The organism is Streptomyces viridochromogenes, assembly GCF_001270495.1.
GTDB classification, from domain to species: domain Bacteria; phylum Actinomycetota; class Actinomycetes; order Streptomycetales; family Streptomycetaceae; genus Streptomyces; species Streptomyces viridochromogenes_A.
Genome location: NZ_LGUR01000014.1, coordinates 1 through 57671 on the forward strand (window position 1 = coordinate 1; position 57671 = coordinate 57671).

Genomic DNA, 57671 nt, shown 5'->3' on the forward strand with positions numbered 1-57671 from the left:
GCAGGGGGGCGTGCAGGGGGCGGGGACGGGATTCGTCGGGGTGAGGGCCTTGACAGCTTGTTAACGTTAACATCACCTTGGTTCCGGGCAAGAGGACCGTCATAAGAGCCGGAGGGCTCCGTCGCCGCCGACCCGACCCGACCCGACCCGATCCGCTCCGCGACTCGTCGCTTCATCACTCAGCAGAGAGACACGCGCATGCCGACTTCCTCGCAGGAACCCACCGAGCCCCTCTCCTTCCCCGCACACTTCCTCCTCGGCTCCGCGACCGCCGCCTACCAGATCGAGGGCGCCGCCACCGACGACGGGCGCGGTCCCTCGATCTGGGACACCTACTCGCACACGCCGGGCAGGACGTGGAACGGTGACACCGGCGACGTCGCCGCCGACCACTACCACCGCCTCGAAGCCGACCTCGATCTCATGGCGTCCCTGGGCCTTCGGGCGTACCGGTTCTCCATCGCCTGGCCGCGCATCCAGCCCACGGGCCGTGGCCCGGCCAACCCCAAGGGCCTGGACTTCTACAGCCGCCTGGTCGACGGCCTGCTGGACCGGGGTATCGCCCCCGTCGCGACCCTCTACCACTGGGACCTGCCCCAGGCCCTCGAAGACACCGGCGGCTGGACGAACCGCGCGACCGCCCACGCCTTCGCCGACTACGCCCGTATCGTCGGCGAAGCGCTCGGCGACCGCGTCGCGATCTGGACGACCCTCAACGAACCGTGGTGCTCCGCCTACCTGGGCTACGGATCCGGAGCCCATGCGCCCGGCCGCACCGACGGCGCCGCGGCGCTGACCGCGGTCCACCACCTCAACCTCGCCCACGGCCTCGCGGTGCAGCAGCTCAGGGCGGTCGCCACCAATGATCCGCAGTACTCCATCACGCTCAACTTCCACGTCCTGCGAGGCCGGGGAGAGGGCGGGGAGGAAGCCGTGCGCCGCATCGACGCGCTGGCCAACCGCTCCTTCACCGAGCCCCTGCTGCGCGGCCACTACCCCGAGGACCTCATCGAGGACACCGCCGCGGTCACCGACTGGGCGTTCGTCCGGGACGGCGACCTGAGCCAGCTCAACCAGCCCCTGGACCTGCTGGGCGTCAACTACTACGCCACCACCGCCGTTCGCCTGTGGGACGGTGTGACGGCACGTCAGAACAACGACGGTCACAAGGACATGGGCGGCTCACCCTGGCCGGGCTCGCCCCAGGTCGAGTTCGTCGCACAGGACGGCCCGCACACCGCCATGGGCTGGAACATCGACCCCGACGGCCTCGAAGAACTCCTCCTGGACCTGCACACCCGGTTCCCGAACCAACCCCTGGTCATCACCGAGAACGGAGCGGCCTTCGACGACCGCATCTCCACCCGCCCCGACGGCACGCACGCCGTCCACGACCCCGAGCGTGTCGACTACCTCCGCCGCCACCTCACCGCCGCCCACCGGGCACTGGCCGCCGGCGTCGATCTGCGCGGGTACTTCGTGTGGTCGCTGATGGACAACTTCGAGTGGGGTTACGGATACTCCAAGCGCTTCGGCATCGTCCACGTCGACTACGAGACCCAGCGCCGCACGCTCAAGGACAGCGCCCTGTGGTACCGGCAACTGGCCGCGACGGGCACCATTCCGTCAGCGGAGACCAGGGCGTAGGCCGAACAAGTCCGCAGCGTTGTCGTGGCATACGGCCCGCAGCCACTCCTCTCCGAGATCCAGCCGCTCCAGGGCGTGGAGCTGGTGCAGGTAGGGATAGGGGATGTTGGGGAAGTCGGAGCCGAGCAGGATGCGGTCGCCGAGTGCGGCGAGCCGGGGCCGGGCCCGGCGCGGGAACGGCACGAGCCCTTCGACGAAGTCGGTGAACGCCATCGTCGTGTCCAGCCGCACCTGGTCGTACCGCTCGGCGAGGCCGAGGAACTCCTCGTACTCGGGCATGCCCATGTGCGCGACGATCAGCCGCAGCCTCGGATGCCGGGCCAGCACCCGCGCGATGGGCTCGGGTCCGGTGTACTTGCCGGGCGCGGGCCCGGAGCCGCAGTGCACCACCACGGGGATGCGGGCCTCGGCCAGCAGTCCCCACGCCCGCTGGAGATGTTCGTCGGCCGGATCGTACGCTCCCACCTGCACATGGGCCTTGAACACGCGCGCGCCCGCTTCGACGGCCTCGCGGACGTACGTCTCGACATCCGGCTCGGGATAGAGGGTGGCGGTGTGCAGGCAATCGGGGGTGCGGCCGGCGAAGTCGGCCGCCCATCCGTTCAGCCACTCGGCCATGCCCGGCTTGTGGGGGTAGAGCATCGCGGTGAAGGCCCGGACGCCGAACTCCCTCAGCACAGCCGTCCGCTCCGCCTCCTCCTTCCGGTACGTGATCGGCCACTCCAGCCCACCGATCAGCGGCCCGTTGGTGTCGAAGTAGTCCCAGACCTTGTGCAGGACACGCTCGGGCATGAAGTGGGTGTGCACGTCGATCAGCCCGGGAAGGCCGAGGCGGCCCCAGAAACGGCTGACCTCACCGGCCTCCTCACTGACGGGCGCCATGCGGTGATCGTTCATGCCGCCCACGATCGACTCTGGTGAGGGGGCGGGGCAACCCCTTCCGCTGACTGAGGATGCTCAGCGAGTTGGCGGCGACGATGGCGCCGATGCTCGCCCACTCCGGCCCGCCCAGGTCCTGACCGAGACCGATCCAGCCGACCACGGCGGCGAGGACCGGGTTGACGCTCATGAACAGTCCGAAGGCACGGGCCGGGACATGGCGGAGGGTGAACAGGTCCGCGAGGTACGGCACGGCCGAAGCGAGGAGCCCGGCGGTGACCGCGCAGGCGACGGCACCGGTGGTGGGCGGGTGCCGCACCGCGACGGCGACGCCGATCGGCAGGAACATCACCGCGGAGATGCCGGCCGCGGCCGCCGCGCCCTGGGCGCCGGGGATGCGGCGGCCGACCGTGCGGTTGAGCAGGATGTACGACGCCCAGCAGACGGCGGCCAGCAGGCCCAGGGCCAGCCCGGCGTAGTCGGCCGAGGGCTGCGGGCGCATCAAGGTGACCACGCCGGCCGCGGCGATCACCGCACAGCACACGTCGACCCGGCGGCGCGAGGTGGCCAGGGCGATGGCGAGCGGGCCGAGGAACTCCAGGGTCACCGCCAGCCCCAGACCGACCCGCTCGATCGCGGAGTACAGCGAGAGGTTCATGGTGCCGAACACCAGTGCTAGCAGGATGACCGGCCACCACTGCCGCCACGTGAACGACCGCAGGCTCGGCCTACCGACGGCCAGCAGGACCAGGGCGGCGACGTACTGGCGTACGGCCACGACACCGACGGGGCCGAAGACGGGGAAGGCGAGTGAGCCGATCGCGGCGCCGGTCTGGGTGGACAGGCCGCTGCCGATCATCGTGGCCACTCCGGCAAGACGTCCGCGTGCCCGGCCGGGACCATCGAGCGGGGCCACGGGAGAGGGCTCAGGGGCGGACGCGGATGCGGGGGCGGGCGCCGGGAGGACGGGTGCGGGGGCGGGCGCGGGTGCCGGGCGGGTGCGCATGCGCCGATCGTGCGGCCACTCGATCTTTGCGCAAAATGCGTTCGCCGCTTCATCTATACGCTTGAGTCATGGATGTGGAGCTGCGGCAGTTGCGCTGCCTCGTCGCGATCGTCGACGAGGGCACGTTCACCGACGCCGCCATCGCCCTCGGCGTCTCCCAAGCGGCCGTTTCCCGCTCGCTGGCCTCGCTCGAACGTGCCCTCGGCGTACGGCTGCTGCGGCGGACCTCCCGTGAGGTGACCCCGACCGGGACGGGGCTGCGCGTCCTGGCGCACGCCCGGCGGGTGCTCGGCGAGGTGGACGACCTGGTCCGGGAAGCCGGCTCCGGGCACGCCCGGCTGCGAATGGGCTACGCCTGGGCGGCGCTCGGCCGACACACCCCGGCGTTCCAGCGTCGCTGGGCCACCGCCCACCCCGGGACCGACCTGCAGCTCGTCCGCGTCAACTCGGCCACCGCGGGCCTCGCGGAAGGCGCCTGCGACCTGTCCGTCGTACGCCGGCCCATGGCCGACCGGCGGTTCGACTCCGCCATCGTCGGGCTGGAGCGGCGGCTGTGCGCCGTAGCCGCCGACGACCCGCTGGCCCGGCGCCGCTCGGTCCGGCTGGCCGACCTCAGCGGCCGCACCCTTCTCGTCGACCGCCGTACCGGCACCACCACGACCGACCTGTGGCCGCCCGACGCCCGCCCGGCGACCGAGGAGACACGCGACGTCGACGACTGGCTCACGGTGATCTCCTCCGGCCGCTGCGTCGGCGTGACCGCCGAGGCCACCGCTCACCAGTACCCGCGCCCCGGCGTCGTCTACCGGCCGCTCAGGGACGCCGAACCCATCGCCGTACGGCTGACCTGGTGGCGCGATGACCCGCCGGCCGCGGCGCAGCCGGCGATCGAGCTGCTCACCGCGCTGTACCGGGGTGACTGAGCGCGCCCGTACGAAAGGGGCGGGAAGGGCCCTATCCACTTCTCGCGGATCCTGATTGCGCGGTGCGCGGCCGTCATCCGCTTCCCCGCGCCGTTCTGGGTCCTTCCCGTCACCTCCAGCACACCATGCGCGCCGCCGATACGCCAGGGCCGCTCGGCTCTCAGGAGCAGACGGCCCAGCGGCGACGGCATCGGGAGGTGACAAGGCGGGTCTGGCGGGTACCCATGAGCGGATCCCGCCGGGCGCGGGCGAGCCGTCGAGCGGAGGTGAGGAGGCCGTGCGGTTCGCGTTCCCCGCTGTCCGCCTGTACCGGCATCCCCTGGATGCAGTACCGGCGTGGCGCCGCCGCCTGCACCGCCCGATCACCGACCAGCCGCAGCGAGCGTGACCATGCATCCGCCCTCCACTCCCGACCGGTCCGCGACCGCGCTCGCCCCCGTCCTGCACGACGTGCGCGCCGTCGTCTTCGACACCGACGGAGTGATCACCGACTCGGCCCGGGTGCATGCCGCCGCCTGGAAGGTGGCCTTCGACGGCTTCCTGCGCGCCCACCCGCCCGAAGACCCCGGCCAACGCCGCCCCTTCGACGAGCGGGACGACTATCTGCGGCACGTGGACGGCAAGTCCCGCCTCGACGGAGCCGCGGCCTTCCTCGCCGGACGCGGCATCGAGGCGTCGGACCAGACGGTGCGGTCCGTCGCCGAGGACAAGGAGCGCCTCTTCACGCGGCGGCTGCGCGAGGACGGCGTCGACGCCTACCCGGGGACCGTACGGCTGGTGAAGGCCCTGCGCGCGGCAGGAGTTCCCCGGGCGGCGGCCTCCGCGTCCCGGCACGCCGGTGAGCTGCTGAGCCGGGCCGGTGTGCTGGACCTGTTCGACGCCCTCGTGGACGGCGGTGAGGCGGCCCGGCTGGGTCTCGCGGGCAAGCCGGAGCCGGATCTGTTCCTGGAGGCGGTCAGCCGACTCGGCGTGCCCGCCGGCCGGGCCGCCGTCGTCGAGGACGCCCTGGCGGGCGTGGAGGCGGGCCGGCGCGGCGGATTCGCCCTGGTGGTCGGCGTGGACCGGGCCGCCGGCGCGGACACCGGGGCGCGGCTGCTGCGGCACGGCGCCGACATCGTCGTACACGATCTCGGAGAACTCTGCGCGGGAGGAGCGCCGACGTGACGGAGCGCGGCCCGGAAACCGAAGCCACGGGTTGGAGCTGGGAATACGAGGGCTACAAGCCGGCCGACGAACGCCTTCGCGAGTCGCTGTGCACGCTCGGCAACGGCTACTTCGCCACCCGGGGCGCGCTCCCCGAGTGCACCGCCGACGACATCCACTACCCGGGGACCTATGTGGCCGGCATCTACAACCGCCTCACCTCCGAGGTCGTCGGCCGCCGGGTGGAGAACGAGGACATGGTCAACGTCCCGAACTGGCTGCCCCTGCGGTTCCGTCTCCCCGACGGGGACTGGATCGTGCCCGACACCACGAACGTGCTCGACCACCGCCAGATGCTGCACATGAACGCAGGGCTGATGGAGCGCCGGACGCGGTACGACCTGGGCGGGGACCGGAAGTTGACGGTGCGTCAGCATCGGTTGGTGCACATGCGCGACCCCCATCTGGCCGCGCTGCGCACCGAGTTCACGGCCGAGGGACTCTCCGGCCCGCTCGAAGTGGAGGCGGCCCTGGACGGTGGTGTCACCAACTCCGGCGTGCCGCGCTACCGGGACCTCGACGGCCGTCATCTGACCCACATCCACACCGGCACCGCCGCGCCGGACACGGTCTGGCTGCGCTGCCGCACCCGCACCTCCGACATCCGGATCGGCATCGCGTCCCGGCTGACCGCCGACGCACCCGTCACGGACCACCATGAACGGCCGTACGCCATCCAGCGGTTGACGCTCGACCTGGCCCCCGGCCGGACCGTCACCGTCGACAAGACCGTGGCCCTGCACACCTCCCGCGACCCGGCCATCAGCGACCCGCTCCACGCCGCCGTCGACCGGGTGGGCCGGGCCCCCCGCTTCGACGCACTGGTCACGTCGCACCGCACCGCCTGGCAGCAGCTCTGGCGCCGCGCCGCACTCGACGTGCCCGGCGAGTCGGGCCGCATTCTGCGGCTGCACCTCTTCCACGTGCTGCAGACCCTCTCCCCGCACACCGCCGACCTGGACGTCGGCGTGCCCGCCCGCGGACTGCACGGGGAGGCGTACCGCGGCCATGTCTTCTGGGACGAGCTGTTCGTCCTGCCCTACCTCAACCTGCACTTCCCGGAGGTCTCCCGCGCCCTGCTCCACCACCGCCACCGACGCCTGGAACAGGCCTGCACCTCGGCCAGGGCGGCGGGTCGCCGGGGCGCGATGTACCCCTGGCAGAGCGGCAGCGACGGGCGCGAGGAGACCCAGCAGCTCCATCTCAACCCGCGTTCGGGACGCTGGCTGCCCGACCACTCCCGGCTCCAGCACCATGTGGGCTCGGCGATCGCGTACAACGTGTGGCAGTACTGCGAGGCGAGCGGCGACATGGAGTTCCTGCACACCAAGGGCGCCGAGATGCTGTTGCAGATCGCCCGCTTCTGGGCGGACATGGCCGTCTACGACGGGAGCCTGGGCCGGTATCGCATCAAAGGAGTCGTAGGGCCCGACGAGTACCACGAGGCGTACCCGGACGCCGAAACACCCGGCCTGGACGACAACGCCTACACCAACGTCACCGCCGCGTGGGTTCTTGCCCGCACACTGGAGCTGCTGGACACCCTGCCCGAGCCCCGCCGGCGCGAACTCGTCGAGCGCACCGGCCTGGACGACGGTGAACTCGAACGGTGGGAGGACGTCTCGCGCACGCTCCACGTCCCCTTCCACGACGGCGTCATCAGCCAGTTCGCGGGCTACGGCGACCTCGCCGAGCTCGACTGGCACGGCTACCGCGGCCGGTACGGCGACATCCGGCGGCTGGACCGGATCCTGGAGGCGGAGAACGACACCGTCAACCGCTACAAGGCGTCCAAACAGGCCGACGTCCTGATGCTCGGCTACCTCTTCGCCCCCGCCGAACTGGGGGGCCTGTTCCACCGGTTGGGGGTGCGGCTGGACGAGGACACCTGGCGGCGCACCGTCGAGTACTACATGCACCGCACCAGTCACGGGTCCACCCTCAGCGGCCTGGTCCACGGCTGGGTGCTGGCCCGGTGCCGACGCAGCGAGGCGTGGAAGTTCTGCCAGGAGGCCCTCCAAGGAGACATCGCCGACGTGCAGGGCGGCACCACCGGCGAGGGCATCCACCTGGGCGCCATGGCCGGCACCCTCGACCTCGTCCAGCGCGGACTGACCGGCCTGGAGACCCGGGGCGGTGCCCTGTGGCTGGACCCCGTGCCCCTGCCCGAGCTGTCCTCCTACGGGTTCCCCCTGCGCTACCAGGGCCACTGGGGCGTACGCCTGCGCCTGGAACGCGGGCTGCTGGAGATCGAGGTCCCGTCCTCCGACGCCTCGCCCATCGACGTAAGGCTCCCGGGGCGCGGGGTGTCGCTGGAGCCGGGGCAGACAGGACGGCTGGTCCTCCACGACTGACGACCTGCGCGGCTCAGCGTCGGCCCGGCTCAGCCCGGTGCGGAACGCGGCCGGCGGGGAGAGGCTGGGAGGACAACGGCGGCGGAAAGGGGAGCGCGATGAACGGCCCGGTTGTCGTGGGGGTGGACGGTTCGCCGTCGAGTCTGGCGGCCGTGGAGGTCGCGGCGCGCGAGGCCGGGCTGCACGGTGTGGGGCTGCGGCTGGTCACGCCTTCGGCTGGCCGGCCGCGCACATACCGCATGGCGGTCGGCCCTGGGAGCCGAGCGGCGCCGGGCTGCGCGAGCTGGTCGACGGCACGCTGGCCAAGGCCGAGCGGCGCGCCCACGAAACGGCGCCGGGCATCGAGATCATGCGCGAGGTCGTCGTCGGCGAACCGGTGACCGTGCTGGAGATCGAGTCGCGCACCGCCTCCCTGGCAGTGGTCGGCAGCCGGGGCCACAGCCGGTTCGGCGCCCTGCTGCTCGGCTCCACCGCCGGTCATCTGGCCGCCCACGCGGCCTGCCCGGTGCTGGTGGTGCGCGGCAGGCCGAACCCGGCCGGGCCCGTACTCCTCGCCGTCGACGGCTCACCCGCGGGCCGGGGAGCCGTCGAGTTCGCCTTCGCCCTGGCCTCCCTGCACGGCACGGACCTGGTGGCGCTGCACGCCTGGAGCACCCGGACCGACCGCGCCTACGACAGCCCCGCCGACCCGCCCTTCGTGACGTACGACGAGGAGCGCCTGCGCGACGAGGAGGAACGCGTGCTCGCCGAGGCGCTGGGCGGGCTGCGCGACCTGTACCCCGACGTCGCCGTCCACCGCAGGCTGGCGCGCGGCCGGGTCCGCCACACCCTCATCGAGGCCAGCGCCGACGCGGGGCTCGTCGTGGTCGGGGCGCGCGGGCGGGGCGGATTCGCCGGGCTGCTCCTGGGCTCGGTCAGCCAGGCCCTGCTCCACCACGCACACTGCCCCGTCGCCGTCGTCCGGTCCGGGGAGGCATGACGGGGGGCGAGTGACCCGGACTGCGGCCGGGGCCGGCTCAGAGGTGCGCCGCGTGGTCCGGGACGTAGGTCCGCAAGTCGCGCGGCGGTCGCTGGTAGCCGCTCGACTCCGGCCGTTCGGGCAGGTCAAGGACGGGCGGGAGGACGTCCTGGTACGGCACGGAGTCCAGCAGATGGGCGATCATGTTCACCCGGGCCCGGCGCTTGTCGTCGCTCTCGACGACGTACCAGGGCGCCTCGGCGATGTCGGTGTGCACCATCATCGCGTCCTTGGCCCGGGAGTAGTCCTCCCAGCGGGTGAGCGACTCCAGGTCCATGGGGGAGAGCTTCCAGCGGCGCAGAGGGTCCTCCAGGCGGCGCCGGAAGCGGTCCTGCTGCTCCTCGTCGCTCACCGAGAACCAGTACTTGCGCAGCAGGATCCCGTCCTCCACCAGCATCCGCTCGAAGAGGGGACACTGGCGCAGGAAGAGCTGGTGCTCCTCCTTGGTGCAGAAGCCCATGACGTGCTCGACGCCGGCCCGGTTGTACCAGCTGCGGTCGAACAGCACGATCTCCCCGGCGGCGGGCAGATGCTGGATGTACCGCTGGAAGTACCACTGGGTGCGTTCGCGCTCGGTCGGCCTGGGCAGGGCCGCGATCCGTGCGACCCGCGGGTTGAGATGCTCCGTGACCCGCTTGATGGTGCCGCCCTTGCCCGCCGCGTCCCGCCCCTCGAAGACCAGGACCAGCCGGGCGCCCTCTGCGCGCACCCACTCCTGGAGCTTCGCCAACTCCATCTGCAGACGCAGCAGTTCCTTCTCGTACGTCTTGCGCGGCAGCTTCTCCACCTTGATCACCCTTCGGCCTCGCCTCGACGGCGGGTTACCGGACGGCGGCCCAGGACAGCGCCGGAGGTGTCACGTGCCGCCGCTCCCGAACGATCCGCTGCCGCCCTCGGTCCAGCGCGGCCGTTCCTGGGACTGGCTGGGCCGGGAGGGGATGTTGCCGTGGGCGGGCAGGTCGTGCGGGGTGAGCCGGTGGTCACTCTTCGGCACCTCGGCGGGCTCCCGGTGCTCCCGGATCTCGTGCACCGGGCCCTCGTCGGGCAGCCTGGGCTGCTCTTCGGGACGGGGCGGACGCGGTTCCCGGCGCCTGATGCGGCTGCCCAGGACGAAGGCGCCGATGAGCAGCGCCACGACGACCACACCGGCCACGAGCAGCCCGACGGCGAGCGCGCCCCGTGCTGCGGCGATGTCCATCCAAGTGGTGTCCATGGCCCGCGAGTACCCCTGGCCCCGCTCATGAACCCGTTGGTCATGATCGGTCGGCAGGCAGGGGAACACCGGGTTTGGCGTCGGCGGCTCCGGCTACCCGCCTCGTGTGACATCGACTACGTCCCAGCAAGAGCTCGTCCAATTCCTGGAGGACCGCTTCGCCTGCGCCCAGGCGTGCACCGACTGCGCCCGTGCCTGTGCCCTGCGCGCGAGCCTCATGGATCCGGACGGGACCGAGGAACAGGAACTTGTGCGACGCAAGGGCATCCTGTGCGCCGAGGTGTGCGACGCGACCTGCCGTGCGCTGGGCGAGCAGGGCCACATGGACGAGGACGCCGAGAGCGCCCTCCGCGTTCAGCTGGAATGGACCCGCACGGTCTGCCTGGAGTGCGCACACGTCTTCGACAAGCACCCGGACGCCGAGGACGCCGCGAAGGCGTGCCGCGACTGCGCACGGGCCTGTACGGACTTCATGACCACGCTCGACTGAGCCACGTAGGGCTGAGCCACGTACGGCTGGGTCACGTTCGGCCGGGGGTGATGGGCCAGGCCGGCCGTCGTCCTCGCCCGCTCCTCGCCATTCCCAATTTCTGGAACACGTTCTACGGTGTGCGCCGACAGGACCGGTCCTGGGAGCCTGGAGGCGCCGTGCATCTCGAATACACGCCCGAGCAGCAGCGGCTGCGCAGCGAACTGCGCGACTACTTCGCCGAGTTGGTGCCGGACCTCGCCGAGACCCGCTTCACCGAACCGGCGGCCCAGAAGCGCTACTACCGCAAGACGATCCGGAGGCTCGGCTCGGACGGCTGGCTCGGCGTGGGCTGGCCCAAGGAGTACGGCGGACGCGGTCTGACCACGATGGAGCAGTTCATCTTCTTCGACGAGGCCGCCCAGGCGGGCGTCCCGCTGCCCCTGATGGCGCTCAACACGGTCGGCCCGACGATCATGCAGTACGGCACGGAGGAGCAGAAGGCGTACTTCCTGCCGAAGATCCTCTCCGGCGAGATCGACTTCGCGATCGGCTACAGCGAGCCCGACGCGGGCACGGACCTGGCCTCGCTCAGGACGCGGGCGGTACGGGAGGGCGACGAGTACATCGTCAACGGCCAGAAGATCTGGACGACCAATGGCGACACGGCCGACTGGGTCTGGCTCGCCACCCGCACCGACCCGGACGCCCCGCCCCACAAGGGCATCACCATGCTCCTCGTGCCGACCACCGACCCCGGCTACTCCTGCACGCTCATCAACACCCTCGCCTCGCACGACACCACGGCCAGCTACTACGAGAACATCCGCGTCCCCGTCTCCCGCCGCGTCGGTGCGGAGCACCAGGGCTGGCGCCTGATCACCAACCAGCTCAACCACGAGCGCGTCACCCTCGCCGCCCACGGCACCATGGCCATCCGCGCCCTGCACGACGTCCAGCGCTGGGCCATGGAGACCAAGCTGGCCGACGGCCGCCGGGTCATCGACCTCCCCTGGGTGCGCCGCCGCCTCGCCCAGACCCACACCAAGCTCGACGCCCTCAAGCTCCTGAACTGGAAGATGGTGAGCGCCGTGCAGGAGGGCACGCTCACCCCGCAGGACGCCTCGGCGGTGAAGGTCTACGGCTCCGAGGCGCGCCGCGACGCGTACGCCTGGCTGATGGAGATCGTCGCCGCACCGGGGGCGCTGAAGGAGGGCTCGGCGGGCGCCGTACTCCACGGCGAGCTGGAGCGCGGCTACCGCTCAGCCGTCATCTTCACCTTCGGCGGCGGCAACAACGAGATCCAGCGGGAGATCATCTCCTGGATCGGGCTCGGGATGCCGAGGGTGCGGCGTTAGCCCGCTGTGACCACAGATCTCACGTCGTACGGCGCTCAGCTCAAGGCCATTCGCCGTCGGGGGCTGGATCGGCCCCACGACCTCTCGGTCATCCACCAGCCGGTGCTCGTCGCAAACGGCGAGAGCGACAGGATGGTTCCGACCCAGAACTCGGTCGACCTGGCGCGGCGAGTGCCGAACGGCGAGTTGGTCCTCTACCCCGACGCCGGCCATGGCGGCATCTTCCAGTTCCACGGGCAGTTCGTGGAGACGGCTCTCGAGTTCCTCGAGCGGCAAAAGGCGTGCGGTGCGGTCGTAGTCTGGGCCGAGGATGGTGCCTCAGGGTCGTGGCGCCCTTTGGGTGAGCGGCTCGAGGCGCCCGTTCGCTGACGCGACCTCGTCTTCCGCCTCACCCCATGAACGCGAGAGCGTTCTCGATCCCCAGCTCCAGGACCTCATCGGCGCGCTTCTGGTCGGACAGGGCGCGGGACAGCTGCAACGTCCCCACCAGCATGGTGAAGAGCCCGATGGCCTTGGCCTGAGCGGACCGCGGGTCCTCGGGTGTCAGGCGGGCGGAGATCTCCTCCAGGATGGCCTGCGCGCCGTCGCTGTAGGCCTGCCTGGTCCCGTCCGCGCAGCGGCCGATCTCGTCGAGAAGGGCGGCGGAGGGGCATCCGAGGCCGGGGTGGTCCCGGTGTTCGGGGGACAGGTACTCGCGAATGAGGTCCTCGAGTCCCGGGCGGCCGGGTCGCAAGGTGCCGTAGCTCGCGACCTGCGTGTGCAGTTCCTCGGCCACGACATGGGCGACGAGGTCGTCCTTGGACGCGAAGTGGGCGTAGAAGGCTCCGTTGGTGAGCCCCGCGTCCGCCATCAGCGTGGAGATGCCCGAGCCGTCGATGCCGTCCTGCTTGAACCGGTGGCCGGCCTTCTCGATGATGCGTCGCCGCGTCACCTGCTTGTGCTCCTTGGCGTAGCGCACCACGAGCTTCCTCCGTTCGCTCCGTAAGGCCCATGCTTCGCACTCACGGGTAATCCATGGCCTGACGTCCGTAATATCATGGCCGGCGTGCCCATGCCCGGCGTCCGCATGACCGGCGTGCTCACGACCGGATGCGGGCACCGGGTCCGAGTCGGGCGGTGACTTCCCCGGGGGTGAGGGTGGAGTGCTCCGCGGAACACTCGACGATGACGCGGACCGGGGCGTCGCAGTCGGTGTGACGGATGTCCAGTACGGGCCCCCCGGGGCCGAGGGCGTACGCCTCGCCCCACTGGCTCAGCGCCATCAGGACAGGCCACAGGTCCCAGCCCTTGCGGGTCAGGCGGTACTCGTTGCGGGAGCGGCTGCCCGGCTCCTGGTAGGGGACGGTCTTGAGGATGCCTGCCGCGATCAGCTTCCGGAGGCGGTCGCTGAGGACGGCCTCGGACAGGCCGATGTGGCGGTGGAAGTCGTCGAAGCGGCGGACTCCGTTGACGGCGTCCCGCAAGATCAGCAACGTCCATTTCTCTCCGACCACGTCGAGCGTGCGCTGGACGGGGCAGTTCTCCGTGCTCGCCTCAAGCCACTCCATCCAGCCATCGTAGGGTCCTGGCTTCGTCATTGACAGTCAGGTGAGACGGAAGCTAGCTTCACTTGCAAAAGTCAGACGGGAAGGCGCTCGGTCGTGGGACGGACACGTACGTATCAATGGGAAGATCCCGCGATCCTGGCGGAGGCCGCCGGACGCATGGCCGGCATCGACTTCCTGCGTGAGTTGCAGGCGGGGCGACTGCCGGGGCCGCCCATCAACTACTCCATCGACTTCACTCTGGACGAGGTGGAGCCCGGCAGGGCGGTCTTCTCCCTGACGCCGGGTGAGGAGCACTACAACCCGATCGGCAGCGTGCACGGCGGCATCTTTGCCACCTTGCTCGACTCGGCGGCGGGTTGTGCCGTCCAGTCCACCCTCCCGCAAGGCATGGCGTACACCTCACTCGACCTGACGGTGAAGTTCCTCCGGCGGATCACCGTGGACACGGGCACGGTGCGCGCCATCGGCACGGTGGTCAGCAAGGGCCGTCAAACCGCCCTGGCCCAGGCACAGTTGGTCGACGGTACGGACCGTCTGCTCGCCCACGCCACCAGCAGCTGCATGCTCTTCCCGGTGCCTCCCTCGCAGAGGTGAGCCTCGGCGGCGACCGGTATCGGTCTGGGCCGTGACGCCGGACTCCCTCGATCTCGGCGCAGGACGCCGGAGTGCGAGGTGAAGCAGCCTGGTGCGATGACTTCGTGGCGGCCCTGGACGCTGCCCTGGCCGAGACCGAGGCGCGTCTGGCGGAACGTCACGACCCGGAAGGTCATCGCGGAACTCGCCCCGACCGGAACCGAACCCGAACGGCCCCACTTGACCACCGCCTACCAGGTCATCCTGAACGCCTTCAACATCCACCCCGATCAGGCGTTCCGGGTCCGTGATCTACACGGACTCCTCGGCATGCCCACCGACGACCCGGCCATGAACGTCACCCGCGGCCGCTTGGGCGGGCTCACCCGTCAAGGCTTCCTCACTCAACCCGGACGCGGTCTCTGCCAGAAACGGACTAGCTCCGCTCTTCACGGGCTGGAATCGGCACGGCCGACGGCCGCCACTCTCGCCTGATCAACCCGAACACCCACGAGTCGGATACTTCGCCGTTCACGACGCAGTCTTCCCGCAACGTCCCCTCACGCACGAATCCGATCTTCTCCAGGACCCGGGCGGATGCCTCGTTGCGCGTATCGGTCTCGGCCTGGACCCGATTCAGGTCCAGTGTGTCGAATGCCCACCGCAGCACGGCGTGCGCGGCCTCCGTCGCGTAGCCGTGGCCCCACATCGCATCGTCGAGGACGTAGCCCAATGAGGCGCTGCGGTAGTCCGGGTTCCATCCGGTCAGACCGCACCAGCCGACGAAGGCCCCGTCAGAAGCACGGTCGATGGCCACCCGCGCCCCGGTTCCTTCATCCTCCATCTCCCGGCACATCGCGATGAAGCGCTCGGCGCGGGCCCGTTCGGTCCATGGCGGGGAGTCCCAGTACCGCAGCACGTAGGCGCTGCTGTGCAGCGCGAACAGGGGGTCCGCGTCGGCTTCGGTGAAGGGGCGCAGCCGCAGGCGAGCGGTGTGCAATATGGGGGTGGCCAAAGTCATGCGCACCATCCTGTGTCCTCATGGGGCGGGCAGAACACCGAATATCCGATCCCGGTCCGGTCCCGGATCAGTGCAGTTCAGGAACGTTTCCTTGTGCCAACTAGCGATCCTGGTCACACTGCGAGGGTGGACGCCCTACGCAGCGGTGACCCCGGGCTGTTCGGCCCCTCCTCCGTGACCTGGCAGATGCACGGCGACCCCATGATGTGGGTGGCCGGCATCCGAGCGCTCTACCTCCAGGCCCTGCACCCACGCGCCGTACGCGGCGTCATGCAGAACTCCGACTTCCGGCGCGACGCCTGGGGCCGGCTGCTGCGCACAGCGAACTTCGTCGGCACCATCACCTACGGCACCACGGAGGCCGCCGAGAAGGCGGGCGCCCGGGTGCGGAAGATCCACGGCATGCTGGGCGCCACCGACCCGGGCACCGGGGAGCGGTACGGCGTCGACGAACCCGAACTGCTGCTGTGGGTGCACTGCGCCGAGATCGACTCCTACCTCCAGGTCGCGCGCCGCTCCGGCTTCCGCCTCACCGACGCGCGGGCCGACCGCTACATCGGCGAACACCGGGTCAGCGCCCGGCTGGTCGGCCTGGACCCCGACGCCGTACCGGCGAACCAGGACGAGATGGCGGCGTACTTCGAGAAGGTGCGCCCCGAGCTCGCCTGCGGACCCGAGGCACGCGCGGTGGACGACTTCCTGCTCCGCCCGCCGACGCACCCCCTTCTCGTCCCGGCGCGCGAGGTGCTGTGGCGGCGCGTGGCGCACCTGGCGTACGCCGCACTGCCGCCGTACGCCCACGAGCTGTACGGCAGACCAGCCCCGAAACCCGCCACCGTCACCCGCCAGTTGCGCGCCACGGGCACCTTGCTGCGCTGCGTTCCCGCACGTCTGCGCTGGCAACTCCCCCCCAAACACATCCTGCGCGCCATGGCCCGGCTCGGCCCGGGCGTGCGCCCGGCACCGTACAAAGACGGACGATAGGTCGCCATACTGAACGAGCCGGGGGAGGGCGGGCGGACCACAACGGGGGGCGAGCGCGGGAGATGGGGGACAGCGGGCTGATCCAGGGCCGGTACCGGCTGCTCGATCCGATCGGGCGCGGCGGTATGGGCGAGGTGTGGCGTGCGCGCGACGAGTCGCTGGGCCGGCAGGTCGCCGTGAAGTGCCTCAAGCCGCTGGGACCGCACCACGACCACTCCTTCACCCGTGTCCTGCGGGAGCGGTTTCGCCGCGAGGCCCGGGTGGCCGCGGCGCTCCAACACCGGGGCGTGACCGTCGTCCACGACTTCGGTGAGTCCGACGGGGTCCTGTTCCTGGTCATGGAGCTGCTGGAGGGCCGCAACCTCAGCCAGCTCCTGGAGGACAACAAGCACCACCCGCTGCCCGTCCCGGACGTCGTAGAGATCGCCGACCAGGTCGCCGCGGCCCTCGCCTACACCCATCAACAGGGCATCGTGCACCGCGACCTGAAGCCCGCGAACATCATGCGGCTCGCCGACGGCACGGTGAAGATCTGCGACTTCGGCATAGCCCGCCTCGCCCACGACATCGGCTTCACCTCCCGGCTGACCGGCACCGGCATCGCGATGGGCACCCCGCACTACATGTCGCCGGAGCAGATAGGCGGGGACGAGGTGGACCAGCGCAGCGACCTGTACTCGCTGGGCTGCGTGCTGTACGAGATGGCCACCGGGGTACCGCCGTTCGATCTCGACGACCCCTGGGCGATCCTCGTCGGCCACCGTGACACCCCGCCCCGCCCGCCGCGCAGCCACCGTGCCGAGTTGCCCGAATACTTCGAGAAGGTCATCCTCGACCTGCTGGCCAAACGACCCGAGGAACGCCCGCACGACGGGCGCGAGTTGGGCCGCCGGATCAGCCTGGGCCGTACGACACCGGCGTATGTGCCCACCGTGGTGACCCCGCAGCCCGACCTCAGGCCCCCGGAGCCCGTGGCCCGCACGCCCCGGCTGCCGTCCTGGACCCGGGGCATGACCACCGGCCACAAGGCCACCGGCGCCGGACTGCGCACCACACCGCCGGACGCCGCGGCCGGCCTCACCGGCGAGTGGATCCCCCGCCCGGCCACCGGCCGTCCCGAGGAGACCGCCGTCCCCGACGAACCGTCCGCCCCGTCCGCCGCGACGCTCACCGCGCTGGCCGGACGGCACAACGCCGGGCTGAGCCTCGGCCGGCTGGGCCGCTGGACGGAGGCGGGCGAGGTGCACCGCGCGGTCGCCGCCGAACGCGAACACCTTCTCGGCCCCGACCACCCCGACACCCTCGCCAGCCGCTACGAGCTCGCCTTCACCCTCAGCCGCACAGGCCGCGCCGCCGACGCCCTGCGTGAGTACAAACATGTCGCCCGCGCCCGCAGCCTGGCCCTCGGGCCCGACCATCCGGACACCCTCGCCGCCCGGCAGGAAATGGCGTACGTACTGGGCCAGTTGGGCCGCCACTTCGACGCTCACCAGGTCTACACGTCCGTCCTGACGGCACGAGAGCGCGCGATGGGCGCCGACCACCCCGACACCCTGCGCTGCCGCCACAACCTCGCCTTCAACCTCAGCAGACTCGGCCGTCTGGAGGAGTCGTACCGGATGGCCGGCGAGGTCGCCGACGCCCGCGCCCGCGTCCTCGGCGCACACCATCCCGACACCCTGGTCACCCGCTACGAAGTCGCCTACGCGCTCGGCCAGTTGGGTCGCTGGTCCGAGGCGTTGCAGACCTACGGCGAGGTCGCCGCCGCCCGCGCCCAGGCCCTCGGCCCCGACCATCCCGACACCCTCGCCGCCCGCTACGAGGTGGGCATCAGCCTCGGCCGGCTCGGCCGCAGCGCGGAGGCGCTCCAGCTCTACCGCGACCTGATCGACGACCGCACCCGTGTCCACGGCCCCGCGCACCCCGAGACCCTCCGTGCCCGCCACGGCCTCGGCGTCAACCTCGGCCGCCTCGGCCGCTGGGAGGAGGCCCTCGCCGAATCGCGCGACGTGAGCGCGATCCGAGAGCGCGTGCTGGGCCCCGACCACCCGGACACCCTGGTCAGCCGCCGTGAGGTGGCCGTGAGCCTCGGCTGGCTGGGCCGCTGGCCGGACGCGCTCACCGAGTACCGCAGGGTGGCCAACGCCCGCGAGCGCGTCCTGGGCGCCGATCACCCCGACACCCTCGCCAGCCGCAACGACGAGGCCCACTGCCTGGAACAGCTCGGGCGGGGCGCGGAGGCGGTCGAGCTGTACCGGAGGGTGGCGGCGCTACGGCAGCAGCGGGCGACCGGCGGGCCCTGACTCCGGACGCCCGCACGTCTGGCCGACCTAGATCATCACGTGTTACGAAGAACCATGCCTGCACACGAGGGAAGCCCCGCGAGCCGTACGTACGACGCCGTCATCGTCGGCGGAGGCCACAACGGCCTGGTCGCCGCCGCCTACCTGGCGCGGGCCGGGCGGTCCGTGCTGGTGCTGGAGCGGCTGGACCACACGGGAGGCGCCGCCGTGTCCACGCGGCCGTTCGCCGGCGTCGACGCCCGGCTCTCCCGCTACTCGTACCTGGTCAGCCTGTTGCCGAAGAAGATCGTCCGGGACCTCGGCCTGGACTTCCGGGTCCGCACCCGAGACGTGTCCTCCTACACGCCCGTGGAACGGGACGGACGCTCGACCGGACTGCTGGTGGGCGGCGGTGAACGGCGCACCCGCGAGGCGTTCGCCCGGCTGACCGGCACCGAGCGTGAGTACGCGGCCTGGCAGCGCTTCTACGCCATGACCGGCGAGGTCGCCAAACGGGTGTTCCCGACGCTCACCGAGCCCCTGCCGAGCCGTGCGGAGCTGCGTCACCGGGTGGACGACGAGGAGGCCTGGCGGACCCTCTTCGAGGAGCCGATCGGTGTCGCGATCGAGGACCGTTTCACCGACGACCTCGTGCGGGGCGTGGTCCTGACGGACGCCCTGATCGGCACGTTCGCCGACGCCCATGACACTTCGCTCAAGCAGAACCGCTGCTTCCTCTACCACGTGATCGGCGGCGGCACCGGCGCCTGGGACGTCCCCGTAGGCGGCATGGGCGCCCTCACTGACGCCCTGGCCACGGCGGCACGCCAGGCGGGCGCGGACATCGTCACCGGGCACGAGGCGGTACGGATCGACACGGACGGCCGTACGGCCGAGGTCACCTACCGCACGGCCGACGGCGAGGGCGTCGCCACCGCCCGGCACGTCCTGGTCAACGCCTCCCCTCGGGAACTGGCCGACCTCACCGGCGATACACCCCCGACCCCCGCCGAGGGCGCCCAGCTCAAGGTGAACATGCTGCTCAAGCGCCTGCCGAGGCTGCGCGACACCTCCGTCGACCCGCGCGAGGCGTTCGCCGGCACCTTCCACATCGCCGAGGGCTACGACCAACTGGCCGCCGCCCACGCCCAGGCCGTCGCCGGGGAACTCCCCGCCGCGCCGCCGTCCGAGATCTACTGTCACTCGCTGACCGACCCGACGATCCTCGGCCCCGACCTCGTCGCCCAGGGCTACCAGACCCTCACCCTGTTCGGCCTGCACACCCCGGCCAGGCTCTTCGAGCGCGACAACGACGCCGTACGCGACGAACTGCTGAAGTCAACACTCGCCCAGCTCGACGCGCACCTCGCCGAGCCGATCGCCGACTGCCTGGCGACGGACGCGGAGGGGAGGCCGTGCATCGAGGCGAAGACCCCGCTGGACCTGGACCGAGACCTGCGCCTGCCCGGCGGCAACATCTTCCACCGCGACCTGGCCTGGCCGTACGCCCAGGAGGGCACCGGTCGCTGGGGCGTGGAGACCTCGCACGCGAACGTGCTGCTCTGCGGGGCGGGCGCGGTGCGCGGGGGAGGGGTGAGCGGGGTGCCGGGGCACAACGCGGCGATGGCGGTGCTGGAGCGGCCCGCCGACTGACGGGCGGTCAGTCGGCGGAGGAGCTCCAGCCGTTCGCCGCGATACGGGCCGCGTCCGCCGGTCGGGCCTCGTCGAACAGGACTCGGTCCGCCGCCTCGACGCGCAGACCGTCGACGTACGCGCCACGGCCCACGTACAGCCGGTCGGTGGCGTACCGCCAGCGGAGCATCAGCTGCCGGTGCGTGGGGAGCCGGGCCGCGAGGCGGTGCCAGACGCGGCCCGACCAGCCCGTGACCGCGCCGGTCGCGTGGTCCTGCGGGCGCCCGCCGTGGCGGGTGGTGGTGAAGGGGAGCGGCTGCCAGGTCGATCCGCCGTCCGTCGTGGACTCCAGGACGAGGAGGTCCGACCGGGGTTCGGTGTCCCACCACAGGGCACAGCGCAGACACGCGTCGCCGGCGGACGTGTCGAGCGCGGGGAGCGCGAGGGTCGCGGTGGTGGCGGTCGCCATGCCGGAGAACCATGCGGTACGACCGTGGCGGGGGCGGACCGGTACGGCACGCGCCATGTTGTCGGCGGCGGCGACCCTCGGCGCGGACCCGGAGCGCCAACCGCGCACCGGATGGACCGAGTTGCCGAGGATGACGAGGAAGGAGTCGGTCGTCGGGTCGAGGACGAGCGAGGTGCCGGTGAAGCCGGTGTGTCCGGCGGTGCGCGGGGTGGCCATCGCGCCCATGTACCAGTGCTGGTAGAGCTCGAATCCGAGGCCGTGCTCGTCGCCGGGGAAGGCGGTGTTGAAGTCGGTGAACATCAGGTCCACCGACTGCGGCTGCAGGATGCGGCACCCGCCGTAGGCGCCGCCGTTGAGCAGTGTCCGGCCGAGGACCGCGAGGTCCCACGCGTTCGAGAACACGCCGGCATGGCCGGCGACGCCACCGAGGCTGAAGGCGTTCTCGTCATGCACCTCGCCCCACACGAGCCCGCGGTCCAGGCCGGACCAGGGCTTGCGGGCGTCCTCGGTGGCCGCGATCCTCGGCTTCCAGGCGGCGGGCGGGTTGTAGCGGGTGCGACGCAGGCCGAGCGGGGCGGTGATCTCGTCGTGGAGGAGGGCGTCGAGCCCGCGGCCGGTGATCTCCTCCAGCACGAGCTGGAGGGAGATCAGGTTCAGGTCCGAGTAGAGGTACGTGGTGCCCGGCCGGTTCAGTGGCGCCTCGTTCCAGATCAGCTGGAGCTTCTCCTCGTACGACGGCGCGCTGTAGAGCGGAATCCAGGCGCGGAACCCCGAGGTGTGCGTGAGGAGCTGACGGATCGTGATGCCCTGCTTGCCCGCCCGGCCGAAGTCCGGGAGATACGAGGCCACCGCCGCCTCCAGTCCCAACGCACCCCGCTCGATCTGCTGCACGGCGAGGATCGAGGTGAACAGCTTGGACACCGAGGCCAGATCGAAGACGGTTTCCTCGGCCATCGGGATCTGCTGATCGGCCGGGAACTCGACGCCGGTGTCGGTCCTCTCGTCGTACGCCCGATAGCGCACCGCCATGCCGATGGGCTCGTGCAGGGCCACGGTGCCGCCACGCCCGGCGAGCAGAACGGCGCCCGCGTACCAGGGGTGTGCGGGGGAGGGGCCGAGGAACGCCTCGGCGTCGGTGACGAGTCGGCGGAGGGGCGCGGGGAGGAGGCCGGCGCGCTCGGGGGAGCCGTGACGCAGGGTGGTGCGGCGCGGGCCCCGGCCGGAGGACGAGGTGGCGCCCGCCGGTCCGGCCGGGAAGGGGGCGATGGCCAGGGCGCCGCCCAAAGCCAGTGTGCCTTTGGTGAGTTGACGCCTGGTCAGTCCGCTTCTGCCGTCGGTCATCGAGGTTCCTCCCGCCGCTCCGGCTGAAAGTATCTTTCCGGGATCACCTTGCGTGGTGAAACTTTCGTGTCAGGTGGGAGCGGTGTCAACGGGGTGCTCGCCCAAGAGATCTGACGGTGTATCAGAAAAGCCCTTCCGTCGTCCGGAGGACTGCGGCATCCTGCGCCCATGCAGACGGAGCTGAGCAAGAAACTGGGAGTCGAGCACGCCATCTTCGGCTTCACGCCGTTCCCCGCCGTCGCAGCGGCCATCAGCCGGGCCGGCGGCTTCGGAGTGCTCGGCGCGGTCCGCTACACCGCACCCGACGACCTCAAACGCGACCTCGACTGGGTCGAGGCCCATGTCGACGGCAGGCCCTACGGCCTGGACGTCGTCATGCCCGCGAAGAAGGTCGAGGGCGTCACAGAGGCCGACGTCGAGGCGATGATCCCGGAAGGGCACCGCCAGTTCGTCAAGGACACCCTCGCCAAGTACGGCGTGCCCGAGCTGGCCGAGGGAGAGGCGTCCGGCTGGCGGATCACCGGATGGATGGAACAGGTCGCCCGCACCCAGCTCGATGTCGCCTTCGGCTATCCGATCAAGCTGCTCGCCAACGCCCTCGGCTCACCGCCCGCGGACGTCGTGGAGCGCGCCCACGACCGGGGCGTGCTCGTCGCCGCGCTCGCGGGCAGCGCCCGGCACGCCCGCAAGCACCATGAGGCGGGCATCGACATCGTGGTGGCCCAGGGCTACGAGGCGGGCGGCCACACCGGTGACATCGCCTCCATGGTGCTCACCCCGGAGGTGGTGGAAGCCGTCGATCCGCTGCCCGTACTGGCGGCCGGGGGGATCGGAAGCGGCCAACAGGTGGCGGCGGCACTCAGCCTCGGCGCCCAAGGTGTGTGGCTGGGCTCCATATGGCTGACCACCACAGAGGCGGATCTGCATTCCACCGCGCTGACCGCCAAACTGCTCGCCGCCGGCTCCGGCGACACGGTGCGCTCCCGCTCCCTCACCGGCAAGCCCGCACGGCAGCTGCGCACCGAGTGGACGGACGCCTGGGACGACCCGAACGGCCCCGGCACCCTCCCCATGCCCCTCCAGGGCCTCCTGGTCGCCGAGGCCGTCTCCCGCATCCAGAAGTACGAGGTCGAGCCGCTGCTCGGCACGCCCGTCGGCCAGATCGTCGGCCGGATGAACGGCGAACGCAGTGTCCAGGCCGTCTTCGACGACCTCACCCGCGGCTTCGAGCAGGCCGTCGACCGTATCAACCGCATAGCCGGAAGGAGCGGCCAGTGACGAGCACGCCCCCCGCAGGCTTCTGGGCCCAGGCAGCGGCCGACCCCGACCGCACGGTCCTCGTCGCCCCCGACGGTGAGGAGTGGACCGCCGGCCGACTGCACGCCGCCGCCAACCGCCTCGTCCACGGCCTGCGCGCGGCCGGGATGGAGCGCGGTGACGCCTTCGCGGTCGTCCTGCCCAACGGCCCCGAGTTCTTCACCGCCTACCTCGCCGCCAGCCAGGCCGGGTTCTATCTCGTCCCCGTCAACCACCACTTCGTCGGCCCCGAGATCGCCTGGATCGTGGCCGACTCCGGCGCCAAGGTGCTCCTCGCCCACGAACGCTTCGCCGCCCCCGCCCGCCACGCCGCCGACGAGGCGGGCCTGCCCGGCACCCACCGGTACGCGATCGGCACGGTCGAGGGCTTCCGGCCGTACGCCGAACTCCTCGACGGACAACCCGGGTCGGCGCCCGCGGACCGCACGCTCGGCTGGGTCATGAACTACACCTCGGGCACCACCGGCCGCCCGCGCGGCATCCGGCGCCCACTCCCCGGCAAGACGCCGGAGGAGTCCTACCTCGGCGGCTTCCTCGGCATCTTCGGCATCAGGCCGTTCGAGGACAACGTGCACCTGGTGTGCTCGCCGCTGTACCACACCGCCGTACTCCAGTTCGCGGGCGCGTCCCTGCACATAGGCCACCGGCTGGTGCTGATGGACAAGTGGACTCCGGAGGAGATGCTCCGCCTGATCGACGCCCACCGTTGCACGCACACCCATATGGTCCCCACCCAGTTCCACCGCCTGCTCGCGCTCCCGGACGACGTACGGGCCCGCTACGACGTCTCCTCCATGCGGCACGCCATCCACGGCGCCGCCCCCTGCCCCGACCACGTGAAGCGGGCCATGCTCGACTGGTGGGGCCCGTGCGTGGAGGAGTACTACGCCGCCAGTGAGGGCGGCGGCGCCTTCGCGACCGCCGAGGACTGGCTGAAGAAGCCCGGCACGGTCGGCAAGGCCTGGCCGATCAGCGAACTCGCGATCTTCGACGACGACGGCAACCGGCTTCCGCCCGGCGAACTCGGCACCGTCTACCTGAAGATGAACACCGGCGGCTTCGCCTACCACAAGGACCGGGCCAAGACGGAGAAGAACCGCATCGGTGACTTCTTCACGGTCGGCGACCTCGGCTGTCTCGACGAGGACGGCTATCTCTTCCTCCGCGACCGCAAGATCGACATGATCATCTCGGGCGGGGTCAACATCTACCCGGCCGAGATCGAGTCCGTCCTCCTCGCCCACCCGGCCGTCGCCGACGCCGCCGCCTTCGGCATCCCGCACGACGAATGGGGCGAGGAGGTCAAGGCCGTCGTCGAACCCGCCCCGGGCCACGAGCCCGGCCCCGCCCTCGCCGCCACGATCCTCGACCACTGCGCCGGGCGACTCGCCGGCTACAAGCGGCCCAAGAGCGTCGACTTCATCACCGAGATGCCCCGCGATCCCAACGGCAAGCTGTACAAAAGGCGGCTGCGGGACCCGTACTGGGAGGGGCGTACACGGACCGTGTGACCACGGCCCGGCGCCGGGAGGGGCGGTTCACGACCGCTGACGCGGAAAGGACTCCAGGGACCTGGCGAGGCCTGCGGCGTCGGTGCCGACCTTGCGGTAGACGCAGGACAGCAACTGCCGCACACCCTGCTCGGTCAGCTGCAGTTCCTTGGCGATCACCGCGGCCGGCTGTCCGTGGACGGCCAGTTCCGCGGTACGGCGCTCCTGCGCGGTCAACGTGTCCGCCTGCGCGTATCGCAACGGAAGCGGGCGCATTCCGGCAGCCGACAGTTCCTCCCTGGCACGGGCCGCCAGTGCCTCGGCCCCGCAGTGCACGGCGCCTTCCAGCCCTCGGTAGAGCCGGTCAGCGGCTTCCTGCAGCCGCCCGTTCCGGGACAGGGCCGCGCCGTGGCCGATCTGGGCACGGGCGAGTTCGTAGGAAGCGGGTGACTGTTCGAGGTGGTCCACGGCCTGCGCGTACAGGTCGAGGGCCGCGAGCCCGCCGGTCACCTCGGCGAGGGTGTGGAGGGCCTGGCCGAGGGTGGAGGAGGCGCCGAAGTCCCGGGCGCGCTTGACGGCGTGCTGGGCGAGGGAGCGCGCCCGGTCGGGATCGGTGGCGGCGAGGGCGGATGCCAGATGCAGCTGCCAGGGGCACCAGGAGGGGTTGTGCCAGCCCCGTGCGTCCAGCCACTCTCCGACCGCGGACAACAGGGGCACGGCCTCCGCGTGCCGGCCCTCGGCCAGCAGCAGCTCGGCGTACACCGTGCGGGGATCGGGGTAGATGACGGCGTTCGGGACGATCTCGCCGTAGCGGTAGGAGTCGGCCAGGCGGCGCGCTTCGGCGGTGCGGCCGCGGGCGAGCAGGATCTGCATGAGGATGCCGATGGCGAACCACTGGGCGGGGACGGCGCCCTCGACCCGGTCGGCGACGCGCAGGCCCTCGCGCACCAGATCCTCCGCGTCGGCCAGACAGCCGCGACGGTAGCGGATATAGCCGTAGAGGGTCTGCCCCAGAGCCAGGTGGGAGCCGCGCCAGCCCTCGCGCTCGCACTCGGCGATGCCGTCGGCGAACAGTTCCTCGGCCCGCCGCGGCTGATCGCCGTACATGAACACCATGGCGACCGCGACCGGTACCTCGAACCCCCGGTTCTGCTCGGTCCAGCTCAGTCCGCCCCGCAGGGCCTGTTCGGCGTACGCGAGGGCGGTCTGCCGGGACTCGCCGCGCGCCATGGCGTCCCAGGAACGCGAACCCAGGATGTACCGCTCCTCCAGACCGCGGCCGGTCACCCGCTCGGCCAGCCGCGCCAGCCTGCGGGAGCGCGCGTGCGAGTCGGGCTCGTCGGCGCGGAAGGCGCTCCAGACGAAATGATCCGCCTGCATACGCAGCCGGAGGCGGGGATGGGTGGCGAGCCGCGCCTCGTCGGCGGAGACGGTCGCGGCCTCGGCCAACCGGTCGGTGTGGGCCAGCGCCTGGGTCAGCCGGTAGACGATGGAGGCCCGCAGCTCGGGATCGACTCCGGGCTCCGCCAGCGCCTCCTGAAGATGGCTGACCGTGGCCGTGGGTTCGATCAGAAACGTCGCGCACGCGAGCTCGTGGAGGAGCGCGGCCCGGTGCTCCGGCAGCGGGGGCTCCTGAAGCGCTCGGGCCAGGACGCGCCGGGCGGCCTCCGGGGCTCCGGCACGGAGGTACTCACGGGCGGCCTCGCGCAGGCATGCGACCACTTCGGGCCTGCCGTCGCAGGGAACCTCCAGCAGATGCCGGGCGGTGGCCGCGGGACCGAACCCCGCCGCGCGGACGGCCTCCGCGGCCCGGTCGTGCAGACCGACACGCAGGGCCGACGGGATGGACCGGTAGATCGTCGTGGCGGTCGTCGGATGGACGAACTCCAGGCCACCTCCGCTCTCGTGGGCGTCGGCCAGGATCCGGGCGGTGCGCAACTTCTCCGTCGCCTCGACGGCCTCCTCACTGCCCACCACCGCCAGAGCGGCCGCGAGCTCCCGTGACACCGGGGACCCCAGTACGGCCGCCGCATGGGCGAAACGGACGGTGGCCGTGCCGAGCCCGCGCAGGCTCTCGAGCAGTCCCGGGCCCTTGACCGCCGCGGCCAGATCACGCATCGCGGCCAGCTCGTCCCGGCCGCCCTTCAGGTCCCGTTCGCCGAGCCTGATGGCGAGCTCGACCGTCTCGAACGGACTCCCGCCGGTGACCGACCAGCACTCGTCGCAGAACTCGTCCTCGGCCCCTTCTCCCACCTCGTTCCTGACGATCTGCGCCACGCCGACCGCGCTGAGGCGTGCCAGGGGGTAGGGACGGCTGCCATGCCGTTCGACGACCGTGCGAAAGGGGGCCGCCTCGGGCGGCAGTTCGTCGGGCCGGTAGGCCACGACGATCAGGAGCGGAAGATCGGCCGCCCGCGGTGCGAACGAGGCGAGCCAGCCGAGTGACTCCAGATCGGCCCAGTGCATGTCGTCCAGGAGCAGCACGAGCGGAGCCTTCACGGCGACCAGGCGCGTCATGACCCAGTCGAGGCCGTCACGCACCCCGGTCGGATCCGGCGCATGGGCGGTGTCCGTCGCCTCCAGGCCGAGCGCGACGGCCACGATGTCGTACCAACTTCCCAGGAAGGTACGGCGTTCGGCCTCGTCCATCGTGGCCAGGGCGGGCTGCACGAGTTGGCGCACCAGACGGAACGCCAGCTCCTGTTCCCCCTCGCCACCTCGGGCCGACAGCACCGTGAAGCCGTGTCTCGCGGCGCGGATCCGCGCCTCCGTCAGCAGGGCCGTCTTGCCGAGCCCGGCCGGACCGGTGAAGGCGAGCAGTCCGCTGGGCCGTGGCCGTTGCGTCCCGTCGGCGACATCGCGCAGTCCCGACAGCATGCAGTCGAGCGCTTGGAGTTCTCGTGTGCGCTCCAGCAACGGGCGGGACTCGGTGTTCGGTTGCCATGACCCATACGCCATGTGCCCTACCGCTTCCTGTCGTTGATCCTCGGAGGACAGCGCAGAGCGTACGCCCCTGGTGAGGGCCGGATGCCACTACTAGGGGCCAAGGATGACAGGGAAGGATGAATCCCGCGCCGGAATGGTTCGATGGTCTGCCATTCGGGTAATCAAACTCGAATGGCGCGATGTCGTCGGTGTGGCCATGGGGGACAACGGGCACGGCCGAACTCGGGAGCCGTGCGCCCGCCGCGGTGCGGCGGGCGCGGGACGACTCATGCGAGGGCGGGCGTCAGCGTCGCGTCCACATAGCGCGGCACGGTGCGGGACCAGTAGTAACACCCGCGGATCCAGCCGGCCATGCCCTCCACATAGCCGATCCCGGCGGGGCTCAGCTCCGGCTTGATCTCCTCGTAGAGCTGCTCGAACTCGCGGATCGTGCTGTTGATCTGCCCGATGGCCAGTAGGACGGCCCCCTGCAGTGAGCAGCCCCGGGCCCGCTGGTGGGCCAGGGCCAGATTGATCATTCCGCCCGTCCGCTGCTCCTTCACCGCGGAGTAGAGGTCGGGTATCCACACCGCCGCGTCGGCCGACAGACGGCTCAGACGCTGAACGACCGGGTGATGGAGTTCTTCGGGGGCCAGTTCGTGCGGTTGCGCGGCCTCGGCCAACGGATGGAAGGGCTCCACCCCCGCGGTGAGCGAACGGATCGAGGTGCACAGTCCCTTGCGCAGCGGGACGGGACGGGCCTGGGCCACCGCCTCGTAGAGCAGGCCGTGTACGTATTCGCGGCTCTTCCACGCCCATCGCGCGGCCTGTGCGGGTGTGCACCGCTCTCGGACCTGACGGTGGAGATCGGCGAGCGCCGCGCCCAGGGGAGTGCGGTACGGGGCGCCGTCGCGCAGAATTCCGATGCTCTCGCACAGCATGGGCAGCAGCTGGTCCGGCGAGCGCCGGCCGATCTCTTCGGCCCGGTCGTCGAAGACGAATTGGTAGGCGATTTGGTTGGCCACGATCTGGAGGACGTCCAACTCCACCGTCGGACTGTTGTAGGCCGCGAGTTCCGCCGGCCTGGTGAAGGCGATCATCGTTGCCACGCCGACATCGTCGGTCAGCCCGCACGCGCTCAACCACGCGTCCACACCGGCCGCCGCTCGGGACGCGTGGCGATTGCTCAGGAACGGGAAGGGCATGTAGAGGTGGGCGTCGATCAGGTCCCTGAGATTGGACGCCGGAATTCCGCTCCGTGCGGCGAGTGCGACTTCCTCATGCGTCGTCGACACCGCTGTCACCTGCCCTTCGGGATTCGTGTGTGCGGGGTGTGGCAGCCGTTCGGGGCGCGAGTGAGCTCGCGCGAGGGGGCGTGCCGACCGGCACGCGCGTACGCGGTTCGCAGACCATGCCCAGCGACCTCGGCCCCAGCGTCGCGCCGGGGCGCGGCCGTTCGACGGGCCCGGGCAGGTGGCGCAGGCGCCAGCGGTGGGCGATGGTCGCGAGGGCCACGGTCATCTCCGCCATGGAGAACACGTCGCCGATGCACTTGCGGCTGCCCGCGGCGAACGGGATCAGCGCACCGTGGTGCTCGTCGGCCGTCCGACCCGGCAGCCAGCGCTCTGGAAGGAACCGATCGGCGTCGGGGAACGACCCCGGATCGTGATGGAGCAGGTAGGGGCTGTACAGAACGGTGGCTCCCCGGGGGAGACGGTGTCCGGCGAACTCCGTTTCCCTGGTGGTGGTGCGGGTGAAGAGCCAGCCGGGGGGTGAGTGGCGCAGGGTCTCCGTGACGACGGCGCGCGTGTAGACGAGGCGCGGCAGATCGCCGGGGCCCGGTCGCTGCCGCCCGGCCAGGACGTCGTCCACTTCTTCGTGCAGGCGGCGCTCCACCTCAGGATGTTCCGCCAGGAGGCTGAAGACGGAGGCGAGGCACATGGAAGGGCTCTCGGATCCGGTGAGCAGAAGCGAGACGAGGTGGTCGTGAACCGCCTGTTCGGTGATCGGCTCCTGGGCGCCGTCCGCACGCGTGGCTTCCAGCAGGGTCCCCAGCAGGTCGTCGCGGGGTGCGCCCTGCCGGCGCTCGGCGATGGCCGCGTCGACGATGGCGTGCACGCTGTGGACTGCGCGCCGGTAACGACGGTTCGCGGGTGTGGGCACCCGGAACAGGGCGCCGACCGGCACGATCGTACGGACGAACAGGCCGCGGACGATCGCCGCGAGACTGTGCCGCACCTGGGCGGTCGTCGCGGCGTCCAGCGAGTCGGAGAAGAGCACGCGGCTGACCACAGCCGTGGTGAAGTCCATCATGGCCGCACTGACGTCGACCGTCTGCCCGGCCCGCCAGTCGCGGCAGACCGATTCCGCCTCCGCGCCCATCAACGACATGTGGTCGTCCACGCGCGACGGGCGGAAGTCGGGTTGCAGCAGCCTGCGCTGTTGACGATGTTCGGCATGACGGCACGTCACCACGCCGTCGCCCATGAGTATGCGGAGCCTGTCGTATTGCGGGCCCCCCTTGTCGAACGTACGCGTGTCCTTCAGCATCCGGTGGACCAGCTCCGGGTGACACACCATCCACGCGCGCTGGGGCCCCAGCCGTATCTCGACCAGATCCCCGTGACCGGGTAAGGAATTCAGGAAATCCAGCGGACGCCGAAACAAAGCGATACCGTGGCTGACAGTGGGGAATATGCCCGGCGCAGTCCCCACCCTCCATCCGTGTTCTGGTTCAGGCGCAACATGACTCATCGAAAACCCCTGCCTCAAGCGGCACATGAAAGTCGGTGGATGCTCCACTGATTTGGTGTTCGAGTCATGTACTGCCCAGTTCAACCAGCCCGCGGTTTCGTGAATCCTTTCTGCACGGGGGCGCACGGGGGCACGGAGAAGCAGGAATGAAGCATTCGGCTGCATGGCCCTTGCGAGACGCGGGAGGAGTTCCGCCCCATGTGGTCCGGCCCCATGTGGTCCGGCCCCATGTGGTCCCGCCCCATGTGGGACGGGACCACATTCGCTTAGCGTTCGCGCACGCGCACGACCTTCAGGACAGGCGACGACAAGATGTCCTTCTCGCAGAACCGCCCGGTCACCCACTTCTCACCCGAGAACAACCAGGTCTGGTCGCGGAAGTGGGGCGAGTTCGGGTTCGAGGACTGGGAGTACGTCAGGAGAGTACGGGCCACCGGGCAGCGTCCGTCGTCCCAGCCGACCGCCTGGATATGGCTTGAGCCGGTCGACACCTCGGTGTAGCCGCCCTGCGCCGCGTTCCACACCGGTTCGACCTTGTTCCACACACCGAGCCCCTCCGTGCCGCCGGGAGCGGGGATGCGCTGACCGTTCCGTACGACGAACTGGTGCTCACCGAGGCGGGCGTCGAGCGCGATGCCCGCCGCACGGAGTTCGGCGACCGCGTCCGCGAGGGCCGTGGCGAAGCCGGGGGCGCTGGTGTTCAGCGTGTTCGGGGTGCGCACCGGGTCGGCCGGGGAGAAGGGAACCTTCCACCGCTGGGTGGCCGGCACCTTCGCCGTCAGCTTCCGCCAGAACCGGTCGAAGAGCAGGGCACCCCGGCTGCCGGTGTCCATGGTGCGGTCCCAGGACGCGAGCACCGAGCAGGCTTCGGTCACCTCAACTGCCTTGCCGTCGCTGCCCGTTGCCGTTCCGCCCGGCAGTACGGCACATGCCTTCGCCGCGTCGGCCGCGGCCAGGGCGGCGGCGGGTACCCGGTTCGTGAACTGCTGGCGCTGCAGATCCCGGACGGTCAGACCGCCCCGCTCCGCCATCGCCGCCACGTCCTCGATCGCGCCGCGGGTGCGCAGCGAGCGCTGCGTGCCGATGTTGCCGAAGATCCGCTCGTACCCGGTGAGCGGACGGTCGGCGTTGGCCAGCCAGGCGCTGTCGTTGGAGTTCTCCGCGTACGGCGCGTCCTTCAGCGTCGGCATGCGCGCCGGACCGAAGATCCCGGGCTGGACGGCGTCGGCGTCACGGCCCAGGGCACAGTCGCCGCGGGCGCCGTCGAGGACCGCGAGGCCAGCCGCCGGGTAGGTGGCCCTGCCGAGGTCCGTGGAGCAGCGCGCCGCCACGTCGTCGGTGATCCGGGGCAGTACCTGCGACTGGGTGTAGAGGGAGTGTCCCGAGGCGTCCGCGGCGATGGTGTTCACCCACGGGAGCCCCTGGTGCCGGGCGAGGGACGCGAGGACGTCGGCCGTGCCGCGCGCCTTGCCGAACCCGAGCGAGGTGTCGCCGAAGCGGAGGTTGGCCGCGTTGGGGTCGTTGAGCGCGTATGCCGTGGTCGCCGTCCAGGGCAGCGGGAGTTCGCCGTCGGTGGAGGCCACGACCGGGCCGTACCGGGTCCACCACTGGGTGCGGGTCACCGGTGCGCCGTCCTTGACCGCGACGGTCACGGTCCGCTTCCTCATCCGCTCGCGTTCGCCGTCCACGAGGTAGACGGTGGGGTCGGCGGGATCCAGCGTCAGACGGTGCAGACTGAACGGGACGCCGGTCGAGACGGTGTGGCTCCACGCCACATGTGAGTTGTAGCCGATGGAGATCGTCGGCGAACCGAGGAGCGACGCGCCGGCGACGTTCAGCTCGCCGGGAATCGTCTGGTGCGCCTGCCAGAACCGGCGTCCGCCGTGCCACGGGTAGTGCGGGTTGCCCAGCAGCAGACCACGGCCGCTGGCTGTGGTGTCACCGCGGAAGGCGACCGCGTTCGACCCCATGGCCGCCTCGTCGGTCCGCTCGCGCACCGCCCGGATCAGGGCGTCCGCGTCGGGGACGGCCCTGCTGCCCTCGTGGCCGGCGGTGGATCCGGTGGGCGGCTGTGCGCCGGTGATGTCGTCCACGGCGCCGCCCTGGCCGCCGAGTACGGCGATGGCGTAGAAGCGGGCTGCCACATCCACCGGGGTGACCGGCCGCACCCAGGCGGCGCCCTTGCAGGCGGGGTCGGTGATTCGTTTCTGCTTCAGCCAGGCGTTGTACCCGGTCGCGAAGCCCCGCATGAGGTCCTCGACCTGGCGGCTCGGGCCGCGCGGTGCCGGTTCCGCGAGGAGCTTCTCCACCGTGCGGGTCTGCCGTACGCCGCGGAAGTACAGGTCGCTGGAGAGGTTCCTGGTCGCCGAGGACAGCGAGAAGTCGCTCGCCGCGTCCGGTCCGAAGAACCGCGAACGCTCGCCCCGCACGGTCACGAACCCGTCGGCGAGTGTGCACACCTGGTCGGCGGCCTGTGCCCAACCGGTGCCGAAGCCGAGGGACTTGTAGTCCTTGGCGACGATGTGCGCGATGCCGTACTCGGTATAGCGGACGACGGCGGACAGACCACCGTCCGAGAGCTGTTCCTGCCGGTCTTGCCGGTCTGGCCGGTCCTGCGGGGCCTGCCGCTCGGCCGCGGCCGCGGGCAGTAGCCCGGCCGTGGTGGCGAGCAGGGCGACGGCCGCGACGACGAGCCGTCTGGGGCGGGTGCGCATCGTGCCTCCCAACGTCATTGAGGGAAGGAGCCGTTGAACATACCAACGGGTATGGATCCCCGGCCGGGTGTCCGGTGTCAGCCTTGACCCGTCTCTTCGAGACACCGAGGATCATGTGTCATGACGCCAGGACACGGCAGCACGGTTGACGGAGTGCTGCGCCGCAGCGCCCGACGCACCCCGGTACGCACCGCGGTCGAGGACCGCGAACGCGCGTGGACGTATGAGGAACTCGACGAGGCCGTCTCCCGTGCGGCGAGCGTCCTGCTCGCCCAGGACCTCGCCCCCGGCGACCGGGTGGCCGCCTACGGCCACAACTCGGGCGCCTACCTCATCGCCTTCCTGGCGTGCGCCCGCGCGGGCCTCGTCCACGTCCCCGTCAACCAGAACCTCACCGGCGACGACCTCGCCTACATCGTCGGCCAGTCCGGCAGCTCGCTGGTTCTCACCGACCCCGCCCTGGCCGGCCGGCTCCCCGACGGCGTCCGTACGATGCCGCTGCGCGACGCCGACGACTCACTGCTGGCGCGGCAGGCCACGGCGCCCGCGTACGACGGCCCGGAGGCGCGCGGCGAGGACCTGGTCCAGCTTCTCTACACCTCGGGCACGACGGCCCTGCCGAAGGGCGCGATGATGACCCACCGCGCCCTGGTCCACGAGTACCTGAGCGCGATCACCGCCCTCGATCTGAGCGCCGGGGACCGCCCTGTCCACTCACTGCCGCTGTACCACTCGGCGCAGATGCATGTGTTCCTCATGCCGTATCTGGCGGTCGGCGCCACCAACATCATCCTGGAGTCGCCCGACGGTGACCAGCTCTTCGACCTGATCGAAGCCGGTCGCGCGGACAGCCTGTTCGCCCCGCCCACGGTCTGGATCGGCCTCGCGGGCCGCCCCGACTTCGCGACCCGGGAGCTCGACGGGCTGCGCAAGGCGTACTACGGCGCCTCGATCATGCCGGTGCCGGTCCTGGAGCGGCTGCGTGAGAGATGGCCCGAGCTGGCCTTCTACAACTGCTTCGGGCAGAGCGAGATCGGCCCGTTGGCCATGGTGCTGGCCCCGGAGGAGCACAAGGGCCGGATGGACTCCTGCGGCCGTACCGTCCTCTTCGTCGACGCCCGGGTGGTCGACGAGGACGGCGAGGACGTCCCCGACGGCACCTCCGGCGAGATCGTCTACCGCTCCCCTCAGCTGTGCGAGGGCTACTGGGACAAGCCCGAGGAGACCGCCGAGGCCTTCCGCGACGGCTGGTTCCGCTCCGGCGACCTGGCGGTGCGGGACGCGCACGGCTACTTCACGATCGTCGACCGGGTGAAGGACGTCATCAACTCCGGGGGCGTACTGATCGCCTCACGTGAGGTCGAGGACGCGCTGTACACGCACGAGGGCGTCGCTGAGGTCGCCGTGATCGGCCTGCCCGACGAGCGCTGGATCGAGGCCGTCACGGCGGTCGTCGTCCCGCGCGGCGAGGTGAGCGAGGCCGAACTGATCGAGCACGCGCGCGTGAAGCTCGCCCACTTCAAGGCGCCCAAGCGGGTGACGTTCGTGGACGAGCTGCCGCGCAACGCCAGCGGGAAGATCCTCAAGCGGGAGCTGCGGGATCGGTTCGCCGACCATTAGTCGAAGCCGGTCCGCGCGGATGGTCAGCGGGGCCGCAGATCCTGGATCCGCCGGATCTTGCCCACGGACCGTTCCAGTGACTCCGGTTCGACGATCTCCACGGCGACCGACACCCCGATGCCGTCCTTCACGGCCGCGGCGATGGCCTGGGCGGCTGCGTCCCGGACCTCGGGTGACGCGCCGGGGCGGGCCTCCGCGCGCACCGTGAGGGCGTCGAGACGGCCCTCCCGGGTGGGACGCAGCTGGAAGTGGGGTGCCACGCCCGGGGTCCGGAGCACGATCTCCTCGATCTGGGTGGGGAAGAGATTGACCCCGCGCAGGATGACCATGTCGTCACTGCGGCCGGTGATCTTCTCCATCCGCCGGAACGCCCGGGCGGTCCCCGGCTGCAGCCGTGTCAGGTCCCGGGTGCGGTAGCGGATGACGGGCATGGCCTCCTTGGTGAGCGAGGTGAAGACCAGCTCGCCCTCCTCGCCGTCGGGCAGCACCTCGCCGGTGATCGGGTCGACGATCTCCGGGAAGAAGTGGTCTTCCCACACATGCAGCCCGTCCTTGGTCTCCACGCACTCCTGGGCGACCCCGGGCCCGATCACCTCGGACAGCCCGTATACGTCGACCGCGTCGATCGCGAACCGCTCCTCGATCTCGTGGCGCATCTGCTCGGTCCAGGGCTCGGCACCGAAGATGCCCACACGCAGGGAGGTACCGCGCGGGTCGACGCCCAGCCGTTCGAACTCGTCTAGAAGAGTGAGCATGTACGACGGCGTCACCATGATGATCTCGGGCCTGAGGTCCTGGATCAGCTGGACCTGGCGGGCCGTCATACCGCCGGACGCGGGGATGACCGTACAGCCGAGCCGTTCGGCACCGTAGTGTGCGCCGAGCCCACCGGTGAACAGCCCATAGCCGTACGCCACATGCACCTTGTCCCCGGGCCGCCCGCCCGCCGCCCGGATGGACCGGGCCACCATGTCGGACCACAGGGAGAGGTCGGCGTCGGTGTAGCCGACGACCGTGGGACGCCCGGTGGTGCCGCTGGAGGCGTGGATACGGCGGATACGGTCCTGGGGCACGGCGAACATCCCGTACGGGTAGTTCTCACGCAGGTCGGCCTTGGTCGTGAACGGGAAGCGGGCCAGATCGGCGAGCGAGCGGCAGTCGTCGGGCCGTATGCCGGCCTTGTCGAAGGAGTCCCGGTAGAACGGCACGTTGTCGTACGCGTGCCGCAGCGATGTCCGCAACCGCTCCAACTGCAACGCCCGCAGTGCCTCCGGGGCGAGCCGTTCCCCCGAGTCCAGCAGCTCCGTCGCATCCGCCATGGGGACTTCTCCCTCGCCGACCACGCCAATCCGGACGACCGATCATTCGGTCCGGGTGTTCGGGATCAGTAATCCAGGCGGTGATTGATCAGGCAAGGGGGCGGGCCGCACTTTCTGCGCGTCAGGGCGCCACAATGGCCTGCTTGGACTTGCCGGCGCCCCATCGCCCTGCGACAACAACCCCGTTGCGGTGCGGGCGGTCGGCGGTTCAAGATCGGCGCCATGCCGACTTTCACCGCTGCCGACGGGACCCAGCTCGCCTACCGCCTGCGAGGTGAGGGCGAACCGCTCGTCGTCCTGCCCGGTGGGCCGATGCGCGCTTCTGCCTACCTCGGTGACCTGGGCGGACTGGCGGCGCACCGGCAACTGGTGCTGCTCGACCTGCGCGGAACGGGGGACTCCGCGGTGCCCTCGGATCCCGCCACCTATCGGTGCGACCACCTGGTGGACGACGTAGAGGTGTTGCGCACCCACATGGGGCTGGCCCACATGGATGTGCTCGGGCACTCGGCGGGCGGGAGCCTCGCCATGTTGTACGCCGCCCGCTATCCGGAGCGGGTGGCGCGCCTGGCGCTGGTGACCGCGACGCCCTGGGCGTTGGGGATGCCCGCCACGGCCGAGGAACGGCTGGCCGCCGCCCGGGCGAGGGAGGGCGAACCGTGGTTCGCGGAGGCGTTCCCGGCGTTCCAGGCGTGGCTGGCCGGGACGGGCGACTGCGACCCCCTGTGCGCGCCCTTCTTCTATGGTCGTTGGGACCATGTGGCCCAGGCACACGACGCGCGCGGCGACGCCGAGTTCAACGACGAGGGCTTCGACATCTACGGCTCCGACGGGGCCTACGACCCGCCCACGACCCGCTCCCAGCTCTCCCGACTCGCCGCCCCGGTGCTCGTCCTGGCGGGCGAACTCGACGGAGGCCCCAGCCCTGAACTCGCCCGCCGCACGGCCGACGCCTTCCCGAACGCCGAACTGGCCGTGCAACCCGGTGCCGGGCACTATCCGTGGCTCGACGACGCGGAGTGGTTCGTACGGCGTCTCGTCGCCTTTCTCTGCGGCCCGCGCTGACCCTGGCCGTGGTCACGGCCGCCACGAAGATCACCACCGCGTATGGGCTGCCTCCGCCTAGTGGGCCGCCACCGGCCACTGGGCTGCCACGGCCCCGTACTGATCCCGGTGATCCTGTGCCCGCTCACCGCCCAGGCGTGCTTCAGCGGCCGAACCGACGCCGGTACACGACGTAACCGGCGGCCAGAGCCACCGCGCCGACGGCCAGGCCGGCCCCCAGAGCCACCTCGAGGTCCGCCGGCCCCGTGCTGCCGCCGAGGCCGCCCCTGACTCCCTGGGTGGGGAGCGCCGAGCGTACGGGCAACGGCGAAACGACGGGGCGTGGCGATGAGACGGCCGCGTCGCGGTGTGGCAGGACATCACAGGCGGTGCCGTCGTGCCTTCCTCGGTCCTCGTCCAGGCGACGGTGGTCGTCGGGGTCGCGGTTGAACTCCGCCTGGGCATCTTCCTGGAAGGCGAAGTCGTGGCAGTCCCGGCCGTTCTCGGCGTGGGCGGCCTGGGCCGCCGGGCCGGCGGTGACGAGGACGGTGATCGCGGCTGTGCATATCGCGTGGGTACGTCTCTTCACGGGCGCTCCCTTTCGGTCCTGCGGTCTCGGCGACCGTCATTGCGACCGTAGGGACGCCACCCGCGCCCGGCGCGCCTTGTTACGCCATCCGACTGCCCCGCACATCGGCGATGCCCGAACGGCCCAACCCCGGCTGCTCAGTCCTTCCGCGGCCCGTACGCCGTCAGGAAACGGTCACGGAACTTGTCCATGCCCCAGGTCGGAGCGTTCTCGGCGGGCTTGAGGCCGTCCGTCCAGTTCCAGTCGGCGATCCTGTCGAGGACCTTCTGGTCGCGGGCGACGATCGTGACGGGGACGTCCTTGCTCGTGTTGCCGGCGGTGACGGTCGGTACGGGCTGGTGGTCGCCGAGGAAGACGAGGACCGTGTCGTCGGTGCCGTAGCGCTCGACCCATTCCGTGAGGCTGTGGAGCGAGTACTCGATGGCGCGACGGTACTCGGTGCGCACGCGTTCGGGGTCCTGCCAGACCTCCTTGGGGTCGGTGCCCTCCTTCTTGATCTGGTGGAAGACCGATCCGTCGCCGAGGTCGTCCCAGTCGACCATGCGGGCGATGGGTGACCAGGGGTTGTGGCTGGAGGCCAGGATGATCTCCGCCATGATCGGCTCACGGTCCTTCTTGCCGTGCTCCAGACGCTGGAAGGCCTCCAGGCTGAACTGGTCGGGCACGGGCGTCCAGCTGAAGTACGGGCCCTGGTAGCCCAGGTGCTCGGAGTCGTAGATGTGGTCGAGGGCGAAGTACTTGCCCTCCGGCCACGCCCGCCGCACGCCGGGCACGACGCCGACCGTGCGCCAGGCACCGGTCTTGCGGAAGTAGCTGTTGAGCGTCGCACGGTCGCTGGTGGTCAGACTCCGGTACCGCTGCTGGTTCTTGATCCACAGTCCGGACAGGAAGGTGGAGTGGGCGAGCCAGCTGCCGGCTCCCGTCACCGGCGACCTCAGCCACGCGCTGCGCGACTGGAATCCGGCCGCCTTGAGGTTGCTCGTCCCCTCCTTGAGCGCCGCGTCGATCTGCGGTGCCATCGCCGGATCGTCGATCGCGACACGGCCGTAGCTCTCGATGAACGTGAACAGGACGTCCTTGCCGCGCAACCCCGTGAGCAGCTGGTCCGGCGGCGTCTTCGCGAAGGCGTCCACGGCCGCCTGCTTCTGGAAGACGCGTCCGTCCTTGAGGCCGGCCTGCACCTGTTCGACACGATTGTTGACCAAGTCGGCATTGCCCTTGGTGGCCAGCGGGACGCCGGTGATCTGGATGCTCAGCGTCATGCAGGTGATCCACGCGGTGCCCAGGACCAGCGTGGTGCGCGTGGCGACGGCACGGTTTCTGACCATGAGGTTCGTGACCCGCACCATCGCGAGCGTCATGAGCACGAGGACGGCGACGATCAGCGCGATCACGCCGACCACCGCGAGTACCTGGCCGGTCCGGCCGAAGGACTCCCGGACGAACTCCGCCGCGTCGTCGAGCAGGATCCAGTCCAGGACCAGATCGAAGGGGCGGGCCAGCACCTGGTAGAAGCCCATGTCGACGAACTTCAGGACGGTGAGCAGCCCGAGGAGGGCGCCCGAGACCACCGCCATCAGCCGCCGTGACCGCGGCGGCAGCGCCAGCAGGAGGCCCGCGAGCAGGATCCCCTCGGCCGGGAGGCGGAAGAACGCCTCGGGATTGAGCCGTTCGAGCTGGTTCGGCACGAGGAGTGCGAAGAGCAGGAGCGCCCCGGCCAGGACGGTCGTCCCGACGGTGACGCCGTGTGCCGTGCGGGGGTAGCGGCGACGCCAGCCGAACCAGCCGGGGGACGGGGAGGAGCCGGACGGCTCCGCGGGGTGGGCCGCCTCGGTTTCGTCGGCCGCTTCGGTCGGCTCGGCCTCTACGTCTGCCCTGGCCGCGGCTGCCCCTTCGACCGCTTCCAGAGCTTCGACCGCTTCGACCGCTTCGGCCTCTTCGGGTTTTCCGGCCGCCGTGGCCGTTTCCGCCGTACCCGTCTCTTCCGTCGTCTGCTGTGCTAGCTGCTCTGCTGCCTCCTGCGACACCCGGAGGTCCTCCCGTGCGGTCTTGCGATGGCATGGCAAACAGCGCCCGATGACCGAGCCTGCCACCACGAGTACGTCCGCACGTCACCTTAGGTTCAATCGCACCTGACCGGAATTCACCCGTCCGCCGCCACCGCCACCTCGCGTGCCCACCGGTAGTCCGCCTTGCCGCTGGGCGAGCGCCGGATCGTGTCAGTGAGCACCAGCCGACGGGGGATCTTGTATCCCGCGAGGCGGGAGCGGCAGTGCGTCTGGATGTCCGCCAGTGACGGCCGCACCGCACCCGCGCGCAACTGCACCACGGCCGCCACGTGATGCCCCCACCTGGCGTCCGGAACCCCGGCGACCAGCGCGTCGTAGACATCGGGATGGGACTTGAGGGCCTGCTCGACCTCCTCCGGGTACACCTTCTCGCCCCCGGTGTTGATGCACTGCGAGCCGCGGCCCAGGACGGTGACGACGCCCTCCTCGTCGACCGTGGCCATGTCGCCCAGCAGCACCCAGCGCCGGCCGTCCTTCTCGAAGAAGGTCTCGGCGGTTTTCCCCGGGTCGTTGTAGTAGCCGAGCGGCACGTGACCGCACTGCGCGACCCTGCCCACCTCGCCCACGGCGACCGCCTCGTGCGTTGCCGGATCGACCACCTGTGTACGGGAGTTGACGCGGATGCGGAAGCCGCGTTCGGGGCCGGAGTCCTCGGTCGCCGTACCGTTGAATCCGGATTCCGAGGAGCCGAAGTTGTTCAGCAGCATCACGTTCGGGACCAGCTCCTGGAACTGGCGGCGCACCGTGTCGGACATGATCGCCCCGGATGACGACACGCTGAACATCGACGAGCAGTCGGTGCCCTTCATCGGCCCGTTGAGCGCGTCGACCAGCGGCCGCAGCATCGCGTCGCCCACCAGCGACACGCTGGTGACCCTCTCCTTCTCGATCGTCCGCAGGACCTCCTCCGGGGCGAACTTCCGGTGGATCACGACGCGTTGGCCGAAGTTGAAGCCGATGAAGGCGGTCAGCGTGGACGTCCCGTGCATCAGCGGTGCGGTGGGGAAGAAGGTGATGCCGTCGCCGCCCGCGGCCACCCGCTCCGCCAGCTCCTCCGGCTTCTTCACCGGCTCGCCGGTCGGCGCGCCCCCGCCCAGCCCCGCGAAGAACAGGTCCTCCTGGCGCCACATCACGCCCTTGGGCATTCCGGTGGTGCCGCCCGTGTAGATGATGAACTGGTCGTCGCCCGACCGTGCCGGGAACCCGCGCTCGGGCGACCCGGCGGCCTCGGCGTCCGCGAAGGCCACGGCGGGCACGACCGGCGCGTGAGCCGGACCGGGGGTCACGGCGCCCACGCGCACCAGGTGCCGTACCCCCTCCACCTGCGGCAGTGCCGCCGCCACCCGGTCCGTGAACTCCGCCTCGAAGACCAGAGCCGCCAGATCGGCGTCCCGGTAGAGGTACACCAACTCCTCTTCGACGTAGCGGTAGTTGACGTTGACCGGCACGATCCGCGCCTTCAGGCAGCCCAGCACCGTCTGGAGGTACTCGATGCCGTTGTAGAGGTGGAGCCCGAGGTGTTCGCCGGGGCGGATCCCGCTGTCGATCAGATGGTGTGCGATCCGGTTGGCCGCCGCGTCCAGCTGCGCATACGTCAGACGGCGCTCCACGCCCGTGCCCGGATGGTCGATGTACACGAGCGCCTCGCGGTCGGGCACCGCGTCGACGACCGACTCGAACAGGTCGGCAAGGTTGTACTCCACCGCTCCTCCTGACCTCGACAGGGCCTGGCTCACCAACGGTTCGCCGGTCATCAGAGCAAAGGGCGGCACAACTGTGAAGCCTCCGCGCAAAAGAATCTGACTGTCTGTCAGAAAACCCTTGAAGTGCCTTCGCGCCTCCTGCAACCTGTTCTCGTTCTGTCAGAGGGGAGACTGGTCATGGGTGGGACCGAACACCTGGCGGTGCGGCGCGAGGGCGCCACACTGGTGCTCACGCTCAACCGGCCCGAGGCGAAGAACGCGCTCTCGTTGCCGATGCTGGTCGGCCTCTACGACGGCTGGGTCGAGGCCGACGCCGACGACTCGATCCGCTCGATCGTGTTCACGGGAGCGGGGGGCTGCTTCTGCGCGGGCATGGACCTCAAGGCCCTCGCCGGGAACGGCATGGCGGGCGAGCACTACCGCGACCGGCTCAAGGCCGATCCCGACCTGCACTGGAAGGCGATGCTGCGCCACCACCGCCCGCGCAAACCGGTGATCGCCGCCGTCGAGGGGTACTGCGTCGCCGGCGGCACCGAGATGCTTCAGGGCACGGACATCCGGGTGGCGGGCGAGTCGGCCACCTTCGGGCTCTTCGAGGTGAAGCGCGGCCTGTTCCCGATCGGCGGCTCCACCGTCCGTCTGCAACGGCAGATCCCGCGCACCCACGCCCTGGAGATGCTGCTCACCGGACGCCCGTACAGCGCTCGCGAAGCCGCCGACATCGGCCTGATCGGGCACGTCGTCCCCGACGGCACGGCCCTGACCAAGGCACTGGAGATCGCCGAACAGGTCAACGCCTGCGGCCCGCTGGCCGTCGAGGCCGTCAAGGCGTCCGTCTACGAGACCGCGGAGATGGCCGAGACCGACGGCCTCGCCGCCGAACTGGGGCGCGGCTGGCCGATCTTCGACACCGCCGACGCCAAGGAGGGCGCCCGCGCCTTCGCGGAGAAGCGACCGCCTGTCTACAAGCGTGCGTAGCGCTGCGCCGGCCCAGGCCGGTTTGAAGCAGCGGGCCGGATGTGGCTGGCCGCGCCCACGCGGCGGAGCCGCACAGGTCACAGCCCCGCGCCCCTTTCGGGGCGCTCCACGCACCCGACCTCCAAGGAGGCCCGCCCCCGATGCCCGAAGCCCTCAAGGCTCCACTGACCGTTGAATTCCCCTTCACCCGCTCCCTCAGTCCGGTCCAGAGCGCTTTCCTGACCGGACTGCGCGAACGGATCGTCCTCGGTGTGCGAACCGTGGACGGCCGTACCCTCGTCCCACCTGTCGAGTACGACCCCGTCACCGCCGAGGAGATCCGCGACCTGGTCGAGGTCGCGCCCACGGGCACGGTCACCACGTGGGCCTGGAACCACGCCCCCCGCCGCGACCAGCCCCTCGACACCCCCTTCGCCTGGGCCCTGGTCCGCCTCGACGGTGCCGACACCGCCCTCCTGCACGCCCTGGACGCCCCCGGCCCCGACGCCGTGCACACCGGCATGCGGGTCCGCGTCCGCTGGGCCGAGGAACGCACCGGCGCCATCACGGACATCGCCTGCTTCGAGCCGTACGACAGCAGTCCGAACGAGACGGAACCGGCGGACCACACCGGCGAGTTCGAGAACCCGGTCACCGGCATCGTCGCCCCCGCCCGCCTCGACTACACCTACTCGCCCGGCCGTGCCCAGACGGCCTACATCAACGCCCTTGCCGAACAGCGGAACGTCGGCGAACGCTGCCCTTCCTGCCGCAAGGTGTACGTCCCGCCGAGGGGTGCGTGCCCCACATGTGGTGTGGCCACATCCGAACAGGTCGAGGTAGGTCCCCACGGCACCGTCACCACGTTCTGCATCGTCAACATCAAGGCGAAGAACCTCGACATCGAAGTGCCGTACGTCTACGCCCACATCGCCCTCGACGGTGCCGGCCTCGCCCTGCACGGCCGGATCGGCGGCATTCCCTACGACCAGGTGCGCATGGGCCTGCGGGTCGAACCGGTGTGGACGCGGGGCGCCCGCTACCCCGATCACTACCGGCCCACGGGCGAGCCCGACGCGGACTACGACACCTACCGGGAGCTGCTGTGAACCGCGAGATCGCCGTCGTCGCCTTCGCGCAGACCGACCACCGGCGCACCAGCGAGGAGCTCTCCGAGGTGGAGATGCTGATGCCCGTCCTGCACGAGGTGCTCGACCGGACCGGCCTGAAGACCGCCGACATCGGCTTCACCTGCTCCGGCTCCAGCGACTACCTCGCCGGCCGCGCCTTCTCCTTCACCCTCGCCCTCGACGGCGTCGGCGCCTGGCCGCCGATCTCCGAGTCGCACGTCGAGATGGACGGCGCCTGGGCCCTGTACGAGGCATGGACCAAGCTACTGACCGGGGACGCCGACACCGCCCTCGTCTACTCCTACGGCAAGTCCTCGCCCGGCCCCCTGCGCGACGTCCTCACCCGGCAGCTCGACCCCTACTACGTCGCCCCGCTCTGGCCCGACTCCGTCGCCCTGGCCGCCCTCCAGGCGCAGGCCCTCATCGACGCCGGCGACACGGACGAACCCGCGCTCGCCGCGGTCGCCGCCCGCAGCCGTGCCGACGCCACCGCCAACTCCCGCGCGCAGCTGAGGGGTTCGGTGCCGGCGGGGGAGTACCTCGTGCGACCGCTCCGTACCGGCGACTGCCCGCCCATCGGCGACGGGGCCGCCGCCGTGATCCTCGCGGCGGGGGAGCGGGCCCGCGAGTTGTGCGACCGGCCCGCCTGGATCCGCGGCATCGACCACCGCATCGAGGCCCACAGCCTCGGCGTGCGCGACCTGACCGACTCACCCTCGACCCGGCTCGCCGCCCAAAAGGCGGGCGCGTTCCAACGGCCCGTCGACACCGCCGAGTTGCATGCGCCCTTCACTTCGCAGGAGGTCGTCCTGCGCAAGGCGCTGAAGCTCGACGACGAAGTGCGCGTCAACCCGTCCGGCGGTGCCCTCGCCGCCAACCCCGTCATGGCCGCCGGGCTCATCCGCATCGGCGAGGCCGCCGCCCGTGTCCACCGGGGCGAGTCCGACCGGGCGCTCGCGCACGCCACGTCCGGCCCCTGCCTCCAACAGAACCTGGTCGCCGTACTCGAAGGGGATCCGCGATGAGCAAGGAGCCCGTGGCCGTCGTAGGCATCGGTCAGACCAAGCACGTAGCGGCACGCCGCGACGTGTCGATCGCCGGGCTCGTCCGGGAGGCGGCCCGAAGGGCCCTCGACGACGCCGAGCTGACCTGGGCGGACATCGACGCCGTGGTCATCGGCAAGGCGCCCGACTTCTTCGAGGGCGTGATGATGCCGGAGCTCTACCTCGCCGACGCGCTCGGCGCGGTCGGCAAGCCCATGCTCCGGGTGCACACGGCCGGCTCGGTCGGCGGATCCACCGCCCTCGTCGCCGCCAACCTGGTCGCCGCCCGGGTGCACGGCACCGTCCTGACGCTCGCCTTCGAGAAGCAGTCCGAGTCGAACGCCATGTGGGGACTGTCCCTGCCGATCCCCTTCCAGCAGCCCCTGCTCGCCGGGGCGGGCGGCTTCTTCGCCCCGCACGTGCGCGCGTACATGCGACGCAGCGGCGCGCCCGACACCGTCGGCTCGCTGGTGGCGTACAAGGACCGGCGCAACGCGCTGAAGAACCCCTACGCGCACCTGCACGAGCACGACATCACCCTGGAGAAGGTCCAGGCCTCGCCCATGCTGTGGGACCCGATCCGCTACTCCGAGACCTGCCCCTCCTCCGACGGCGCCTGCGCGATGATCCTCACCGACCGGGCCGGAGCCGCCCGCGCGCCCCGGCCGCCCGCCTGGATGCTCGGCGGCGCGATGCGCAGCGAGCCCACCCTCTTCGCAGGCAAGGACGCCGTGTCGCCGCAGGCCGGCAAGGACTGCGCGGCCGACGTGTACCGGCAGGCCGGCATCGCCGATCCGCGCCGGGACATCGACGCCGTCGAGATGTACGTGCCGTTCTCCTGGTACGAGCCCATGTGGCTGGAGAACCTCGGCTTCGCCGCCGAGGGCGAGGGCTGGAAGCTCACCGAGTCCGGGGTGACCGAGCTGGACGGCGACCTGCCCGTCAACATGTCGGGCGGCGTCCTGTCCACCAACCCCATCGGCGCCTCCGGCATGATCCGCTTCGCCGAGGCGGCCCTCCAGGTGCGCGGCCAGGCCGGGGAACACCAGGTGGAAGGCGCCCGGAAGGCGCTCGGGCACGCCTACGGCGGGGGGTCCCAGTTCTTCTCGATGTGGCTCGTGGGATCCGAGCCCCCGGACGCCTGAGGCGGCTCCCGGACGGCGGTCGGGACGGCTCCGCAAAGGTCCCCCTCACGTGGCCTGTCGGCACTCGGAACCGATCGCTAGGCTGGCCCGCGGACGACGAATCGGGAGGAGCACGGACGTGGCCGAGAGCACCATCCAGCAGCAGCCGTTCACGGGCTGGGAGAAGCCGGAGCTGGACCTCAGCAACGCCGATTGGCACTCGAGCAGCCGTGGCCTGGGGGATGTCCAGATCGCCTTTGTCGAGGGGTTCATCGCGATGCGCAACAGCGGCAGCCCGGAGAGTCCTTCCCTGATCTTCACACCCGCCGAATGGGGCGCGTTCGTGTCCGGCGCGAGGGAGGGCGAGTTCGACCTCACCTGACGCCGCCTTCGGGCCGATCCGGGTGTGTTCCGCCCGATTTTCCGGACACGTGACCTTGAGAACCCCCCTCGGGGCGACGCCTGAGCCAGGCTGACCCCGGGAGGGGGGAAGGTCGTAATCCGGAGGCGAGAACCCATGAGCACCCTGCCGGTCATCGCGGCGGTCGACGGTTCGGACGACAGCCTGGTCGCGCTGGACTGGGCCTTCGACGCCGCCCTGGTACGCGAGGCGCCGCTGCGGGTGGTCCATGTGTGGCAGTACGCCGCGTGGGCCAAGCCCGACGTCCTGCCCGCCGGGCGGCCGGTGCCGGAGGACGATCCGGTGCTCGACCGGGTGCGCCGGTATCTGGAGGCGCGGGTCGAGCCGCCGGCGACGGAGTACGTCGCCCTGGAGGGCGAGCCCGCCGCGGTCCTGCCCGAACTGGGCACCGCCGCCCAGCTGTTGGTGCTCGGCTCCCGGGGGCGCGGCGGCTTCGCCAGTCTGCTGCTCGGCTCCAACGGCATGGCCGCGGCTCGCGATGCCGGGTGCCCGGTCGTCGTGGTGCCCAAGCCCGGCCGCGATGGGGGCACCTCCCACGCCTTTCGGGCAGTGGGGGACCGCGACGGGATGCCGGTCGAGCCGGGGCCGCGGGTCGTCGTCGGCCTCCAGGTCGACAGCCCCGACGACGCCACGCTGTCCTTCGCCTTCGCCGAGGCCGCCCGGCGCGGCGCCCGACTCCAGGTCGTCGCCGCCTACACCTGGCCGCTGCACGTCTGGACGGCCGCCACCGCCCAGATCGTGCCGCCGTCCCACGACCAGGACGCCGTCGAGGCCGAGACCCGCACCCTCGCGGAAGGTGTCCTCGCCCCGTACAGCGAGCGCCACCCGGACGTGCGCGCCGAGACGACCGTCGTCCCGGGTGACGCGGCCGGGCACCTGGTCTCGGCATCGAGGGACGCGAGCCTGGTCGTCGTGGGCCGCCACAGACGCCGCCTCCTGGCCCCGGCCCGCATGATGGGCTCGGTGACCCACGCGGTCCTGCTGCATGCCGCGAGCCCGGTGGCGGTCGTGCCGCCCGCGCCGATGGAGGAGTGAGGGTCCGGGCCCCGTCGGGCGGCGGTACCGAACCAGGGCTCGGCCGGGGACGGCAGTGTGTTGTCGGCCGGTGCGCGCAACTCCCGTAGGTGCCAAGGGCCTCGCCGGCCTCACTGACGTTCCGCCTGAGGTCGGCGCGCGGAACGCGGCCCCAGGGACCGGCCAGGTTCCGGCCGGGACTCGTCCGGGAAACGGGTCGGCGGGAGCCCCCGCTCAGACCGAGGCGGGCGCACAGGTCCGTCGCCGCGGGCCGCATCACGCTCTCGTCGGGCATGACGGCGTCGCATCGCTCGTCGGTTTCCACCCCGGACCGCGCCGCCCGGGCGCAGGCCTCGAACCCATGCCCGCACGTCACGCAACAGGCCCGGCCACGTACCATGGCGACATGTCGTTCCTCCGCCGCCGCAGCGCCACGCCCGCCGGGCCCGACTTCGACGTACTGGCCATGGATCCGGGCGACTGGCCCGGCAACCTGGGCGCCGGGCTGCTGCCCGCCCCCGATGGCAGCTGCCAGGGTGTCTTCCTGCGCTACGACCTGTTCGGCGGCCGCGGCCCCGCGATGATCATCGGCAATCTGCCGCAGGGCTCCCCGGCCCGTGAGGTCGACGAGGGCGAGATCCCGTTCGAGGTCGCCCAGCTGCTGCTGGCCCTGGAGAACGACGAGGACGTCACCGTCGTCGGCAGCGAGGACGTGCCCGTGATGCAGGGCGACAACCTCCTGATCGTGCGCCGCCTGAAGCTCTCCGAGAGCCGGATCTCCTGCGTGCAGTTCGACCGCAGCGACAACGTCCTGGTCACCATCGCCGCTTGGGACCGCCCCATCACCGACGACCTGTACGCCCTTCTGAAGCCGCTGCCCGCGGAGCTCTTCCAGCAGGGCTGAACCCTCCTGCCTGAGGCCCCGTTGTTCGGGGTTCCGCACATGTTGTCATGACCCTTGCCGCAGAGTCATCGGATCTCTAGCGTCAAGGGTCATGTCGCATGAGTCGTGTGAGTCCCATGAGATCACCCGCAGGGCAACGCTGAAGGTCGCGGCCGGTGGGGTCGGCGCGCTTACTCTCGGAATCGGTGCCAGCGAGGCTGTCGCCGCCGATTCCTCCGATGTATCGAGGGGGTCGTCCGTGCTCTGGTATGCCACCCCCGCCGCCGACTGGGAGCGTGAGGCTCTGCCCATCGGCAATGGCGCCCTCGGCGCCATGGTGTTCGGCACCCTCGCCTCCGAACGGCTCCAGTTCAACGAGAAGACCCTCTGGACCGGCGGCCCCGGATCCGCCCAGGGCTACGACCACGGCAACTGGCGCGCACCCCGCCCCGACGCCGTCACCGCCGTACAGGACGACCTCGACGCGCGGACCACCCTCGACCCCGAGTCCGTCGCCGACCGGCTCGGCCAGCCACGGATCGGCTACGGCGCCCACCAGACCTTCGGCGACCTCCATCTCGACCTGCCGGGCGCACCGACGACGCCCCCGGACGACTACCGGCGCGAACTCGACCTGGACACCGCAGTCGCCTCCGTCGTCCACACCCACCAAGGCGTGCGCCACCAAAGGGACTTCTTCGCCTCCCACCCGGACGGCGTGATCGTGGGCCGCCTCGGTGCGGACCGGCCCGGCAACGTCAGCTTCACCCTCCGCCACACCTCGCCCCGCGCCGACTTCACCGCCACCGCGGCCGACGGCACCCTGACGGTTCGGGGTGCCCTCGCCGACAACGGGCTGCGCTTCGAGGCGCAGGTCCGGGTGCGCGCCGAGGGCGGCACCGTCGCGTCCGACGCGGCCGGCACCATCACCGTGACCGGGGCCGACAGCGCCTGGTTCGTCCTGGCCGCGGGCACGGACTACGCCGACACCTATCCCGACTACCGCGGCCCCGACCCGCACGCCGCCGTCAGCCGCGCCGTGGAACGGGCCGGCGCCCACTACGAAACCCTGCTCGTCCGGCACGTCCGAGACCACCGGGCCCTGTTCGGCCGCGTCGGCCTCGACATCGGCCAGTCACTCCCCGCGGACGTCCCCACGGACCGGCTGCTGGCCACGTACACCGGCGGCACGACCGCGGCGGACCGCGCGCTGGAAGCCCTCTACTTCCAGTACGGCCGCTATCTGCTCATCGCCTCCTCGCGCCCCGGCTCCCTGCCCGCCAACCTTCAGGGCGTCTGGAACAACAGCACCACGCCCCCGTGGTCGGCGGACTACCACACCAACATCAACATCCAGATGAACTACTGGCCCGCCGAGGCCGCGAACCTCGCCGAGACGACGGAGCCGTACGACCGCTTCGTCGAGGCCCTGCGCACGCCCGGACGCCGTACGGCCAAGGAGATGTTCGGCTCACGCGGCTGGGTCGTGCACAACGAGACCAACCCGTACGGCTTCACCGGTGTGCACGACTGGGCGACCGCCTTCTGGTTCCCCGAGGCGGCGGCCTGGCTCACCCAACAGCTGTACGAGCACTACAGATTCGGCGGCTCCACGCACTACCTGCGCACCACCGCGTATCCGGTGATGAAGGAGGCCGCCGAGTTCTGGCTCGACAACCTGCGCACCGATCCACGCGACGGCACCCTCGTCGTCACCCCCAGCTACTCGCCCGAGCACGGCGACTTCACGGCCGGAGCCGCCATGTCGCAGCAGATCGTCCACGACCTGTTCACCAACACCCTCGAAGCGGCCCGGATCCTGGGCGACACGCCCGCCTTCCGCCGCCGGGTCGAGGAGGCGCTGAACCGGCTCGACCCCGGGCTGCGCATCGGCTCCTGGGGGCAACTCCAGGAGTGGAAGGAGGACTTGGACGACCCGACCGACACCCACCGGCACGTCTCCCACCTGTTCGCCCTCCACCCCGGACGGCAGATCGAACCCGGCAGCGAGTGGGCCGAGGCCGCGAAGGTCGCCCTGACCGCACGCGGAGACGGCGGTACCGGCTGGTCCAAGGCATGGAAGATCAACTTCTGGGCGCGGCTGCGCGACGGGGACCACGCCCACAAGATGCTGGGCGAACAGCTCAGGTCCTCCACCCTGCCCAACCTCTGGGACACCCACCCGCCGTTCCAGATCGACGGCAACTTCGGTGCCACCTCCGGGATCGTGGAGATGCTCCTCCAGAGCCAGTACGACGTCGTCGAGGTGCTGCCCGCCCTCCCCGCCGCCTGGCCGACCGGCTCCGTGCGCGGCCTGCGCGCCCGCGGCGGCGCCACCCTCGACATCGACTGGGCGAACGGCCGGGCGACCCGTATCGCCCTGAAGGCGTCAAGGTCCCGTGAACTCACCCTACGCAGCGACCTGTTCGAGGACGGGCAGCTGACCTTCAGGGCGGTCGCAGGCCGGCGGTACACCTGGGACAGGGAGGGATGACGCGTCAGGAGCCCGAGCGCAGCTCCCGCACGTCCGCCGCCCGTACATACGCCACGCGGTGCCCGAACTGGATCTCGTAGTACTGGTCCTTGCCGACGACGACCCGGTGCGCGTCCTCGCCGAAGGTCACCGCGTAGTAGTACTCGCCCGGCACCTTGCCGCCGACCGCGTACCGCTGGCCCGCCGGCAAGGTGTACGGCAGTGGCGACACGGCCTGTACGGGAACGTCCGCCGGATAGGCGGAGGCCTCGGGATAGGCCCGCCCGTACACCGGGACGCTCTTCAGCCCGTCCTTCGGCGTCACCACGAGCCCGGCCGCGTCCACCGCGGTCGGGTTCTTCTTCGGGTTCTTGAACCACGCCTTCTGGCCCAGGTACCAGATCGCCGTCCAGTCACCGTCCCGGCCCGCGACCGCGTACTGCTGTCCGGTCGAGACCCGCGAGGACAGGTCGTTCACACCGGTCGTCGGGGTCGAGCCCCGGCCGATGTCCTTGATCAGCGGGTACGACTCACCGGGCCCGGAATACAGCCGCACCGCGCTCGAGCCATGGGCGGCGCAGGGCTGGCCGGCGGAGACACAGCCCGTGTACCGGGGCCGGTTGGTCGCGTAGTCGGGCCGGATCGTCACCAGGCCGCCGTTCGGGCCCGCGGTGGGGGCGAGGGGGCGGCCGAGCAGCTCGAAGTAGTGCCGCCAGTCCCAGTACGGGCCCGGGTCGGTGTGCATTCCGCTGATCGTCGACGTGGTCGGGCCCGGCACGGTGTCGTGCCCGAGGATGTGCTGGCGGTCCAGCGGGATGCCGTACTTCTTCGCGAGGTAGGTGACCAGGCGGGCCGAGGACCGGTACATCGCCTCCGTGTACCAGGCGTCCGGCTTCGCGAGGAAGCCCTCGTGCTCCAGGCCGATCGACTTGGCGTTGACGAACCAGTTGCCCGCGTGCCAGGCAACGTCCTTGGCCTTCACATGCTGGGCGATGTGACCGTCGGTGGAGCGCAGGGTGTATTGCCACGACACATAGGCCGGGTCCTGCACCATGGTGAGGACCCCTTCCCAGGCGCCCTCCGTGTCGTGGATGACGATGTAGTCGATGTCCGAGGAGGCCGGACGGTCGGCCAGGTCGTGGTTGCCGTAGTCGCTGTCCCCGAACTGCTCGTACGGCGCCGGGATCCACTCACAGGACACCGTCGGCGGGCACTCGGTCTCGCCCGCCTCGATCGTGCGCAGCCCCGCTCGCCGCAACTGCCCGGTGTCGGGGGCCAGGCGGGGCTGGGCGGCCAGGGTGACCACCTGGCCCCCGTCCGTGCGGCGCTCCTGGCCGGTGCGCAGCACGTCGTAGACGTCGTTCGCGTACGCCGCCGCCGTCGCCGTGTCATCGGCGCCGGAGAAACGGGCCACCGCGCCGTACCAGTCGGCGGGGTCGGAGCTCAGCGGTTCGCCCAGCTCCCGCTGCGCGGCGGCGAGCAGGGCGGCGCCCCCGGCCACGTTCGCCGCCGGGTCCGTACGCAGCTGCCGCGCGCTCAGTCCGGTCAGTTCGGCCGCCTTCGGCAGCGTCCTGAGGCGGGCCGGGACGGCGGAGGTCCGCGGAAGTGTCGGCCTGGGGTGCAGGGCAGCGCGGGCGCTGTCGCCGCGCGGGTCCTCCGAGCCCTCGCTGTGGTGCGGCGTCGCCCCGGCCAGGGCCGTACCGGCGTCGGTGAGGTGCATCGGGCCGTAGCCGCCGGTCACGCTGGGCGCCCCGCCGTGCGCGTCCCAGCGGGACTGGAGGTAGGCGACGCCGAGCAGGACGCTCTGCGGCACGTGGTATTCGGCGGCGGCGGAGGCGAAGGCCGACTGAAGGCGGTTCTCCGAGCCCTCGGCATCGGACGGGGCAGCGCCCAGCAGCGGGAACAGCAGTGCCGCGGCGGCCATGGCGGTGACGGATCCTCGCAATGCAGCCTCCTGGGACGGTCGGGCGCGATGAGCCGTGCGGGGCCGGGCGTGAGTCTGTGGTACCGGCTGTCCGACGATCCGTCAATCATGCCAACGGCCAGGCGAATTCCCTCGTCAACGAGTACGGCCGTCCGGGGGAACCCACCGCGCCCGTACGGAGGAACGCACTGCCGCCGTACACACGAAGGCCCGCGGTACGCCGCTGTCTCCAGGGCGCACCGCGGGCCACCGTCCCCGTCAGCGAGTGCCGACCGCCGCGCGCACGGCCCGTCGGGCCAGCTGGCAGTCGTCGTGCAGCCGCCTCAGCAGCAGCCGCTGTTCCTCGCCGGACGGCGCAGCACCCGGGTGGGCCACTCCCGGTGCCGCCGGGGTCGTGTCGTGCATCGAACGCTGCACGGCCGTCTCATAGGTACGGATCTCCCGGGTCAGCACGAGCATCAGGTTCACCAGGAAGGCGTCCCGTGAGGCCGGGCCCGCCGACTGGGCGATCTGACTGATCTGACGGCGGGCGACCGGTGCGTCCCCGAGCACCGACCACAGCGTCGCCAGGTCGTAGCCCGGCAGATACCAGCCCGCGTGCTCCCAGTCCACCAGCACTGGACCGGCCGGTGAGAGCAGGATGTTCGAGAGCAGTGCGTCGCCGTGGCAGAACTGGCCCATGCCCTGCCGGCCCGCGGTGGCCGCGATGCCGTGCAGCAGCTTCTGGAGATCACCCATGTCCCGGTCGGTGAGCAGCCCCAGCTCGTGGAACCGGGAGATCCGGGCCGCGTAGTCCAGCGGGGCGTCGAAGGTGCCCGCCGGCGGCCGCCACGCGTTGAGCCTGCAGATCGCGCCGAGTGCCGCCCTGATGTCCGCACGCGGCGGTACTTCCAGAGGGTGCCGCTGCAGCGCCGCCACCCGGCCGGGCATCCGCTCGATGACGAGTGTGCAGTTGTCCGGATCCGCTGCGATCAGCCTCGGCACACGCACCGGGGGACGGTGCCGGACGAACGAGCGGTATGCCGCTATTTCGTGCCGGACCCGCTCGGCCCACGCTGGGGAGTGGTCCAGTAAACACTTGGCGACGGCCGTGTTGCGTCCGGTCGTGCCGACCAGGAGGACGGACCGCCCGTTGCGGCGCAGCACCTGCACCGGAGCGAACTCCGGGCAGATCCGGTGCACCGACGCGATCGCCGTACGCAGCTGGGCGCCCTGAGGGCCGGACAAGTCGAGTCTCCCGCTGAGCGGTTGGGTGCCGGGCCCCGCGGCGCGCAGCGTCCGGCCCGCGCCGAGCACGGGGGCAGCCGTCGGCCGCGCGGGGTCGAGGTAAGGACCGCTGCCCGCCGGGCGGGCACGCAGCGGCCGGGGCGGGGCGGACACGGAGGACGATGCTGCGTACATGGGAGAGACAGATCCCTTCGTGTGCCTGCGACGACAAAGCGCTGCCCGAGCCGGCCGCCCAGGTGCACCCTGGGGAATGTCCCTCGGCGAACCGGGTCGGGGTGGCGCGTTCCTACCTGACACCCGATGCCCGGTGGCACACCATCTGGCGCACCCTGGCGAACCCTGGCGAATAGTCCCGGGGCACCTCCCACCGGGCTACTGTCAACTCAGCCGAGAACCTGGGGGCTTGACGTGAGCGGAGAACCCAACACCCGCCTGGCGGACCTGTTCGGCCTGGCCGGCTGGTCCAAGGGCGAGCTCGCGAGGCTGGTCAACCGGCAGGCGGCGGCCATGGGCCACCCCCAGCTGTCGACCGACACCTCGCGGGTGCGGCGGTGGATCGACATGGGAGAGATCCCGCGCGATCCCGTGCCGCGGGTGCTGGCAGCCCTGTTCACCGAGCGTCTCGGCCGTGTCGTGACCATCGAGGACCTCGGTCTGGTCCGGCACGGGCGTGCGGGGAAACGGCAGGGCGGCGGGAGTGTGGAGCATCCCGACGGTGTGCCGTGGGCGCCCGAACGGACTGCTGCGGTCCTCACCGAATTCACGGGAATGGACCTCATGCTCAACCGACGCGGCTTGGTGGGCGCGGGTGCCGCGCTCGCCGCGGGATCCGCACTCAGCAGCGCCATGCACGACTGGCTGCACACCGACCCGGCCCTCAAGGCCGACGCCCCCCATTTCGACGACCCCTTGCACGCCGACCCCGCCGGGTTCGACCGGTACGAGGCGGCCCCGATCGGTTCTCAGGAGATCGAGGAACTGGAGCGCTCGGTAGAGGTGTTCCGGGCCTGGGACGCGGCCCGCGGCGGCGGGCTGCAGCGCAAGGCGGTCGTAGGTCAACTCAACGAGGTGGGCGGCATGCTCGCCTACCGACACCCCGAACATCTGCAGCGGCGCCTGTGGGGCGTCGCCGCCAACCTCGCCGTCCTCGCCGGCTGGATGTCGCACGACGTCGGCCTGGAACCCACGGCCCAGAAGTACTTCGTCATCGCCGCCCACGCGGCCCGAGAGGGCGGCGACCGGCCCCGCGCCGGAGAGGCGCTCTCCCGAGCGGCTCGCCAGATGGTGCACCTGGGCCGGCCCGACGACGCACTCGACCTCATGAAACTCGCCCAGTCCGGCTCCGGCGACGAGGTGCTGCCGCGCACCCGGGCCATGTTCCACACCATCGAGGCCTGGGCGCAGGCGTCGATGGGCAAGGGCCAGGCCATGCGCCGCACCCTGGGACAGGCGGAGGACCTCTTCGTCTCCGACCGGAGCGACGTGCCGCCACCGAGCTGGATGCAGACCTTCAAGGACGAGGATCTGTACGGCATGCAGGCCCTGGCCTACCGCACGCTGGCCGAGTTCGAGCCGGGCGCGGCCGCGCACGCCCAGCACTACGCAGAGAAGGCCCTGGCCCTGCGGATCGACGGCCGGGAGCGGTCGAAGATCTTCGACCATCTGTCCATGGCGTCCGCCTGCTTCATCGCGGACGACCCCGAACAGGCGGACCGGTACGCACGGCTGGCCCTGATGTCGATGGGCTCGAACTCGTCCGGCCGTACCTGGGACCGGCTGCGCCAGATGTACCGGCTCACCGCCGAGTACTCCAGCTACCCGAAGATCCATGAACTGCGGGAGGAGATCCGGTTGGCACTGCCCAAGCCGAAGAAGCCGGGCGGTGGCAACAGCGCACGGGCATAGGGGGCCCGTGCGACCGACTGATCCCCGAAGGTTCTAGGACGTCACCGGTTGTTCTAGGACGTCACCCTGGCCACGAGCACACAGGCGTTGTCCTCGCGCTCATTTTCACCGAACTCCTCGACGATCAGCCGTACGCAGTCCTGTGCCGTGCGCGCCTCGCCGAAACGGGAGCCCAGATCGAGGAGAGAACGCACGGAGTCCGCTCCGCTGTGCCTCGGCACCAGTCCGTCGGTGTGCAGCAAAAGCAGGTCGCCGACCTCAAGGGTCTCTTCGGCCTGTGCGTAGACGGCACCCGAGGTGGCGCCGAGCAGGACGCCGTCCGGTGCGCTCAGCCTGTACCCCGTCCCGTCGCGGAACAGCAGCGGGGCGGGGTGTCCGGCCTGCGCCCAGGTCAGGGTGCGGGTCTCGGGCCGGTAGCGGCAGCAGACCGCGCTGCCGAGGGCCGGCTGGACGGTGGCGTCGAGTAACTGGTTGAGCCAGGACATCAGTTGCCCCGGCTGGGTGCCGGCCATCGCCATGCCGCGCACGGCGCCCAGCAGGGTCGCCATGCCCGAGGCCACGGCGACGCCGTGCCCGGTGAGATCGCCGACGCTCAACAGGGTTGCGCCGTCGGCCAGTTCGAGCGCGTCGTACCAGTCGCCGCCGATCAGTGAGCTGGTCGCCGACGACAGACGGCGAGCCGCGAGGTCCAGTGTCTTCGGGCCCTGGTGCGGGAGCCGCAGGGAGCCGCGCCACGGCGGCAGCACAGCTTCCTGCAGCTCGACCGCGAGCCGGTGCTCACTCTGCGCGTGGTGCCGGTGGCGCTGGAGCGAGTCACGGGTCTCGCTCACCGTGCGCTGGCTGCGGCGCAGTTCGCTGACGTCGCGCAGCACGGCCCACATCGAGGCGGTGCTGCCGTCAGTGTCGAGCACGGGCTCGCCCATCATGTGCACGGTCCGGACCTCGCCGTCCGGCCGCAGGATCCGGAACTCGCCGTCGATGGGCTTGGCGTCGATCAGGCAGTCGGTGACCATCGCCGTCAGTTTCGGCCGGTCCTCGTCGAGCACCAGGGACGGCAGCTCGTCGAGGGTGAGCGGCGGAGCGGCGGGATCGCGCCCGAGGATCTCGAAGAGCTCACCGGACCAACTCGCCTCGTCCGTAAGGAGGTTCCACTCGGCGCTCCCGACCCGGCTGAGCAGCGAGCCGCGCCGGGGAGCGGGGGTCACGGACCGGTCGGTGGGCGTGGCCGCGGGTGCCGGGGAGGCGGGGGACGGGCCGTCACGCAGCTGCGCCAGATGCTCGTCGAGGTCGTTGAGCTGGTGCAGCGCGAGGTCGCACAGGGCCCGCTGCCACCGCTCCTGCGGGTCCGCGCCGTCGCTCTGGGTGTCGCGCCGCACGGCGTCGACGTCACCCTTGAGCTGTCGCGTCTGCGTTATGAGCGCGTCGACCGAGCCGCGTCCGGGCGGCTGAGCGGCGGGGCGGTCCGCAGAGAGATGGGGCGGCATGACGCACTCCGATGCGGGAACGGTTCGACCAAGGCTGACGGAAGGACCGTTACGACTGTCGCACAGCCCGCGACGCGCTGTAAGGGATTTGGCAACACCCGATGCGGTGGTGCGTCTGGCATATGCCAGAGTCTTCACGGAGGGCTCGTCCCGTGCGAATGACGTACGTCGACGAACGGGCCAAGTCGTAGGCTGCGTACGCGATTTGGTGGTCGGACGAGGTGATTCTACGGCGGTCATTCGAGTGTTCGACGGTCGAATGTTCTAGAGGTGGAGCGGCGGCGGGTGCCGCGCCCGTGGTTGCACCGGCCGGCAGTGATGCAGGTCACAAAAATGATGTCCGCCTGGCTGTAATGCAAAGGGCATCTCTGGGGTCGTAAAGGCACAGCGGCAAAAACCGTCCGACCGCCGACCCACAGGGGAGACCGCCCATGGACATCGCCCTCGAGCAGCCCGCCCGTGCCCGTCTGATCACCGGCGAGGAGCGCGAACTCTCCGTTCCCGCCACACTGCGCTACGCCTCCACGGACCCGTTGGCGGTGTACATCGACTTCCCGGGCGACGTCTCCCTCGACGGTGCCGGTGCCACCTGGACCTTCGCGCGCACCCTGCTGGAGGCGGGG

44 protein-coding genes and 1 pseudogene (1 of these 45 running past the window's edge) are annotated in these 57671 nt (G+C 71.0%); 26 read left to right on the plus strand and 19 right to left on the minus strand.

The window, feature by feature from the left end; translation table 11 throughout:
- Nucleotides 1-198 precede the first annotated feature (198 nt).
- Nucleotides 199-1647: a GH1 family beta-glucosidase gene (locus ADK36_RS03730; RefSeq protein WP_053196359.1), complete on the plus strand. Its 1449-nt coding sequence runs from the start codon at nt 199-201 to the stop codon at nt 1645-1647.
- Here the strand turns inward: ADK36_RS03730 and ADK36_RS03735 are convergent.
- Nucleotides 1627-2544 (minus strand): amidohydrolase family protein, encoded by a 918-nt coding sequence (locus ADK36_RS03735; RefSeq protein ID WP_078916254.1) that lies wholly within the window; start codon nt 2542-2544, stop codon nt 1627-1629. The genes ADK36_RS03730 and ADK36_RS03735 overlap by 21 nt on opposite strands.
- Entirely contained in the window at nt 2513-3532 is a 1020-nt protein-coding gene (locus ADK36_RS03740) for an EamA family transporter (protein WP_078950819.1), read from the minus strand. The genes ADK36_RS03735 and ADK36_RS03740 overlap by 32 nt, the downstream gene beginning before the upstream one ends.
- Nucleotides 3533-3600: 68 nt before the next feature.
- Here ADK36_RS03740 and ADK36_RS03745 point away from each other — a divergent pair, with 68 nt between their 5' ends.
- The 4 genes and pseudogenes from ADK36_RS03745 (at nt 3601) to ADK36_RS03760 (ending at nt 8991) form a co-directional block, all read left to right on the plus strand.
- Nucleotides 3601-4455: a LysR family transcriptional regulator gene (locus ADK36_RS03745; protein ID WP_048582044.1), complete on the plus strand. Its 855-nt coding sequence runs from the start codon at nt 3601-3603 to the stop codon at nt 4453-4455.
- 390 nt (nt 4456-4845) lie between these two features.
- Nucleotides 4846-5619 carry an HAD family hydrolase gene (locus ADK36_RS03750; RefSeq protein ID WP_048582043.1) on the plus strand — a complete coding sequence of 258 codons (774 nt, stop codon included), beginning with the start codon at nt 4846-4848 and terminating at the stop codon, nt 5617-5619.
- Entirely contained in the window at nt 5616-8012 is a 2397-nt protein-coding gene (locus tag ADK36_RS03755) for a glycoside hydrolase family 65 protein (RefSeq protein ID WP_053196362.1), read from the plus strand. The genes ADK36_RS03750 and ADK36_RS03755 overlap by 4 nt, the downstream gene beginning before the upstream one ends.
- A gap of 98 nt (nt 8013-8110) precedes the next feature.
- A pseudogene (locus ADK36_RS03760) lies at nt 8111-8991 on the plus strand (universal stress protein).
- A gap of 37 nt (nt 8992-9028) precedes the next feature.
- On the opposite strand, the gene ppk2 reads toward ADK36_RS03760, so the two are convergent.
- Together ppk2 and ADK36_RS03770 are read right to left on the minus strand one after the other, a co-directional pair.
- Nucleotides 9029-9826 (minus strand): polyphosphate kinase 2, encoded by a 798-nt coding sequence (ppk2, locus tag ADK36_RS03765; RefSeq protein ID WP_053196364.1) that lies wholly within the window; start codon nt 9824-9826, stop codon nt 9029-9031.
- Nucleotides 9827-9886: 60 nt separating this feature from the next.
- Entirely contained in the window at nt 9887-10243 is a 357-nt protein-coding gene (locus ADK36_RS03770) for a DUF6479 family protein (RefSeq protein ID WP_048582039.1), read from the minus strand.
- Between the two features lie 106 nt (nt 10244-10349).
- Here ADK36_RS03770 and ADK36_RS03775 point away from each other — a divergent pair, with 106 nt between their 5' ends.
- The 3 genes from ADK36_RS03775 (at nt 10350) to ADK36_RS03785 (ending at nt 12439) form a co-directional block, all read left to right on the plus strand.
- A complete protein-coding gene (locus ADK36_RS03775; protein WP_048582038.1) occupies nt 10350-10733 on the plus strand; it encodes a ferredoxin in 384 nt (127 codons plus the stop codon).
- A gap of 158 nt (nt 10734-10891) precedes the next feature.
- Nucleotides 10892-12070, plus strand: a complete 1179-nt coding sequence (locus tag ADK36_RS03780) for an acyl-CoA dehydrogenase family protein (protein ID WP_048582037.1) — start codon at nt 10892-10894, stop codon at nt 12068-12070.
- Nucleotides 12071-12076: 6 nt separating this feature from the next.
- Nucleotides 12077-12439: an alpha/beta fold hydrolase gene (locus tag ADK36_RS03785; RefSeq protein WP_234329664.1), complete on the plus strand. Its 363-nt coding sequence runs from the start codon at nt 12077-12079 to the stop codon at nt 12437-12439.
- A 19-nt stretch (nt 12440-12458) separates the two neighbouring features.
- On the opposite strand, the gene ADK36_RS03790 is transcribed toward ADK36_RS03785, so the two are convergent.
- Nucleotides 12459-13031 (minus strand): TetR/AcrR family transcriptional regulator, encoded by a 573-nt coding sequence (locus tag ADK36_RS03790; protein ID WP_053196366.1) that lies wholly within the window; start codon nt 13029-13031, stop codon nt 12459-12461.
- Between the two features lie 118 nt (nt 13032-13149).
- Nucleotides 13150-13617 carry a winged helix-turn-helix transcriptional regulator gene (locus ADK36_RS03795; protein WP_048582035.1) on the minus strand — a complete coding sequence of 156 codons (468 nt, stop codon included), beginning with the start codon at nt 13615-13617 and terminating at the stop codon, nt 13150-13152.
- A 93-nt stretch (nt 13618-13710) separates the two neighbouring features.
- Between ADK36_RS03795 and ADK36_RS03800 the strand changes: the two genes are divergently transcribed.
- Complete coding sequence (locus tag ADK36_RS03800; RefSeq protein WP_048582034.1) at nt 13711-14211, plus strand: PaaI family thioesterase; 501 nt, start codon at nt 13711-13713, stop codon at nt 14209-14211.
- Nucleotides 14212-14626: 415 nt separating this feature from the next.
- On the opposite strand, the gene ADK36_RS03810 is transcribed toward ADK36_RS03800, so the two are convergent.
- On the minus strand, nt 14627-15211 hold the full coding sequence (locus tag ADK36_RS03810) for a GNAT family N-acetyltransferase (protein ID WP_048582055.1): 585 nt from the start codon (nt 15209-15211) through the stop codon (nt 14627-14629).
- Between the two features lie 186 nt (nt 15212-15397).
- On the opposite strand from ADK36_RS03810, the gene ADK36_RS03815 reads away from it, so the two are divergent.
- The 3 genes from ADK36_RS03815 to ADK36_RS03825 all read left to right on the plus strand — a co-directional run bounded on the left by ADK36_RS03815 (nt 15398) and on the right by ADK36_RS03825 (nt 20130).
- Complete coding sequence (locus tag ADK36_RS03815; RefSeq protein ID WP_425315298.1) at nt 15398-16195, plus strand: oxygenase MpaB family protein; 798 nt, start codon at nt 15398-15400, stop codon at nt 16193-16195.
- A 62-nt stretch (nt 16196-16257) separates the two neighbouring features.
- Complete coding sequence (locus ADK36_RS03820) at nt 16258-18498, plus strand: serine/threonine-protein kinase (RefSeq protein WP_048582033.1); 2241 nt, start codon at nt 16258-16260, stop codon at nt 18496-18498.
- Between the two features lie 54 nt (nt 18499-18552).
- Complete coding sequence (locus ADK36_RS03825) at nt 18553-20130, plus strand: phytoene desaturase family protein (RefSeq protein ID WP_048582032.1); 1578 nt, start codon at nt 18553-18555, stop codon at nt 20128-20130.
- Nucleotides 20131-20137: 7 nt separating this feature from the next.
- On the opposite strand, the gene ADK36_RS03830 is transcribed toward ADK36_RS03825, so the two are convergent.
- Nucleotides 20138-21919, minus strand: a complete 1782-nt coding sequence (locus ADK36_RS03830) for a serine hydrolase domain-containing protein (RefSeq protein WP_048582031.1) — start codon at nt 21917-21919, stop codon at nt 20138-20140.
- A gap of 168 nt (nt 21920-22087) precedes the next feature.
- Between ADK36_RS03830 and ADK36_RS03835 the strand changes: the two genes are divergently transcribed.
- Both ADK36_RS03835 and ADK36_RS03840 read left to right on the plus strand, forming a co-directional pair.
- The gene (locus ADK36_RS03835; protein WP_048582030.1) at nt 22088-23197 is read left to right on the plus strand and encodes a nitronate monooxygenase; all 1110 of its coding nucleotides are present in this window, start codon (nt 22088-22090) and stop codon (nt 23195-23197) included.
- The gene (locus ADK36_RS03840) at nt 23194-24747 is read left to right on the plus strand and encodes an acyl-CoA synthetase (RefSeq protein WP_048582029.1); all 1554 of its coding nucleotides are present in this window, start codon (nt 23194-23196) and stop codon (nt 24745-24747) included. Before ADK36_RS03835 ends, ADK36_RS03840 begins: the two co-directional genes overlap by 4 nt.
- A gap of 27 nt (nt 24748-24774) precedes the next feature.
- Here ADK36_RS03840 and ADK36_RS03845 read toward each other — a convergent pair whose 3' ends face one another.
- The 4 genes from ADK36_RS03845 to ADK36_RS03860 form a co-directional block, all read right to left on the minus strand.
- Nucleotides 24775-27684 carry an ATP-binding protein gene (locus tag ADK36_RS03845; protein ID WP_053196370.1) on the minus strand — a complete coding sequence of 970 codons (2910 nt, stop codon included), beginning with the start codon at nt 27682-27684 and terminating at the stop codon, nt 24775-24777.
- Between the two features lie 254 nt (nt 27685-27938).
- Entirely contained in the window at nt 27939-28946 is a 1008-nt protein-coding gene (locus tag ADK36_RS03850) for a (-)-alpha-amorphene synthase (protein WP_053196372.1), read from the minus strand.
- On the minus strand, nt 28930-30432 hold the full coding sequence (locus ADK36_RS03855) for a cytochrome P450 (protein WP_338060771.1): 1503 nt from the start codon (nt 30430-30432) through the stop codon (nt 28930-28932). Before ADK36_RS03855 ends, ADK36_RS03850 begins: the two co-directional genes overlap by 17 nt.
- A gap of 239 nt (nt 30433-30671) precedes the next feature.
- Nucleotides 30672-33119 (minus strand): penicillin acylase family protein, encoded by a 2448-nt coding sequence (locus tag ADK36_RS03860; protein WP_053196375.1) that lies wholly within the window; start codon nt 33117-33119, stop codon nt 30672-30674.
- Nucleotides 33120-33239: 120 nt separating this feature from the next.
- On the opposite strand from ADK36_RS03860, the gene ADK36_RS03865 reads away from it, so the two are divergent.
- Nucleotides 33240-34739: an acyl-CoA synthetase gene (locus ADK36_RS03865; RefSeq protein WP_053196377.1), complete on the plus strand. Its 1500-nt coding sequence runs from the start codon at nt 33240-33242 to the stop codon at nt 34737-34739.
- Between the two features lie 23 nt (nt 34740-34762).
- On the opposite strand, the gene paaK is transcribed toward ADK36_RS03865, so the two are convergent.
- A complete protein-coding gene (gene paaK / locus ADK36_RS03870) occupies nt 34763-36058 on the minus strand; it encodes a phenylacetate--CoA ligase PaaK (protein ID WP_053196378.1) in 1296 nt (431 codons plus the stop codon).
- Nucleotides 36059-36280: 222 nt separating this feature from the next.
- Here paaK and ADK36_RS03875 point away from each other — a divergent pair, with 222 nt between their 5' ends.
- The gene (locus ADK36_RS03875) at nt 36281-37123 is read left to right on the plus strand and encodes an alpha/beta fold hydrolase (protein ID WP_053196380.1); all 843 of its coding nucleotides are present in this window, start codon (nt 36281-36283) and stop codon (nt 37121-37123) included.
- A 142-nt stretch (nt 37124-37265) separates the two neighbouring features.
- Here ADK36_RS03875 and ADK36_RS03880 read toward each other — a convergent pair whose 3' ends face one another.
- The 3 genes from ADK36_RS03880 to ADK36_RS03890 all read right to left on the minus strand — a co-directional run bounded on the left by ADK36_RS03880 (nt 37266) and on the right by ADK36_RS03890 (nt 41463).
- Nucleotides 37266-37691 carry a hypothetical protein gene (locus tag ADK36_RS03880; protein WP_048582021.1) on the minus strand — a complete coding sequence of 142 codons (426 nt, stop codon included), beginning with the start codon at nt 37689-37691 and terminating at the stop codon, nt 37266-37268.
- Nucleotides 37692-37828: 137 nt separating this feature from the next.
- Entirely contained in the window at nt 37829-39718 is a 1890-nt protein-coding gene (locus ADK36_RS03885) for a sulfatase (protein ID WP_425315489.1), read from the minus strand.
- Nucleotides 39719-39834: 116 nt separating this feature from the next.
- Nucleotides 39835-41463 (minus strand): acyl-CoA synthetase, encoded by a 1629-nt coding sequence (locus tag ADK36_RS03890; RefSeq protein ID WP_053196382.1) that lies wholly within the window; start codon nt 41461-41463, stop codon nt 39835-39837.
- A gap of 177 nt (nt 41464-41640) precedes the next feature.
- Between ADK36_RS03890 and ADK36_RS03895 the strand changes: the two genes are divergently transcribed.
- The 8 genes from ADK36_RS03895 to ADK36_RS03930 all read left to right on the plus strand — a co-directional run bounded on the left by ADK36_RS03895 (nt 41641) and on the right by ADK36_RS03930 (nt 50529).
- Nucleotides 41641-42441, plus strand: a complete 801-nt coding sequence (locus ADK36_RS03895) for a crotonase/enoyl-CoA hydratase family protein (RefSeq protein WP_048582019.1) — start codon at nt 41641-41643, stop codon at nt 42439-42441.
- Between the two features lie 140 nt (nt 42442-42581).
- The gene (locus tag ADK36_RS03900; protein ID WP_053196384.1) at nt 42582-43529 is read left to right on the plus strand and encodes a Zn-ribbon domain-containing OB-fold protein; all 948 of its coding nucleotides are present in this window, start codon (nt 42582-42584) and stop codon (nt 43527-43529) included.
- A complete protein-coding gene (locus tag ADK36_RS03905) occupies nt 43526-44575 on the plus strand; it encodes a thiolase domain-containing protein (RefSeq protein ID WP_053196386.1) in 1050 nt (349 codons plus the stop codon). Before ADK36_RS03900 ends, ADK36_RS03905 begins: the two co-directional genes overlap by 4 nt.
- Nucleotides 44572-45738 carry a thiolase domain-containing protein gene (locus ADK36_RS03910; RefSeq protein ID WP_048582016.1) on the plus strand — a complete coding sequence of 389 codons (1167 nt, stop codon included), beginning with the start codon at nt 44572-44574 and terminating at the stop codon, nt 45736-45738. The genes ADK36_RS03905 and ADK36_RS03910 overlap by 4 nt, the downstream gene beginning before the upstream one ends.
- Before the next feature lie 118 nt (nt 45739-45856).
- Entirely contained in the window at nt 45857-46099 is a 243-nt protein-coding gene (locus ADK36_RS03915; protein ID WP_030048218.1) for a DUF397 domain-containing protein, read from the plus strand.
- 135 nt (nt 46100-46234) lie between these two features.
- Nucleotides 46235-47173, plus strand: a complete 939-nt coding sequence (locus ADK36_RS03920; RefSeq protein WP_053196388.1) for a universal stress protein — start codon at nt 46235-46237, stop codon at nt 47171-47173.
- A 385-nt stretch (nt 47174-47558) separates the two neighbouring features.
- The gene (locus ADK36_RS03925; protein WP_048582014.1) at nt 47559-48056 is read left to right on the plus strand and encodes a hypothetical protein; all 498 of its coding nucleotides are present in this window, start codon (nt 47559-47561) and stop codon (nt 48054-48056) included.
- A gap of 238 nt (nt 48057-48294) precedes the next feature.
- On the plus strand, nt 48295-50529 hold the full coding sequence (locus ADK36_RS03930; RefSeq protein WP_053196391.1) for a glycoside hydrolase family 95 protein: 2235 nt from the start codon (nt 48295-48297) through the stop codon (nt 50527-50529).
- A 4-nt stretch (nt 50530-50533) separates the two neighbouring features.
- Here ADK36_RS03930 and ADK36_RS03935 read toward each other — a convergent pair whose 3' ends face one another.
- Nucleotides 50534-52432, minus strand: coding sequence for an N-acetylmuramoyl-L-alanine amidase (locus tag ADK36_RS03935; RefSeq protein WP_078942797.1), 1899 nt, complete (start codon nt 52430-52432; stop codon nt 50534-50536).
- Nucleotides 52433-52690: 258 nt separating this feature from the next.
- Nucleotides 52691-53833 (minus strand): aminoglycoside phosphotransferase family protein, encoded by a 1143-nt coding sequence (locus tag ADK36_RS03940; protein ID WP_053196394.1) that lies wholly within the window; start codon nt 53831-53833, stop codon nt 52691-52693.
- A 234-nt stretch (nt 53834-54067) separates the two neighbouring features.
- On the opposite strand from ADK36_RS03940, the gene ADK36_RS03945 reads away from it, so the two are divergent.
- Entirely contained in the window at nt 54068-55564 is a 1497-nt protein-coding gene (locus ADK36_RS03945) for a hypothetical protein (RefSeq protein WP_048582010.1), read from the plus strand.
- Nucleotides 55565-55617: 53 nt separating this feature from the next.
- Here the strand turns inward: ADK36_RS03945 and ADK36_RS03950 are convergent, their stop codons facing one another.
- Nucleotides 55618-57048: a PP2C family protein-serine/threonine phosphatase gene (locus ADK36_RS03950; RefSeq protein ID WP_048582009.1), complete on the minus strand. Its 1431-nt coding sequence runs from the start codon at nt 57046-57048 to the stop codon at nt 55618-55620.
- A 431-nt stretch (nt 57049-57479) separates the two neighbouring features.
- Between ADK36_RS03950 and ADK36_RS03955 the strand changes: the two genes are divergently transcribed.
- Nucleotides 57480-57671, plus strand: partial view of an SsgA family sporulation/cell division regulator gene (locus tag ADK36_RS03955; protein WP_048582008.1) — the beginning only. Its footprint extends 222 nt past the window's final position; only the first 192 of its 414 coding nucleotides appear in the window; it begins with the start codon at nt 57480-57482; its stop codon lies beyond the right edge, outside the window.

Bases quoted from the DNA above. Each gene is read 5' to 3' on its own strand.
- ADK36_RS03855 (WP_338060771.1), bottom strand. From the start codon at position 30,432: ATGTGCCGCTTGAGGCAGGGGTTTTCGATGAGTCATGTTGCGCCTGAA.
- ADK36_RS03935 (WP_078942797.1), bottom strand. From the start codon at position 52,432: ATGGCCGCCGCGGCACTGCTGTTCCCGCTGCTGGGCGCTGCCCCGTCC.
- ADK36_RS03860 (WP_053196375.1), bottom strand. From the start codon at position 33,119: ATGCGCACCCGCCCCAGACGGCTCGTCGTCGCGGCCGTCGCCCTGCTC.
- ADK36_RS03925 (WP_048582014.1), top strand. From the start codon at position 47,559: ATGTCGTTCCTCCGCCGCCGCAGCGCCACGCCCGCCGGGCCCGACTTC.
- ADK36_RS03845 (WP_053196370.1), bottom strand. From the start codon at position 27,684: ATGGCGTATGGGTCATGGCAACCGAACACCGAGTCCCGCCCGTTGCTG.
- ADK36_RS03795 (WP_048582035.1), bottom strand. From the start codon at position 13,617: ATGGAGTGGCTTGAGGCGAGCACGGAGAACTGCCCCGTCCAGCGCACG.
- ADK36_RS03950 (WP_048582009.1), bottom strand. From the start codon at position 57,048: ATGCCGCCCCATCTCTCTGCGGACCGCCCCGCCGCTCAGCCGCCCGGA.
- ADK36_RS03900 (WP_053196384.1), top strand. From the start codon at position 42,582: ATGCCCGAAGCCCTCAAGGCTCCACTGACCGTTGAATTCCCCTTCACC.
- ADK36_RS03835 (WP_048582030.1), top strand. From the start codon at position 22,088: ATGCAGACGGAGCTGAGCAAGAAACTGGGAGTCGAGCACGCCATCTTC.
- ADK36_RS03910 (WP_048582016.1), top strand. From the start codon at position 44,572: ATGAGCAAGGAGCCCGTGGCCGTCGTAGGCATCGGTCAGACCAAGCAC.
- ADK36_RS03825 (WP_048582032.1), top strand. From the start codon at position 18,553: ATGCCTGCACACGAGGGAAGCCCCGCGAGCCGTACGTACGACGCCGTC.
- ADK36_RS03940 (WP_053196394.1), bottom strand. From the start codon at position 53,833: ATGTACGCAGCATCGTCCTCCGTGTCCGCCCCGCCCCGGCCGCTGCGT.
- ADK36_RS03830 (WP_048582031.1), bottom strand. From the start codon at position 21,919: ATGACCGACGGCAGAAGCGGACTGACCAGGCGTCAACTCACCAAAGGC.
- ADK36_RS03750 (WP_048582043.1), top strand. From the start codon at position 4,846: ATGCATCCGCCCTCCACTCCCGACCGGTCCGCGACCGCGCTCGCCCCC.
- ADK36_RS03895 (WP_048582019.1), top strand. From the start codon at position 41,641: ATGGGTGGGACCGAACACCTGGCGGTGCGGCGCGAGGGCGCCACACTG.
- ADK36_RS03770 (WP_048582039.1), bottom strand. From the start codon at position 10,243: ATGGACACCACTTGGATGGACATCGCCGCAGCACGGGGCGCGCTCGCC.
- ADK36_RS03875 (WP_053196380.1), top strand. From the start codon at position 36,281: ATGCCGACTTTCACCGCTGCCGACGGGACCCAGCTCGCCTACCGCCTG.
- ADK36_RS03740 (WP_078950819.1), bottom strand. From the start codon at position 3,532: ATGCGCACCCGCCCGGCACCCGCGCCCGCCCCCGCACCCGTCCTCCCG.
- ADK36_RS03820 (WP_048582033.1), top strand. From the start codon at position 16,258: ATGGGGGACAGCGGGCTGATCCAGGGCCGGTACCGGCTGCTCGATCCG.
- ADK36_RS03815 (WP_425315298.1), top strand. From the start codon at position 15,398: ATGCACGGCGACCCCATGATGTGGGTGGCCGGCATCCGAGCGCTCTAC.
- paaK (WP_053196378.1), bottom strand. From the start codon at position 36,058: ATGGCGGATGCGACGGAGCTGCTGGACTCGGGGGAACGGCTCGCCCCG.
- ADK36_RS03865 (WP_053196377.1), top strand. From the start codon at position 33,240: ATGACGCCAGGACACGGCAGCACGGTTGACGGAGTGCTGCGCCGCAGC.
- ADK36_RS03810 (WP_048582055.1), bottom strand. From the start codon at position 15,211: ATGACTTTGGCCACCCCCATATTGCACACCGCTCGCCTGCGGCTGCGC.
- ADK36_RS03730 (WP_053196359.1), top strand. From the start codon at position 199: ATGCCGACTTCCTCGCAGGAACCCACCGAGCCCCTCTCCTTCCCCGCA.
- ADK36_RS03735 (WP_078916254.1), bottom strand. From the start codon at position 2,544: ATGAACGATCACCGCATGGCGCCCGTCAGTGAGGAGGCCGGTGAGGTC.
- ADK36_RS03745 (WP_048582044.1), top strand. From the start codon at position 3,601: ATGGATGTGGAGCTGCGGCAGTTGCGCTGCCTCGTCGCGATCGTCGAC.
- ADK36_RS03920 (WP_053196388.1), top strand. From the start codon at position 46,235: ATGAGCACCCTGCCGGTCATCGCGGCGGTCGACGGTTCGGACGACAGC.